This window comes from Streptomyces sp. CA-294286, from assembly GCF_050947155.1.
Classification (GTDB): Bacteria; Actinomycetota; Actinomycetes; order Streptomycetales; family Streptomycetaceae; genus Streptomyces.
In genome coordinates, this window is the sequence record NZ_CP192005.1 from 4,806,299 (window position 1) to 4,863,732 (window position 57,434).

The 57,434-nt window shown below is 71.6% G+C and carries 46 protein-coding genes and 1 tRNA gene (2 of these 47 running past the window's edge); 22 read left to right on the forward strand and 25 right to left on the reverse strand.

Annotation, left to right across the window (positions count from 1 at the left end; all coding sequences use genetic code 11):
- A protein-coding gene (locus ACQPZG_RS25945) for a glutamate synthase subunit beta (RefSeq protein ID WP_433548125.1) crosses the window boundary here: on the forward strand, positions 1–581 show its final stretch. The gene continues 880 nt to the left of window position 1, outside the view; 581 of the gene's 1,461 nt are visible here — the last part of the coding sequence; its start codon lies off the left edge, out of view; the stop codon is at positions 579–581.
- A gap of 157 nt (positions 582–738) precedes the next feature.
- On the opposite strand, the gene ACQPZG_RS25950 is transcribed toward ACQPZG_RS25945, so the two are convergent.
- On the reverse strand, positions 739–2,214 hold the full coding sequence (locus tag ACQPZG_RS25950) for an MFS transporter (protein WP_433548126.1): 1,476 nt from the start codon (positions 2,212–2,214) through the stop codon (positions 739–741).
- A gap of 285 nt (positions 2,215–2,499) precedes the next feature.
- Between ACQPZG_RS25950 and ACQPZG_RS25955 the strand changes: the two genes are divergently transcribed.
- The 3 genes from ACQPZG_RS25955 to ACQPZG_RS25965 all read left to right on the forward strand — a co-directional run bounded on the left by ACQPZG_RS25955 (position 2,500) and on the right by ACQPZG_RS25965 (position 5,172).
- Positions 2,500–3,750 carry an acyl-CoA dehydrogenase family protein gene (locus tag ACQPZG_RS25955; RefSeq protein WP_433548127.1) on the forward strand — a complete coding sequence of 417 codons (1,251 nt, stop codon included), beginning with the start codon at positions 2,500–2,502 and terminating at the stop codon, positions 3,748–3,750.
- Between the two features lie 73 nt (positions 3,751–3,823).
- The gene (locus ACQPZG_RS25960; protein WP_433548128.1) at positions 3,824–4,540 is read left to right on the forward strand and encodes a VWA domain-containing protein; all 717 of its coding nucleotides are present in this window, start codon (positions 3,824–3,826) and stop codon (positions 4,538–4,540) included.
- Positions 4,537–5,172 (forward strand): HutD/Ves family protein, encoded by a 636-nt coding sequence (locus ACQPZG_RS25965; RefSeq protein ID WP_433548129.1) that lies wholly within the window; start codon positions 4,537–4,539, stop codon positions 5,170–5,172. Before ACQPZG_RS25960 ends, ACQPZG_RS25965 begins: the two co-directional genes overlap by 4 nt.
- Before the next feature lie 134 nt (positions 5,173–5,306).
- Here ACQPZG_RS25965 and ACQPZG_RS25970 read toward each other — a convergent pair whose 3' ends face one another.
- From ACQPZG_RS25970 to ACQPZG_RS25985, 4 genes are all read right to left on the reverse strand, one after another.
- Positions 5,307–5,504 (reverse strand): hypothetical protein, encoded by a 198-nt coding sequence (locus tag ACQPZG_RS25970; RefSeq protein WP_433548130.1) that lies wholly within the window; start codon positions 5,502–5,504, stop codon positions 5,307–5,309.
- A 171-nt stretch (positions 5,505–5,675) separates the two neighbouring features.
- The gene (locus ACQPZG_RS25975; protein WP_433548131.1) at positions 5,676–6,686 is read right to left on the reverse strand and encodes an acyl-CoA dehydrogenase family protein; all 1,011 of its coding nucleotides are present in this window, start codon (positions 6,684–6,686) and stop codon (positions 5,676–5,678) included.
- Entirely contained in the window at positions 6,686–7,831 is a 1,146-nt protein-coding gene (locus ACQPZG_RS25980; protein ID WP_433548132.1) for an acyl-CoA dehydrogenase family protein, read from the reverse strand. The genes ACQPZG_RS25975 and ACQPZG_RS25980 overlap by 1 nt, the downstream gene beginning before the upstream one ends.
- 5 nt (positions 7,832–7,836) lie before the next feature.
- Positions 7,837–8,733 carry an enoyl-CoA hydratase gene (locus ACQPZG_RS25985; protein WP_433548133.1) on the reverse strand — a complete coding sequence of 299 codons (897 nt, stop codon included), beginning with the start codon at positions 8,731–8,733 and terminating at the stop codon, positions 7,837–7,839.
- Between the two features lie 49 nt (positions 8,734–8,782).
- Between ACQPZG_RS25985 and ACQPZG_RS25990 the strand changes: the two genes are divergently transcribed.
- From ACQPZG_RS25990 to ACQPZG_RS26015, 6 genes are all read left to right on the forward strand, one after another.
- Complete coding sequence (locus ACQPZG_RS25990; protein ID WP_433548134.1) at positions 8,783–9,922, forward strand: acyl-CoA dehydrogenase family protein; 1,140 nt, start codon at positions 8,783–8,785, stop codon at positions 9,920–9,922.
- The gene (locus ACQPZG_RS25995; protein WP_433548135.1) at positions 9,919–10,737 is read left to right on the forward strand and encodes an SDR family oxidoreductase; all 819 of its coding nucleotides are present in this window, start codon (positions 9,919–9,921) and stop codon (positions 10,735–10,737) included. Before ACQPZG_RS25990 ends, ACQPZG_RS25995 begins: the two co-directional genes overlap by 4 nt.
- Positions 10,738–10,762: 25 nt before the next feature.
- On the forward strand, positions 10,763–11,377 hold the full coding sequence (locus tag ACQPZG_RS26000) for a TetR/AcrR family transcriptional regulator (protein ID WP_433548136.1): 615 nt from the start codon (positions 10,763–10,765) through the stop codon (positions 11,375–11,377).
- A 24-nt stretch (positions 11,378–11,401) separates the two neighbouring features.
- Positions 11,402–12,559 carry an acetyl-CoA C-acetyltransferase gene (locus ACQPZG_RS26005; protein ID WP_433548137.1) on the forward strand — a complete coding sequence of 386 codons (1,158 nt, stop codon included), beginning with the start codon at positions 11,402–11,404 and terminating at the stop codon, positions 12,557–12,559.
- A gap of 276 nt (positions 12,560–12,835) precedes the next feature.
- Positions 12,836–13,039 carry a cold-shock protein gene (locus ACQPZG_RS26010; RefSeq protein ID WP_003969786.1) on the forward strand — a complete coding sequence of 68 codons (204 nt, stop codon included), beginning with the start codon at positions 12,836–12,838 and terminating at the stop codon, positions 13,037–13,039.
- 147 nt (positions 13,040–13,186) lie between these two features.
- Positions 13,187–14,821: a DEAD/DEAH box helicase gene (locus ACQPZG_RS26015; RefSeq protein WP_433548138.1), complete on the forward strand. Its 1,635-nt coding sequence runs from the start codon at positions 13,187–13,189 to the stop codon at positions 14,819–14,821.
- Between the two features lie 160 nt (positions 14,822–14,981).
- On the opposite strand, the gene ACQPZG_RS26020 is transcribed toward ACQPZG_RS26015, so the two are convergent.
- The 4 genes from ACQPZG_RS26020 to ACQPZG_RS26035 are packed head-to-tail and all read right to left on the reverse strand — an operon-like array spanning position 14,982 to position 18,443.
- Positions 14,982–16,064, reverse strand: coding sequence for an NAD(P)H-dependent flavin oxidoreductase (locus ACQPZG_RS26020; RefSeq protein ID WP_433548139.1), 1,083 nt, complete (start codon positions 16,062–16,064; stop codon positions 14,982–14,984).
- Entirely contained in the window at positions 16,064–16,813 is a 750-nt protein-coding gene (locus tag ACQPZG_RS26025) for a CoA-transferase subunit beta (RefSeq protein WP_433548140.1), read from the reverse strand. Before ACQPZG_RS26025 ends, ACQPZG_RS26020 begins: the two co-directional genes overlap by 1 nt.
- Positions 16,810–17,661, reverse strand: a complete 852-nt coding sequence (locus tag ACQPZG_RS26030) for a CoA transferase subunit A (RefSeq protein WP_433548141.1) — start codon at positions 17,659–17,661, stop codon at positions 16,810–16,812. The genes ACQPZG_RS26025 and ACQPZG_RS26030 overlap by 4 nt, the downstream gene beginning before the upstream one ends.
- On the reverse strand, positions 17,658–18,443 hold the full coding sequence (locus ACQPZG_RS26035; RefSeq protein ID WP_433548142.1) for an enoyl-CoA hydratase family protein: 786 nt from the start codon (positions 18,441–18,443) through the stop codon (positions 17,658–17,660). Before ACQPZG_RS26035 ends, ACQPZG_RS26030 begins: the two co-directional genes overlap by 4 nt.
- A 67-nt stretch (positions 18,444–18,510) precedes the next feature.
- On the opposite strand from ACQPZG_RS26035, the gene ACQPZG_RS26040 reads away from it, so the two are divergent.
- Together ACQPZG_RS26040 and ACQPZG_RS26045 are read left to right on the forward strand one after the other, a co-directional pair.
- A complete protein-coding gene (locus tag ACQPZG_RS26040; protein ID WP_433548143.1) occupies positions 18,511–19,296 on the forward strand; it encodes an SDR family oxidoreductase in 786 nt (261 codons plus the stop codon).
- Positions 19,283–20,191 carry an SDR family oxidoreductase gene (locus ACQPZG_RS26045; RefSeq protein WP_433548144.1) on the forward strand — a complete coding sequence of 303 codons (909 nt, stop codon included), beginning with the start codon at positions 19,283–19,285 and terminating at the stop codon, positions 20,189–20,191. Before ACQPZG_RS26040 ends, ACQPZG_RS26045 begins: the two co-directional genes overlap by 14 nt.
- A 758-nt stretch (positions 20,192–20,949) precedes the next feature.
- Here ACQPZG_RS26045 and ACQPZG_RS26050 read toward each other — a convergent pair.
- Positions 20,950–22,743 carry an ankyrin repeat domain-containing protein gene (locus ACQPZG_RS26050; protein WP_433548145.1) on the reverse strand — a complete coding sequence of 598 codons (1,794 nt, stop codon included), beginning with the start codon at positions 22,741–22,743 and terminating at the stop codon, positions 20,950–20,952.
- Between the two features lie 110 nt (positions 22,744–22,853).
- Positions 22,854–23,756 (reverse strand): hypothetical protein, encoded by a 903-nt coding sequence (locus ACQPZG_RS26055; RefSeq protein ID WP_433548146.1) that lies wholly within the window; start codon positions 23,754–23,756, stop codon positions 22,854–22,856.
- Positions 23,757–23,873: 117 nt separating this feature from the next.
- On the opposite strand from ACQPZG_RS26055, the gene ACQPZG_RS26060 reads away from it, so the two are divergent.
- The 3 genes from ACQPZG_RS26060 to pepN all read left to right on the forward strand — a co-directional run bounded on the left by ACQPZG_RS26060 (position 23,874) and on the right by pepN (position 29,810).
- Positions 23,874–24,698, forward strand: a complete 825-nt coding sequence (locus tag ACQPZG_RS26060) for a S1 family peptidase (protein ID WP_433548147.1) — start codon at positions 23,874–23,876, stop codon at positions 24,696–24,698.
- A gap of 1,092 nt (positions 24,699–25,790) precedes the next feature.
- Positions 25,791–26,180, forward strand: coding sequence for a chorismate mutase (locus ACQPZG_RS26065; protein ID WP_433548148.1), 390 nt, complete (start codon positions 25,791–25,793; stop codon positions 26,178–26,180).
- An 870-nt stretch (positions 26,181–27,050) separates the two neighbouring features.
- Positions 27,051–29,810, forward strand: coding sequence for an aminopeptidase N (gene pepN / locus ACQPZG_RS26070; protein WP_433548149.1), 2,760 nt, complete (start codon positions 27,051–27,053; stop codon positions 29,808–29,810).
- Between the two features lie 105 nt (positions 29,811–29,915).
- On the opposite strand, the gene ACQPZG_RS26075 is transcribed toward pepN, so the two are convergent.
- Positions 29,916–30,539, reverse strand: coding sequence for an isochorismatase family protein (locus ACQPZG_RS26075; RefSeq protein WP_433548150.1), 624 nt, complete (start codon positions 30,537–30,539; stop codon positions 29,916–29,918).
- A 66-nt stretch (positions 30,540–30,605) separates the two neighbouring features.
- Complete coding sequence (locus ACQPZG_RS26080; RefSeq protein ID WP_433548151.1) at positions 30,606–31,607, reverse strand: GlxA family transcriptional regulator; 1,002 nt, start codon at positions 31,605–31,607, stop codon at positions 30,606–30,608.
- Between the two features lie 947 nt (positions 31,608–32,554).
- Here ACQPZG_RS26080 and ACQPZG_RS26085 point away from each other — a divergent pair.
- A complete protein-coding gene (locus tag ACQPZG_RS26085; protein WP_433548152.1) occupies positions 32,555–33,979 on the forward strand; it encodes a lysine N(6)-hydroxylase/L-ornithine N(5)-oxygenase family protein in 1,425 nt (474 codons plus the stop codon).
- A 299-nt stretch (positions 33,980–34,278) separates the two neighbouring features.
- Here ACQPZG_RS26085 and ACQPZG_RS26090 read toward each other — a convergent pair whose 3' ends face one another.
- Positions 34,279–36,090, reverse strand: a complete 1,812-nt coding sequence (locus ACQPZG_RS26090) for a bifunctional metallophosphatase/5'-nucleotidase (protein WP_433548153.1) — start codon at positions 36,088–36,090, stop codon at positions 34,279–34,281.
- Positions 36,091–36,195: 105 nt separating this feature from the next.
- On the opposite strand from ACQPZG_RS26090, the gene ACQPZG_RS26095 reads away from it, so the two are divergent.
- Together ACQPZG_RS26095 and pyk are read left to right on the forward strand one after the other, a co-directional pair.
- Entirely contained in the window at positions 36,196–36,945 is a 750-nt protein-coding gene (locus ACQPZG_RS26095; RefSeq protein WP_433548154.1) for an SIMPL domain-containing protein, read from the forward strand.
- Between the two features lie 135 nt (positions 36,946–37,080).
- Positions 37,081–38,514 carry a pyruvate kinase gene (gene pyk, locus ACQPZG_RS26100; protein WP_433548155.1) on the forward strand — a complete coding sequence of 478 codons (1,434 nt, stop codon included), beginning with the start codon at positions 37,081–37,083 and terminating at the stop codon, positions 38,512–38,514.
- A 10-nt stretch (positions 38,515–38,524) separates the two neighbouring features.
- Here pyk and ACQPZG_RS26105 read toward each other — a convergent pair whose 3' ends face one another.
- Positions 38,525–39,271, reverse strand: coding sequence for a helix-turn-helix domain-containing protein (locus tag ACQPZG_RS26105; RefSeq protein WP_433548156.1), 747 nt, complete (start codon positions 39,269–39,271; stop codon positions 38,525–38,527).
- Positions 39,272–39,380: 109 nt separating this feature from the next.
- A tRNA-Leu gene (locus tag ACQPZG_RS26110) sits at positions 39,381–39,455 on the reverse strand.
- A 98-nt stretch (positions 39,456–39,553) separates the two neighbouring features.
- Between ACQPZG_RS26110 and ACQPZG_RS26115 the strand changes: the two genes are divergently transcribed.
- Complete coding sequence (locus ACQPZG_RS26115; RefSeq protein ID WP_433548157.1) at positions 39,554–40,213, forward strand: ANTAR domain-containing response regulator; 660 nt, start codon at positions 39,554–39,556, stop codon at positions 40,211–40,213.
- A 76-nt stretch (positions 40,214–40,289) separates the two neighbouring features.
- Here ACQPZG_RS26115 and ACQPZG_RS26120 read toward each other — a convergent pair whose 3' ends face one another.
- The 6 genes from ACQPZG_RS26120 to ACQPZG_RS26145 form a co-directional block, all read right to left on the reverse strand.
- Positions 40,290–41,006, reverse strand: a complete 717-nt coding sequence (locus ACQPZG_RS26120) for an ABC transporter ATP-binding protein (protein WP_433548158.1) — start codon at positions 41,004–41,006, stop codon at positions 40,290–40,292.
- Positions 41,003–41,935 carry an ABC transporter ATP-binding protein gene (locus ACQPZG_RS26125; protein WP_433548159.1) on the reverse strand — a complete coding sequence of 311 codons (933 nt, stop codon included), beginning with the start codon at positions 41,933–41,935 and terminating at the stop codon, positions 41,003–41,005. Before ACQPZG_RS26125 ends, ACQPZG_RS26120 begins: the two co-directional genes overlap by 4 nt.
- 5 nt (positions 41,936–41,940) lie before the next feature.
- Complete coding sequence (locus tag ACQPZG_RS26130) at positions 41,941–43,749, reverse strand: branched-chain amino acid ABC transporter permease (protein ID WP_433549550.1); 1,809 nt, start codon at positions 43,747–43,749, stop codon at positions 41,941–41,943.
- 5 nt (positions 43,750–43,754) lie between these two features.
- A complete protein-coding gene (locus ACQPZG_RS26135; RefSeq protein ID WP_433548160.1) occupies positions 43,755–44,684 on the reverse strand; it encodes a branched-chain amino acid ABC transporter permease in 930 nt (309 codons plus the stop codon).
- A 104-nt stretch (positions 44,685–44,788) separates the two neighbouring features.
- A complete protein-coding gene (locus ACQPZG_RS26140; RefSeq protein ID WP_433549551.1) occupies positions 44,789–46,003 on the reverse strand; it encodes a branched-chain amino acid ABC transporter substrate-binding protein in 1,215 nt (404 codons plus the stop codon).
- A 580-nt stretch (positions 46,004–46,583) separates the two neighbouring features.
- Positions 46,584–46,985, reverse strand: coding sequence for a hypothetical protein (locus ACQPZG_RS26145; protein ID WP_433548161.1), 402 nt, complete (start codon positions 46,983–46,985; stop codon positions 46,584–46,586).
- A 348-nt stretch (positions 46,986–47,333) separates the two neighbouring features.
- Here ACQPZG_RS26145 and ACQPZG_RS26150 point away from each other — a divergent pair, with 348 nt between their 5' ends.
- Complete coding sequence (locus tag ACQPZG_RS26150; RefSeq protein WP_433549552.1) at positions 47,334–49,205, forward strand: Xaa-Pro dipeptidyl-peptidase; 1,872 nt, start codon at positions 47,334–47,336, stop codon at positions 49,203–49,205.
- Here the strand turns inward: ACQPZG_RS26150 and ACQPZG_RS26155 are convergent.
- Positions 49,195–49,680, reverse strand: a complete 486-nt coding sequence (locus tag ACQPZG_RS26155) for a PaaI family thioesterase (protein WP_433548162.1) — start codon at positions 49,678–49,680, stop codon at positions 49,195–49,197. The two genes, ACQPZG_RS26150 and ACQPZG_RS26155, sit on opposite strands and share 11 nt — an antisense overlap.
- Before the next feature lie 50 nt (positions 49,681–49,730).
- Positions 49,731–52,010: an FdhF/YdeP family oxidoreductase gene (locus ACQPZG_RS26160; protein ID WP_433548163.1), complete on the reverse strand. Its 2,280-nt coding sequence runs from the start codon at positions 52,008–52,010 to the stop codon at positions 49,731–49,733.
- Between the two features lie 146 nt (positions 52,011–52,156).
- Here ACQPZG_RS26160 and polA point away from each other — a divergent pair, with 146 nt between their 5' ends.
- The gene (polA, locus tag ACQPZG_RS26165; RefSeq protein ID WP_433548164.1) at positions 52,157–54,895 is read left to right on the forward strand and encodes a DNA polymerase I; all 2,739 of its coding nucleotides are present in this window, start codon (positions 52,157–52,159) and stop codon (positions 54,893–54,895) included.
- A 75-nt stretch (positions 54,896–54,970) separates the two neighbouring features.
- Here polA and ACQPZG_RS26170 read toward each other — a convergent pair whose 3' ends face one another.
- Complete coding sequence (locus ACQPZG_RS26170) at positions 54,971–55,846, reverse strand: DUF4184 family protein (RefSeq protein ID WP_433548165.1); 876 nt, start codon at positions 55,844–55,846, stop codon at positions 54,971–54,973.
- Between the two features lie 207 nt (positions 55,847–56,053).
- Here ACQPZG_RS26170 and ACQPZG_RS26175 point away from each other — a divergent pair, with 207 nt between their 5' ends.
- Positions 56,054–57,434, forward strand: the 5' portion of a protein-coding gene (locus ACQPZG_RS26175) for a lytic murein transglycosylase (RefSeq protein ID WP_433548166.1). 422 nt of this gene lie beyond the right edge of the window; only the first 1,381 of its 1,803 coding nucleotides appear in the window; its start codon is at positions 56,054–56,056; the stop codon falls past the right edge of the window.

Here is a 57,434-nt window from a genome sequence, read left to right on the forward strand (position 1 = left end):
GCGCGGACTGCGTGGGCACCGCCCACCGCCAGGGCGCGGCCTCCGTCACCCAGCTGGAGATCATGCCCAGGCCCGGCGAGGAGCGGAACCCGGGCCAGCCCTGGCCGACGTTCCCCATGCTCTACAAGGTCACCTCCGCGCACGAGGAGGGCGGCGAACGGCTCTACTCCGTCTCCACCACCCACTTCGAGGGCGACGAGGACGGCAACGTGCAGTCCCTCCACCTCATCGAGGTCGAGTTCAAGGACGGCAAGCCGGCGCAGAAGGCGGGCACCGAGCGCGTCCTCCCCGCCCAGCTGGTCACCCTCGCGATGGGCTTCACCGGCACCGACCAGGCCAACGGCCTCGTCCAGCAGTTCGGCCTGGACCTCGACGAGCGCGGCAACATCGCCCGCGACGCGGACTACGCCACCAACGTCGACGGGGTCTTCGTCGCGGGCGACGCGGGCCGCGGCCAGTCCCTCATCGTCTGGGCCATCGCCGAGGGCCGCTCCGCCGCCCGCGGAGTGGACCGCTATCTCACCGGTGTCAGCGCGCTCCCGGCCCCGGTGAAGCCGACCGACCGTGCGCTGACGGTCTGACCTGGCGTACGGTGGCTCCTACGTTGTTCCGAACGGCTCCGCGCCCTGCGTGAACAACGCCCACAGATGTCCCGTACAGCGTCGTACGGAACTTACGCGGCGCCCGCCCCACCTCGTCCCCGACCGGACAAGGGGCGGGCGCCGCGGCACGTTCCCGTCACCGGGCGAGGGACCGCGCGGGACGCGCGGCGGCCGTCGCGGCGGGGCCCTCCGGCAGGGGACGCAGCATCCGGTGCACCAGGACGGTCGCCGCAGCCATGAGCGCCGCCACGGCGCCCAGCGCGAGCTGCCAGACGTAAGTGAACTCGCCCGCCAGGAAAGCCTGTTGGGTCCCGGGCAGCTTGCCGGCCGCGACGTCGGCTGCCAGTGCCGCGTCGTCGAGCCTGCCGTGCAGCAGGGAGATCAGGGCCGCCCCGAAGACCGCCATCATCAAGGAGTTCGAGCCCGCCCGGACGGTGTTGAGGACACCGGAGGCCATGCCCACCCGCGCCGCGTCGACCATGCTCATCGCCTGCCCGTCGACGAGGCCCATGGCGAGCCCGCTCGCCACCCCGATCAGTACGAGCGGTGCCGCGAGCTGCGCCACGCCGGCGCCGGGGTGCAGGAGGACGGCGAGCAGGGCGTTGCCGACGGCCGACAGGCCGAGGGCGGTGACCAGCAGGTGGCGGGGTGGCACACCCCGGTTGACCAGGCGCGCGCCGAGCTGGGGGACGACGAAGACCGGGGCGGTCATCAGCAGCATGACGAGTCCCGCACCGCCCGCCGAGAGGCCGCTCGCGCCCTGGAGGTACGTCGGGAAGAAGATCATGACGCCGGAGGAGCCCATGGCGATGGCCGTGCCGCCCACGATCCACCCCATGAAGCCGCGGTGGCGGATCAGCGCGAGGTCGAGCAGCGGGTGATCGCTGCGGCGCTCGACGCGTACGAAGACGACGAGCAGGGCCGCTCCCGCCGCCAGACCCAGCCAGCGGGCCGTGCCGCTCTGGGTGATCGCGAACATGGTCAGGGCGAGCCCCGCGATGAACGTCGCCGCACCCGGCCGGTCCACCCGGGGCCGCAGCGCCGCCTTCGACTCCTGCATGAAGAACGTCGCTGACAGGATGACGACTCCGGCGACGCCGAAGACGAGGAACGTCGTGCGCCACCCGTAGGAGCCGACGAGCAGCCCCGACAGCGACGGTCCGACCGCGATGCCGATGCCCGCGACCGTGCCCACCGCCGCGAACACCCTGGTCCGCGCGGGCCCCTCGAAGGTCGAGGCGAGGATCGCGCCGCCGCCCGCCATCACCCCGGCGGCTCCGGCTCCGGCCAGCGTGCGGGTCGCGTCGAGGAGCAGGATGTCCTGTGCGGTGGAGGCCACGAGGGTGCCGACCGTGTAGAGGGCGGCTCCGGTCGCATACACCTTCCGGCGCCCGAAGAGGTCGCCGAGCGAGCCCGCGACGAGCATGACGGCGGAAGCGGTCAGGAAGTAGCCGGTGACCACCCACTGGAGGGCCGGGCCCGACGCGTCGAGGTCCCGGCCGATCTCCGGGAGCGCGATCGTCGTGCCGGACATCGACATGGGGAGGGTGAGATAGCCGAGGAGGACGATCAACAAGGTGACCGCGGGGCGGGAAACGCGCATCGGATTCATGGGCAGCAGCCAACAAGCTGAAGCGGACTTGAGGTCAAGAGTGCCCGCGGCCCCGGCCGCCACCGGCGTCCTCGCCGCGTGAAGATTCCGGCGCTCCCCGTTCGCGCCGGAGACATGTACGCCGCGGCGGGGTTCAATGCCCACCCGGCCGGATCCCGCGAACGCCCGGCCGGTTCCGCGGTTCCGCGCGCCGCGTTCGCTCTCCCGGCCCCCTGCCGTGCGACGCCGGGGGAGAAGCCCGGGGACGAACCGCGCCGCGCGGTGGGAAGAGAGGAACGACGCAGCATGAACGGGAGCATGTCGAACGCGCACACCCCGGCGGCGAACACGCCGACCGCGAGCAGCCCCCGGCCGGGCAGGCCGCGAACGGACAGCCCGCAGGGGGGCGATCCCGAAGCGCGCAGTCCCGGGACGGGCGGTCCCGATACGCGCAGTCCCGGGACGGGCGGTCCGAACCCCACCGAGGAGCAGGAGGCGCTGCGGGCGGCCGTACGGTCGGTCCTCACCCGGCACGAGGGCGCCGCCGCCTGGCCCCCGCTGACCCGGGACATCGGCATCGCCGCCCTGACGATCCCCGAGGAGTACGGCGGCCTTGGCTGTCCCGGCCGCGGAGAAGTGCACGTCGTCATGCAGGAGTTGGGCCGTGCACTGAGCCCCGTCCCCTACCTGGGCTCGGCGGTCCTCGCCACCGACGCGCTTATCGCCGCCGGCAACGACGAGGCGTGCGCCCGCCTGCTGCCGCCCCTCGCGCGGGGCGAGAGCACCGCGGCCCTCGCCTGGGCCGAAGCGGGTGCGGCGGGCGACGGCAGCCGGGGCAGCTGGGAGGCCGCCGACCTCACCACGACCGCCCAGGAGTCCGGTAACGGCGGCGACTGGCTGCTCACCGGCACGAAGGAGTACGTCCTCGGCGGCCCCGACGCCCCGGACGTCGTTCTCGCCCCCGCCCGTACCCCGTCCGGCATCGCACTCTTCGAACTCCGAGACCCCCAGGGGCTGTTCGACCCCCTGCCCACCATGGACCGCACCCGCCCCCTCGGGCGCGTCGTCCTCGACCGCGCCCCGGCCCGCCCGGTCTCCACCGAGGGCGCCCGTGTCCTCGCCCGGGTCCGGGACCTGGCCTGCACCGCGCTGGCCGCCGAACAGGTCGGCGCAGCCGCGAGGGCGTTGGAGATCACCGTGCAGTACACCAAGGACCGTGAGCAGTTCGGGCGGCCCATCGGCTCCTTCCAGGCGGTCAAGCACCGGCTCGCCGACCTGTACGTCCTGGTCGAGGAGGCCCGCTCGCTCGCCCTCGCCGCCACGGCCGCCGACGCCGCCCCCGAGCCGGCCGCCGCGGCGAAGGCCGCCTGTTCGGAGGCGTACCAGAAGGTCGCGGGCGAGATGATCCAACTGCACGGCGGCATCGGCATCACCTGGGAGCACCCCGCCCACGACCACTTCAAGCGTGCCCACTCCGCCGCCCACCTCCTCGGCCCGGCCGCCTCGCACCGCCGCCGGCTGGCCAGGCTGCTGGGTCTCGACGCCCCGTACCGGTGAGCCGGTTGGCGTAATCTCGGCGGTCCGGGAACGCACCGGCCCGGAACGCACGTACGGAAAGCGGGTCCGCCCCATGCCCATCGACCTCCGCAAGGTTCAGCAGACGGCTCCCGCGCTCGTCAGCCTCTACAAGAGCGCGGGCGTCAGCCTGCGCAAGAACGGACTGGGCGGGCAGCGTGCGGCGGTCTACCTGGTCGTCGACTACTCGGGGTCCATGCGGCCGTACTACCAGGACGGCAGTGTCCAGGCCCTCGCCGACCAGGTGCTGGGCCTCGCCGCGCACCTCGACGACGACGGAACGGTCCCGACCGTGTTCTTCTCCACGGACGTCGACGCGGTCACCGAGATCGAACTGGCGCACCACCGGGGTCGCGTGGAGCAGATCACGCGGAGCCTCGGCCACATGGGGAAAACCAGCTACCACCTGGCGATGGACGCCGTCATCGACCACTACCTGGACAGCGGCGCGACCGCCCCCGCCCTGGTGGTCTTCCAGACGGACGGCGGCCCGATCAACAAGCTCGCCGCCGAACGCCATCTCTGCAAGGCCGCCCGGCTCCCGCTGTTCTGGCAGTTCGTGGGATTCGGCAACACCCGCAGCACGCAGTTCGACTTTCTGCGCAAGCTCGACGAACTCGCCGTTCCGCAGAAGCGGTTGGTCGACAACGCGGGCTACTTCCACGCGGGTGAGAACCCCTCCGCGCTCTCCGACGCGGACCTCTACGACCAGTTGCTGCGCGAATTCCCGAGCTGGCTCGCGGCGGCCCGCGCGCAAGGGGTCCTCCGGTGAGCACCCGGATCCTGCGCCACGCCGACCGCCCCGCCGTTCCCTGGAGGAACGGTGGCGGCCTCACCCGCGAGATCGCCTCCTGGCCGCCCGGCCCGGGAGCGTCCGGCTTCGCGTGGCGGGTGAGCCTGGCGGAGGTCGCCGCCGACGGCCCGTTCTCCGTCTTCCCCGGCGTGGACCGCGTCCTGACGATGGTCGAGGGCGCCGGGATGGCCCTCGCCCTCGCGGACGGCACGCCCCGATCCCGCCTGGTCGACGCCCGCTACGCGCCCCAGCACTTCCCCGGTGACGTGCCCACCGACTGCCGCCTCCTCGACGGCCCGGTGGTCAACCTCAACGTGATGCACCGCCGCACGAGCGGCCTGACGGTCCACGTCGACATCGCCCGGGGCCCCCGCCGCCGATGGCCCGACGGGCCGGGCACCACGCTCGCGATCCCCCTGGACGCCCCGGCCGCCCTCGTCGGCAGCACCACGACCACCCTGCTGCCGTACGACGCCGTGCTGCGCACCGACACGGACCGCGGCGGGCATACGGGCACAGGCATCCGCAGCGACAGAGCCACCGGATCCGACGCGAACGGACTGCTGGAATGCGACGGCCGCCTGGCGCTCATCAGCGTGCGTCCGGCGTGAGCGCTGTGAGAACCGGCCCGCGAGCAGTGCGGGCCCGCCCCTCGCTCCCTGCCCGAGCGCCCCGCGGCACGGCCGTGCCCCGCACCCGAAAACCGCTGGGTGCGGGGCACGGCCGGGACCAGAACGTCCGACAGCTACTTCCCGACAGCCGGTCCCGCCTGGGAGACGGCCTCCGTGACGGTCTCGGTGGCCGACACCGCCACCTCGTCGAGCAGCTCGCCGGAGACGGGCAGCGAGCCGAGCTGGTCGGCGGGCGTCGCGGCGTGCGCACCCGGGGCGGGGGAGACCATAGCGGCGACAAAACCGGCGGCGAGGGACGCGACGGCGGCCATGCTTCGTTTCTTCATGCCCTGCCCAACGCGTGACGGGCGCAGGGGTCACGGCACAGCCGCCGTACGTTGCGACGGCCACCGTGCGCCCCCGCTGTCGAGCCCACCGCCCAGGTGCCGTCGCCTCCGGGTCACTGGAGCCCGGCGGTCGTGCGACGGGGGTGCGGAGGCGCCTCACGGCGGCCGGAAGGGGGGCCGGAAGGGAGGGCGGGTTCCGGCCGCGATCGCCTGTGCCGCCACCGCCTGTGCCTCCACCACCCGCGCCCGGCACGCCCCCGGCGTCCCCCACGCGTCCCGCAGGGGGCGTGCCTTGCGCAGCCACAGCGAGAGGTCGAGCTCCCGGGTGTAGCCGACGGCCCCGTGCAGTTGCAGTGCGGTGCGGGCCGCCGCGTACGCCGCTTCGCCCGCGCTCACCTTGGCCGCCGCGATGTCCGGCCCGCTCATGCCCAGCGCGGCCCCGTACAGCAGCGGGCGGGCGAATTCGAGTCCGATCAGGGTGTCCGCGAGCCGGTGCTTGACCGCCTGGAAGGACCCGATCGGCACCCCGAACTGGGTGCGCTGCTTCGTGTACGAGACCGTCTGCGCCAGCAGCGCGTCACCGACCCCCAGGGCCTGCGCGGCGGTCAGCAGACGCGCCACCTCCCGGGCACGGGCGACGGACGCGGGAGGAACGGGGACCGGTTCGCCCGCGTGCGGACGGTACAGCCGCCGCGCCCCGTCCACCGACACGTGCGGCTCTCCGCCCGGCGGGGCGAGCAGCGGATCCGGCGACAGCACGAACACGGCCTCGGCGACGTCCGCGTCCAGTGCGCACCCGCCGCCCTCCGCCAGCGTCACCATCGCCTCGCCCACCGCGATCCTGGGCAGCCACTCCGCGGCGAGCGGCGTGTCCGCCAGCAGCACGGCCGCCGCAGCCGTCTCCACGTACGGGCCGGGCACGGCGTGACGCCCCAACTGGTGGAAGGCGACGACCAGTTCGACGGGCAGCACGCCCGCCCCCGCGAACGTCTCCGGCACGGCAGGCGCGAAGAGGCCCGCGTCCGCCACCCGCTGCCACAGCGCCCGCCCCGGGCCGTGGTCGCCGGCCTCCCAGGCCCGTACGAGGGCCGGGGTGTCCGAGGCGGTCAGCAGCGCGTCGAGCGCGCGGGCGAAGTCGCGCTGCTCGGGGTCCAGGAGGAAACGCATCAGCGGCGGCCCTTCGGCAGGCCGAGGAGGCGCTCGGCGATGATGTCGCGCTGGATCTCGTTGGTTCCGGCGTAGAGGGGGCCGGCGAGTGCGAAGACGTACCCCTCGGCCCAGTCGTCGTCCGCCCGTTCGCCCTCGGGGCCGCGAAGGTCGAGGGCGGTCTCGTGCAGGGCGAGGTCGTACTCCGACCAGAACACCTTGTTCAGGCTGGACTCGGCGCCGACGGTCTCCCCGGCGGCGAACCGGGACGCGTTCGCCCAGGTGAAGAGCTGGTAGGCGCGGGCCCCGATCAGTGCGTCGGCGACCCGGTCCCGTACCGCGGTGTCGGCGAGGTCCGCGCGGGCGCGCCGGTCCGCGGCCAGCCGGTCGGCGGCGGCCAGGAAGCGGCCGGGGGAGCGCAGCATCAGACCGCGCTCGCTGCCGGTGGCGGCCATGGCGATGCGCCAGCCGTCCCCCGGCTCCCCGATGACGTCCGCGTCCGGTACGAAGACCTCGTCGAGGAAGATCTCGGCGAACGCGGGCTTGCCGTCGAGCCGCGCGAGGGGCCGCACCGTCACCCCCGGCGCCCGCAGGTCGAACATCAGACAGGTCAGCCCCCGGTGCGGCCCGCCCGCGTCCGAGTCGCTGCGGAAGAGGCCGAAGGCGCGGTCCGCGAAGGCCGCCCGCGACGACCAGGTCTTCTGCCCGGACAGCAGCCGGCCGCCCTCCACCGGTACGGCGGTCGACCGGAGCGAGGCGAGATCGGAGCCCGCTTCGGGCTCGGACCACGCCTGCGCCCAGACCACCTCCCCGGTCGCCATCGACGGCAGCACCCGCGCCCGCTGCTCCGGTGTCCCGTGGTCGAACAGGGTGGGGGCGAGGAGGCTGATGCCGTTCTGCGAGACCCGGCCGGGCGCGCCCGCCGCGAAGTACTCCTCCTCGAAGAGCAGCCACTGGACGAGGTCCGCACCTCGGCCCCCGTACTCCTCGGGCCACGTCACGACCGACCAGCGGTCCGCGGCCAGCCGTGCCTCCCAGGCGCGGTGGGCGGCGAAACCCTCCTCGGTTTCGAGGGAGGGCAGGGGTTCGGCGGGGACGTGGGCGGCGAGCCACGCCCGTGCCCGCGCCCGGAAGGCGGTCTGCTCGGGGCCGAGATCGAGGTCCACGGCACTCAGTCCCCGGCCCGCCGTGGCGGGTGCCCCAGCGAGGCCCTCATCGCGGCCACGTCCATCCCGCCCAGCGAGTCCTTCGCGGTCTCCGCGTTGTGCCCGTGCGCGAGGTGGTGCAGGCCGAAGACGGAGTCCAGCCCCGCGTGCAGGCCCTGGAGGTCCTCCGCCTGGTTCACGGCGCGCTTGGCGAGGGCCAGTCCGAAGCGCGGCATCTCCGCCACCCGCTCGGCCAACTCCTGCGTGCATTCGGCGAGTCGGGTCCGGTCCACCACGCGGTTGACCATGCCGACCTCGTACGCCCGGCGCGCGCTCATCCGGTCGCCCGTGAACAGGAACTCCTTGGCGATGCGCGGCGGCATCGCCCACGGGTGCGCGAAGTACTCGACGCCCGGGATGCCCATGCGTACGACGGGGTCCGCGAAGAACGCGTCCTCGGACGCCACGATCAGGTCGCACACCCACGCCAGCATCAGCCCGCCCGCCACGCACGCCCCCTGCACCGACGCCACGACCGGCTTCGGCAGCTCCCGCCAGCGCCTGCACATGCCCAGGTACACCTCGGACTCCCGGGCGAACCGGCTCTCGGCCCCCGCCTTGTCCGAGTGGTCCCACCACAGCCCGGCCCGGCGCTCGAAGGGAAGGTGCGCGTCCCGCCCGGGGGAGCCGATGTCGTGTCCGGCGCAGAAGTGCTCGCCCGCCCCGGCCAGGACGACCACCTTGACCCCGTCGTCCTCGGCGGCCCGGTAGAGGGCGGCGTCCAGGGCGTACGTCATGGCGGAGTTCTGGGCGTTGCGCAGGTGCGGGCGGTGGAGGGTGACGTGGGCGACGGGGCCCCGTCGCGCGTACAGCACGGGCTCGGAGTCGGGATCGGCGGGCGGGCCGGCAGTTTCGGCGGGCATGACGGAACCATCCTTCCCTAACAAGTGTTTGGTAGGTTAACGTACGGCCATGAGGAGCGTCGAGGAGTTCCGCACCGGCATCCGGAACTGGCTGCGGGAGCAACTCGGTGGCCCCTTCGCCCGGTTGAAGGGGCGGGGAGGGCCCGGCCGGGAGCACGAGGCGTTCGCCGCACGCCTCGCCTGGGAGCGGCACATGGCCGCGCACGGCTGGACCTGCGTCGGCTGGCCCGAGGAGTACGGCGGCCGGGGCGCGAGCGTCGAGGAACAGATCGCCTTCCACGAGGAGTACGCCCTCGCCGACGCACCCGCCCGCGTCAACCACATCGGCGAGCACCTCCTCGGCCCGACCCTCATCGCGCACGGGACCGACGCGCAGAAGGCCCGCTTCCTGCCGCCGATCGTCGCCGTCGAGGAACTCTGGTGCCAGGGCTACAGCGAGCCGGACGCGGGCTCCGACCTCGCCAACGTCCGTACCCGCGCCCACCTGTCGGACGGTCGGTGGGTGCTGAACGGCCAGAAGGTCTGGACCTCCCTCGCCCACGAGTCCCACTGGTGCTTCGTCGTCGCCCGCACCCGGCCGGGCTCCCGCCGGCACGCCGGACTCTCCTACCTCCTGGTCCCCATGGACCAGCCCGGCGTTCGAGTCCGTCCGATCGTCCAGCTCACCGGGACCTCCGAGTTCAACGAGGTCTTCTTCGACGACGCCCGCACCGACGCCGCGCACGTGGTGGGGGAGGCGGGCCACGGCTGGCGCATCGCCATGGCCACCCTCGGCTTCGAGCGCGGCGTGTCCACGCTCGGCCAACAGGTCGGTTTCCGGCGTGAGTTCGAGGGTTTGGTGGAGGTGGCGCGCCGCAACGGCGCCCTCGCCGAACCCGGGGTGCGGGACGCTCTCGTCCGTGCCTGGACCGGCCTGGAAGCGATGCGCACGCACTTCCGGCGCGGTGACGTCGAACCGTCCGTCGCCAAGCTGTACTGGGCGGGGTGGCATCGCGACCTGGGCGAACTGGCGATGCGGATCCGGGGCGCGGCGTCCCTGACCGCCGAGTCGGCCCCCTACGAACTCGACGACTGGCAGCGGCTGTTCCTGTTCTCCCGCGCCGACACGATCTACGCGGGCTCCGACGAGATCCAGCGCAACATCGTCGCCGAGCGCGTGCTCGGCCTGCCGAAGGAGGTACGGGCATGAGCGCCGACGAAGCCGGGACGGCCCCCGCGGACGCGACGGCCGCCACGTACGTGCAAGGGCACGGCCTGTTGAACGGCCGTACCGCGGTGATCACCGCAGCCGCCGGGGCCGGGATCGGCGGGGCGACCGCCCGGCGCTTCCTGGAGGAGGGGGCCCGGATCGTCCTCGGCGACGCCCACGCGCGCAGGCTCACGCAGGCCCGTGCCGCCCTCGCCGAGGAGTTCGGAGCCGACCGCGTCTCCGCCCTGCGCTGCGACGTCACGGACGAAGCAGAGGTCCAGGCGCTCCTCGCGCACGCCGAGCAGACCCACGGCCGCCTCGACGTCGTCGTCAACAACGCGGGGCTCGGCGGCACCGCCGCACTCGTCGACATGAGCGACGAACAGTGGTCCACCGTCCTGGACGTGACCCTGAACGGCACGTTCCGGTGCACCCGCGCCGCCCTGCGCTCCATGAAGTCCGCGGGCCGCGGCGGGATCGTCGTCAACAACGCCTCCGTCGTCGGCTGGCGGGCCCAGGCCGGACAGGCCCACTACGCAGCCGCCAAGGCGGGCGTCATGGCGCTCACCCGGTGCGCCGCCGTCGAGGCCGCCGCGTACGGGGTGCGCGTCAACGCCGTCGCGCCCAGCCTGGCCGTGCACCCGCACCTGGCGAAGGTCACCACCCCCGCCCTGCTGGAGGAACTGACCGCGCGCGAGGCGTTCGGCCGGTACGCCGAGCCGTGGGAGGTCGCCAACGTCATCGTCTTCCTGGCCAGCGGCTACTCCTCGTACATGACCGGGGAGACCGTCCCGGTCAGCAGCCGGCATGCGTGAACACCCGACCGCACACAATGAACGGGTGCCTACCAAGAAGAAGCCCCAGGCGACCCCGTCACCGCAGCGCCGCCGCGAACTCCTCGACACCGCGGCAGAGGTGTTCGCCGCACAGGGGTACAACGCGACCACCGTCCGCAGGATCGCCGACGCGGCGGGCATGCTCGCCGGCAGCCTCTACTACCACTTCGATTCCAAGGAATCGATGCTCGACGAGATCCTCTCCACCTTCCTGACCGAACTGTGGGAGGGGTACGACGCCGTCCTCGGCGCGGACCTCGGCCCCAGGGAGACCATCGAGGCCCTCGTCACCGAGTCCTTCCGGGAGATCGACCGGCACCGCGCCGCCGTCGCCATCTACCAGAAGGAGTCCAAGCACCTCGCCGCGCAGCCCCGCTTCCACTACCTCGCCGACTCGCAGACCAGGTTCGAGAAGGCATGGCTGGGAACGCTGGAGCGCGGGGTCGCCGCCGGGGCCTTCCGGGACGACCTCGACGTCCGCCTCACCTACCGCTTCGTGCGCGACACGGTGTGGGTCGCGGCGTCCTGGTACCGGCCGGGCGGCCGTCACCGCCCCGAGGAGATCGCCCGCCAGTACCTGTCGATGGTCCTGGACGGGATCGCCGTACGCACCGGATAACCTCACCGAACTGGAGTCGTCGCCATGGCCGAGGCATACATCGTCGAAGCGGTACGCACCCCCGTCGGCCGAAAGAACGGCGGACTCGGCGCCGTCCACCCGGCGGACCTGGGTGCGCACGTCCTGAAGGCCCTGGTCGAACGGTCCGGGATCGACCCGGGCGCCGTCGACGACGTCGTCTTCGGCTGTCTGGACGCGGTCGGTCCGCAGGCCGGCGACATCGCCCGCACCTCCTGGCTGGCGGCGGGCCTTCCCGAGGAGGTGCCGGGCGTGACCGTCGACCGGCAGTGCGGCTCCTCCCAGCAGGCGGTCCACTTCGCGGCCCAGGCGGTGCTGTCCGGAACACAGGACCTCGTCGTCGCGGGCGGCACCCAGAACATGACGCAGATCCCGCTCGCCTTCGCCTCCCGCGCGGCCGCCGAACCGCTGGGCCTCACCCAGGGCCCGTTCCTGGGCTCGCGGGGCTGGCGCGCCCGCTACGGTGACGCCCCCGTCGACCAGTTCCACGGCGCGCAGCTCATCGCCGACACCTGGGGCATCCCGCGCCGCGACATGGAGGAGTTCGCGCTGCGCTCGCACCAGCGGGCCGTGCGCGCCATCGACGAGGGCCGCTTCGAGCGGGAGACCGTGCCGTACGGGGACGTGGCCGTCGACGAGGGCCCGCGCCGGGACACCTCGCTGGCGAAGATGGCCGCCCTTCCCCCGGTGCGCGCGGGCGGCACCCTCACCGCCGCGTGCTCCTCCCCGGTCTCGGACGGGGCCGCCGCGATGCTGCTGGCCTCCGAGCGAGCGGTACGGGAGCACGGGCTGACCCCCCGCGCCCGCGTCCACCACCTGTCCGTCCGCGGCGAGGACCCCCTCCGCATGCTGACCGCCCCCCTCCCCGCCACCGCCCACGCCCTGCGCAGGACGGGCATGTCCGTCCACGACATCGACCTGGTGGAGATCAACGAGGCGTTCGCCCCGGTCGTCCTGGCCTGGCTCAAGGAAACCGGCGCCGACCCGGAGCGGGTCAACGTCAACGGCGGCGCCCTGGCCCTCGGCCACCCGCTGGGCGCCACCGGGGTGAGACTGATGACGACGCTGCTGCACGAGCTGGAGCGGACGGGCGGGCGGTACGGGCTCCAGACGATGTGCGAGGGCGGCGGACAGGCGAACGTGACGATCATCGAACGGGTGTAAAAGGGGGCCGCGCCCCGGAACCCCCGGGGATCCGGGGCGAGCGGCCGAAGAAGATCCACGTTCCCCCGTGCGCCTCCCGGGACGGCGTGCTACGGTAGCCGAGTTGCAGTTTTGGTACCCATGAACTTTATGTGCGCCTGACGAGAACGCTTCGACAGGCGCACATTTGTTTTATCCGGTCATTGCCTTCACGGCTCTCCGGATGGGGTCATTGCGGCGACGAGGAATTCGTAAAGTGCGAATTTCCGGCTCTGCCCCTGTTTTAGGAGAATAAAAATGGCTACTGGCACCGTGAAGTGGTTCAACTCGGAAAAGGGCTTCGGCTTCATTGAGCAGGACGGCGGCGGCGCCGACGTCTTCGCCCACTACTCCAACATCGCCACCTCGGGCTTCCGTGAGCTCCAGGAAGGCCAGAAGGTTTCCTTCGACGTCACGCAGGGCCAGAAGGGCCCGCAGGCGGAGAACATCGTCCCGGCCTAATCGCCCGGACGCGAACCTCCTAGCCGGGGCCCGCACCGAGAGGTGCGGGCCCCGGCTTGCGTTGTGTTCGCAGGCGGAGCCGAATTCCGGTGTTCCGCTGCCCGCCCGGCTCACTCGGGCGTCCTTTAGGAAGAAGGCAATTACTGCATGACCCGTTTCGAACGATCCTCCTCCGAGCGCACCGGCCGTCCGGCGCGCAACCGACCGTCGAGTGCCGCCCCGTCCCGGGGCCGCGGCAAGGCTTCGACGAAGACTTCCGGCAAGGGCTCCGCCCGCCGGTCCACGCCGCTCCAGGGTGAATTCGCACTGCCGGAGTCGATCACCCCCGCGCTGCCGTCGGTCGAGACTTTCGAAGCGCTGGACATGCCCGCCGCACTCCTCAAGACGCTCGCCGCGCAGGGGGTGAGCGAGCCGTTCCCGATCCAGGGTGCGACGCTCCCCAACTCCCTCGCCGGCCGGGACATCCTGGGCCGTGGCCGCACGGGCTCCGGCAAGACGCTGGCCTTCGGGCTGGCGATGCTGGCCCGTACCGCCGGACGGCGCTCCGAGCCGCACGCGCCGCTGGCGCTCGTCCTCGTACCGACGCGCGAACTCGCGCAGCAGGTCACGGACGCGCTGACGCCGTACGCGACCGCCGTCAACCTGCGGCTGACCACCGTGGTCGGCGGCATGTCGCTCACCAAGCAGGCCAACGCGCTGCGGCGCGGCGCGGAAGTCCTCGTCGCCACGCCGGGACGGCTGAAGGACCTCATCGAGCGGGGCGACGCCCGGCTCGACCAGGTCGCCATCACCGTCCTCGACGAGGCCGACCAGATGGCCGACATGGGCTTCATGCCCCAGGTCGTCGCGCTGCTCAAGCAGGTCGAGCCGGACGGACAGCGCATGCTGTTCTCCGCGACGCTCGACAAGAACATCGACAAGCTCGTCAAGATGTTCCTGACCGACCCGGTCGTGCACTCGGTGGACCCCTCCGCCGGCGCCGTCACCACGATGGAGCACCACGTGCTCTACGTCATGGACGAGACCGAGAAGAAGGCCGTCGCGGCGCGCATCGCCGCCCGCGAGGGCCGCGTGATCATGTTCGTGGACACCAAGCGCGCCGCCGACCGCTTCGCCAAGCGGCTGCTGGCCGCCGGCGTGTACGCGGCGGCGCTGCACGGCGGGCGTTCCCAGCCGCAGCGCAACCGCACCCTCGAACAGTTCAAGACCGGCAAGGTCACCGCCCTCGTCGCGACGAACGTCGCCGCGCGCGGCATCCACGTCGACGACCTCGACCTCGTCGTGAACGTCGACCCGCCGACCGACCACAAGGACTACCTGCACCGCGGCGGCCGTACCGCCCGCGCCGGTGAGTCCGGCTCCGTCGTCACGCTCGTCCTCCCCGAGGAGAAGCGCGAGATGACCCGGCTGATGAGCGACGCGGGCATCGACCCGCGCACCGCCCGCGTCAAGTCCACCGACGAGGAGCTGGCGTCCCTCACGGGCGCGCGCGAGCCGTCCGGCGTGGCCGTCGTCGTGGAGGTGCCGCAGCAGGTGCAGCAGCAGCCCGCCAAGCGCCGCCCCGCGGGCTCGGGCGGCGGCGCACGCAGCCGGACCCGCGGCGGCGGCGGTACGGGAACGGGCGGGCGCCCGGCGCGCACCGGTTCCGGCGGCGGCCAGCCCCGTACGGGCGGCGGCCAGGCGCGTACCGGCGGGGGCCAGTCCCGTGCCGGGGGCGGCCAGGGCCAGTCCTCGCAGCGGCGGCAGGGCGGCGGCCAGGGCGGCCGTCGCACCGCTGCCTGACCGTGCGACCCGAGGAACGAAAGGGCTGACCCTGCGTTAGCTGAAGTGCTGGGCCCGGAACTCCGCCGACTGCGGAGGTCCGGGCCCGGCCCTTTTCGTCGGTCGGGCAGGCGGGCCCCGGCTCCGCGCCGCACTTGCGGAGAGCGTTGCCCGTGCCGGATCACCGGGCACTCACCCCGGGGGCGGGCGGAGTGCGGTGCAGTGCGTGCAGGTCCTCCAGGGCCGCGTCCGCCTCGGCCATGATGCGTGTCACGAGAGCCGCACAACTCGGCAGGTCGTCGATCACGCCGGCGACCTGGCCCGACGCCATCACCCCGAGGTCGGTGCGGCCGTCGACCATCGAAGCCCTCAGCAGCACCGGGGTGTTGGCGGCCAGCAGGACCTGACCCCACGTCATCTCCCGTCCGTGCTTCATCGCGAGGCCGTCCCGGACCATCCGCGACCACGACATGCCGGACAGCTTCCTGAACCCGGCGGCACGCCCCACCGCCCGTACGAGTGCCCTCGTACGGCCCGCCCGCTCCAGCGAGTCGACCAGCTCCGAGCGCAGCATCCGGTGCGGCAGCCCGTCGAGCGCGGTCGTGACGGTGATGTCCTTGACGGTCGCCGCCAGGTACGTCGCCTTCACGGCGGCCGGAACGGGGGAGTCGGACGTGAGCAGGAAGCGGGTGCCCATGGCGACGCCCGCCGCCCCGTACGCAAGAGCGGCGACCAGGCCGCGCCCGTCGTGGAAGCCGCCCGCGGCGACGACCGGAACGTCCACCGCGTCCACGACCTGCGGCAGCAGCACGGTCGTCGCCACGTCCCCGGTGTGCCCGCCCCCCTCACCGCCCTGCACGATCACCGCGTCCGCACCCCACGCCGCGACCTTCTCCGCGTGCCGGCGCGCCCCCACCGACGGGATCACGACGACGCCCGCGTCCTTCAGCTCGCGGATCAGGTCACGGGAGGGCGCGAGGGCGAACGACGCCACCCGCACGCCCTCGTCGACGACGATCCGTACCCGCTCCCGCGCATCCCCCGCGTCGGCGCGCAGATTGACGCCGAAGGGCGCGTCCGTACGGGACTTGACCTCGCGTACGGCCTGCCGGAGCTGCTCGACGGTCATCGTCGCGGAGGCCAGGATGCCCAGCGCCCCCGCGTCGGCGGTCGCGCAGACCAGCCGCGGGCCGGACACCCAGCCCATACCCGTCTGGACCAGCGGGTGCCGCACGCCGACGAGACGTGTCAGAGCGGTCTCCACTACGGCTTCACCTCCCGGTCGCGGGCTCCGTGCGGGTCGATGACGTCGCGGATCAGGCGCAGTTCGGCGGCGGTCGGCGCCCGCGTGCACGGCACGTCCCCCGCGGGCAGGACGAGCGGGAAGCCGGTGGCCGCGAGAACCTCGTCGACGGTGACGCCCGGATGCACGGAAACCAGACGCATCGCGTGGCCGGGCGTCTCGAAGTCGAGGACGCCGAGGTCGCTCACCACGCGGGGGAGGCGGTGGAAACGGGTCGCGGAGCGACCGGCGGCAGCGGCACTGTCGTACCCGACACCGCAGATCATGTCGACCTTCTCGACGAAGACCCGGGCCGAGTGCCGCGGCACCCAGTAACTGGTCGCGTGGTTCAGGGTGTTGACGGGCGCGCCGCGCACGCCCAGGAGCTGGCGGGCGGGCTGCCGCCAGTCACCGATGCAGGAGATGTTCTGGTTGCCGAACCGGTCGAGCTGGCTCGCGCCCATCATCACGTGCCGCTTGCCGCCGGTGGCCAGGGCGAGGTGACGGCGGTACGGAAGCCACCCCTCGGGCGTCCCGTCGAGGCCGACGACCAGCGCCTCGCCGTCGGTGAGCAGGAGGTCGGGGGAGAAGGTGCGCTTGGCGAGGCGGGCGCCGACGGAGGGGATCGTCCCCATGGGGGCGGCGAGGATCTCGCCGTCGTCGCGCCATGCCTCGGCGCAGGCGACGACGCAGTACTCGGCGCGGGTGGGCGGGCGTGCCGGGATGCTCATGTCCGCTCCCCGCGCCACGCCAGGACCGCGTCCTGGTACGCCGCCTCGTCCGCGCCCGCGAGGAAGCGGCCCGCGAACCCGGACCATGCGGTGCCGGCGTACAGCCGCTGGAAGGGCTCGTCGCGCCCGTAGTCGGGGGCGCAGGAGGTGAAGTGCGCGCCGTTGGGGCTCTCGACGACTCCGGTGACGGAGGTCCGGTTGAGGAGGAGCGACTGCACGGGGGCGTCCTTCGTCAACTCGGCGCTGTCCACCAGACGTTCGCAGGAGACGTACGCGGCGTCGGCGGCCTCGCAGAACAGGTCGTCGAAGTACGGGTCGGGGCCCAGGTACTGGCCGTTGCCGAGCCGGTCCGCGCGGTTCATGTGGACGAGCGCCGCGTCCAGCCGGAGGGCGGGCATCGCGACGAAGGTCTCGCCGTCCTCGTACGGTGAAGTGACCGTCCGCAAAGCGGGGTTGACGCGCATGACGTCGGAGCCCAGGCCCGCGCGGACGGGCAGGAACGGCAGCCGGTTCGCGGCGGCGTGCAGGCCCCACAGGAACATCGCCTCGTCGATCTCCGTCAGCGCCAGGGCGCGGTGTTCGCGGGCGGCGCGGAAATGCGGTTCGAGGGGGATCGAGTCGAGGGTCACGAACGCGGTGACCAGCCTGCGGATCCTCCCGGCCGCCGCGAGCAGGCCCACGTCCGGGCCGCCGCAGGAGACGACGGTGAGGTCGGTGAGCCCGCTGCGCAGGACCGCGCGGACCAGGGCCATCGGCTTGCGCCGGGACCCCCAGCCGCCGATGCCCAGCGTCATGCCGCAGCTCAGCCGGGAGACGACCTCTTCGGGGGTCATCGTCTTGTCCGTCACCGGGTGCCCTCCTCGCCTTCGCGGCCGGACCGGCCGAAGCCGCTCCGGACCCGCTCGGCGGTTCCGCTGAGGCCGGCCTCGAAGGTGAAGCCCTGCTCGTAGCGGTAGCTGCGGCGCACGTCCACCGGGTCGATGCCGTTGAGGGCGGCCTTCGCGAGGCGGAGGAGACCGCCGTCCTTGAGGGCGATCTCGCGGGCCAGCTCCCGTGCCGCGGTGTGGAGCCGTTCGCGCGGTACGACCTTCCACACCGACCCGTGGTGGTGCAGCTCCTGCGCGGTGACGGTCCGCGAGGTGTAGTAGAGGGCGCGCATCAGGTGCTGGGGGACGAGGCGCGAGAGATGGGTGGCCGCGCCGAGGGCCCCCCGGTCCAGTTCGGGCAGGCCGAAGACGGCGTCCTCGGCGGCGACGACGGCGTCCGCGTTGCCGACGAGGCCGATGCCGCCGCCCAGGCAGAAGCCCGCCACGGCGGCGACGACCGGCACTTCGCACTCGTACACGGCGGCGAATGCCTCCGCGCAGCCGCTGTTCGCGCCGATCAGCGCCACGTGCCCGCCGCCGTCCGCGCTCTCGCGCTGCAACTCCTTGAGGTCGACGCCCGCGTTGAAGCCGCGGGAGGCGGCCGGAGCGGTGAGCACGACGCAGCTCACCTCCTTCTGCCGGCCGGCCGCGCGCAGGGCGTCCGCCAGCTCGTACCAGCCCCTGACGGGCAGCGCGTTGACAGGTGGGAAGTCGACAGTGACGACGGCGACGCCCTTTTCGGGGCGGGAGGTGGAGACACCCATGAGCCCATCAGCTACCTTTCCACCAAACGTTTGTTAGGTGCGGGTCCGGTCAGGAAGGTAGCAGCGAATGGAACTGGAGGGGAGGGTCGCCGTCGTCACCGGCGGCACGCGCGGGGTCGGCGCGGGCATCGCGCGGTGCTTCCTGGCGGCGGGCGCACAGGTCGTGGTCTGCGCCCGGAGACCCCCGCGCACACCGGCCCGAGCAGCGGACCGCCAGGCCGATTTCAGGCCCGTGGACCTGAGGTCGGCGGACGCGGTACGGGACTTCTTCGCCGAGGTCGTGGACCGGTACGGACGCCTCGACGTGCTGGTCAACAACGCGGGCGGAACCCCGTACCGACTGCTCGGGGAAGCCGGGGCCCAGCGGCACGCCAGAGTGGTGGAACTCAACCTCCTCGCCCCGCTGACCGCCTCGCTCGCGGCCTACGAGCACCTGCGCGCCGCCCGCGGATCCGTCGTGATGATCGGCAGCGTGAGCGGCACCCGCCCCTCGCCGGGAACCGCCGCCTACGGTGCCGCGAAGGCGGGGCTGGAGAACCTGGCCCGGTCGATGGCGGTGGAATGGGCGCCCGAAGTACGGGTGAACACCCTGATGCCGGGAATCGTGCGGACGGAACTCTCCCCCCTCCACTACGGCGACGAGGCGGGCCTGGCCGCCGTCGCGCGGACGATCCCGGCCGGCCGGCCCGCCGAACCGTCCGACATCGGGGGCGCCGCCGTCTTCCTCGCCTCGCCCGCAGCCGCGTACATCAGCGGGGCGTCACTGCTGGTGCACGGCGGCGGCGAGCGCCCCGCCTTCCTGGCCGCGGCAACGGTCAACCAACCCGAGGAGAGCCGAGATGGGTATCGCTGACGGCCGCGTCGTGATCGTGACGGGAGCCGGCCGGGGTCTGGGCCGCGCCCATGCGCTCGCCTTCGCGGCGGAGGGCGCACGGGTGGTCGTGAACGACCTGGGAGTCACGGCCGACGGTGCGGGAGCGTCGAGCGGGCCGGCCGAGGAAGTCGTCGCGGCCATCCGCAAGTCCGGCGGCGACGCCGTCGCGCACGCGGGCGACGTCGCGACGACGCACGGCGCGGCCACGCTGATCGCGGCGGCGGTCGACACGTACGGCAGGCTCGACACCCTCGTCAACAACGCCGGGTTCCTGCGTGACCGCATGCTGGTCAACCTGGACGAGGACGACTGGGACGCGGTCGTGCGCGTCCACCTCAAGGGCCACTTCCTGCCGCTGAAGCACGCGGCGCAGTGGTGGCGGGCCGGAGCGCGGGCCGGCCGCCGGACGCGGGCGCGGGTCGTCAACACCAGCTCCGGAGCGGGCCTGCTGGGGAGCGTCGGGCAGGGCAACTACAGCGCCGCCAAGGCCGGGATCGTCGGCCTGACACTGGTGGCCGCCGCCGAGATGGGCCGGTACGGAGTCCAGGTCAACGCACTGGCACCGGCGGCGCGGACCCGGATGACACAGGAGACCTTCGCGGACCGGATGACGGCGCCGGCGGCGGGCGCCTTCGACGCGATGGCGCCCGAGAACGTGTCACCGCTCGTGGTGTGGCTGGGCTCGACGGCATCCGACGGAGTCACCGGACGCGTCTTCGAGGCGGCGGCGGGCCGGATCACCGTCATGGAGGGATGGCGTCCCGGCCCCACGATCGACAAGGGTTCACAGTGGACACCCGCCGAAGCGGGAAGGGCCGCGACGGAACTCCTCGCGCGCGCGGAGCCACCGCAGGGGGCCTACGGGGCGCGGTAAGCGGTGTACGGGGCGCGGTGGGCGGGGGCCTGGCGGAGGCGCGGGTCCGGTCGGGGTGGGCCGGTCGGGCGGGTCGGCTTGGCCTGCCGGCTCGGTGCGGTGCCCCCAGCAGGCTGTTGGGGGCGGCTGTTCCCGGAGGCCGGGGCGGGGCCGGGGGAGAGCCGGGGTCGGCTCCGGTGCGCGGGGTGGTGCCGCGCCTTGCATCCCTGCTCGGGCGGTCCTGCCTCGGGCGCTCGTGCCCGTGGCGGTCCTGCGCCGGGGTCCTGCCCAGGGCGGCCCCTGCGTCGGGGGGCTCCCGGGCGGTTCTCCCGGGAGGGCCTTTCGCGCACGGTCTCGTCCTGCACGGCCTTTCCCGCGCACGGCCTCGCCGCGCACGGCTTTGTCCCGCGTCGACAACGGCGCCTCGAAGACGGCCTCGGCTCCGGCGGGCGTCGCCGCAGGAGTGGCAAGGTTCCATGTGTCCGGCGGGGGCTACCGCAGGCGTAGCGAGCTCCTGTGTGCGTCCGCCGCGTGTCACCGCGGGCGAGGCAGGGCTCCATGTGTCCGGCAGGGGTTACCGCAGACGTGGCGAGGTCCTGGGTATCCGGCGGGCGGCGTCACCGCAGGCGTGGCAAGGTTCCGTGCGTCCGGCGGGGGTCACCGCAGGAGTGGCAAGGTTCCATGTGCCCGGCGGGGGTTACCGCAGGCGTGGCGAGGTCCTGTGTGCCTCCGGCGAGTGAGACCGCAGGCGCGGCGAAGTCCCCTGCGTCCGGCGGGATTCATCGCAGGCGCGGTGACGTCCACTCCAGTCGACGCCTGAGCGCCGCGTCCCGTACGAAGCCGACCGCCTCGACGGCGACGGCCCGCCCCGGCCCCTCCGGAGCCCCGTCCGCGAGCACCCGCAGCAACGCCCCCACCGCCCGCGGATCCTGCCGCACGGCGAGCCCGCGCGCGGCTTCGGCATAGGCGGGGTCGGTGAGGGAAAGCGGCGTGGCGACACGGGAACGCGGGCCACGGCGCGGACCGGCCGCCACCCCACCGCACCCGGAAACCACCGCCATGGGGCCGTCCCCGCGGCCGGGTCCGGCCGTCTTTCCGTCCGCCTCGCGTGCGGCTTCCGCCTCGACGTCGCCCGCTGGCACGGCGGCTTCCCCTTCCGCTTCCCGTTCCGCTTCCGCTTCCGCGGGGACGGTGGCGGGCGTATCCGCCGGGCGGGCCGCCTCCTCCCTCCCGGCTGCCGTCCACCTCTCGCCCTCCGCCCCCACCTGTTCCGCCAGTACGTCGCAGACCTGCGTCGAGACGTCGTCCGTTCGTGCCAGCGCGATCACGGCTTCCCGGCGCACCGCGAGGTCGTCGTCCCGGGCGAGGTCGAGCAGCGCCGCGGCGGCGCGCGCCGGTGCCCCCGTGCCGTCCCCGGCGCGAGGCCCCAGGCGCCCCAGAGCCTCAGCCACCCGCCTGCGCACCTCGCCGTCCTGGTGCGTGGCGTGCCGCAGCACGTCCGGCAGCGCCGAAGGGTCGGCGTGACGGCCCAGCGCCCGTACCGCCGCACGCGTCAGATGCGTGGGGCCGGGCCGGGACGCCAGCTCCCGCAACAACGGCACCGCCCGAACCCCCGGCGCCGCCCTCGCCAGCACATCCGCTGCGAAGGTTTGGTGCAGAGCCGTGGAGCTTTCCGCACACCACTGCTCCGCCGCGCGCAGCGTCGCCTCGTCGGCCCGTTGCCACAGCACCGCCACCGCCTCCCGCCAGTCGTTGCTCACCGGCGAGCGCGACCGCACCGCCCGTTCGGCGAGCTCCCCGGCCGGGGTCTCGATGCCGAGTACGCACTCCAGACGCGTGACCACGGCCGCGTGCCCGGTCTGCTGCTCGGCCGCGGCCACCGGACGTCCGTCCCGCAGCAGTTCCACCACCACGGTGCCACCGCCCTCCTCGGCGACCCGCCGCGCGGCGAACCCGTCCCCGTCCAGGGCCCCGTACGTGTGTGCCAGCCCCTGGCGCAGCATGTGCTCCACGTCGCGTTCCAGCCACTGTCGTGCCTCCTCCAGCGCGGCCTGCCGCGCCGCCGCCCGGTGGCGCAGCAGCACCCGTACTGTCGCGGGCGAACCGCGCCGCGCCGCCAGCACCAGCGGCGGCTCACCGGACGGGCCCGGCAGGTCCGGATCCGCGCCGTGCTCCAACAACGCCCGTGCCGTTTCGGCATGACCGCGCCCCGCCGCCCATATCAGCGCGGTGAACCCGTACGCCTCCCGCAGGTCCGGCCGCGCGCCCGCGGCGAGCAGGGCCCGGACCACCTCGGTGTGACCGCCGACCGCCGCCGCGCACAGCGGCAGGTCGCCGCCCCGCGGATCGTCTCCGGATCCGCTCGGCCGGTCCGGGTCCGCCCCGGCCGCGAGCAGCAGCCGGACCGCTCCCGCCCGGTCGTTCACCGCCGCCGCGTAGAGCGCCGTCGTTCCGTCCTCGTCGGTGGCCTCGGCCGGGGCGCCTGCCCGAAGCAGCCGTACAACAGCGTCGTCCTCGTCACCGTGCACAGCCTCGAACAGGTCCCGCAGGCCCGCTGTCGGCTTGTCGTCCATGTCTTCGAGCGTACGTCGCACCGCTGACATTGCCGCAGGTCAGCTACTGCGCGGCCGGGGCGGACGGGAGTCGTGGGCGAGGTGGGGCCGCTGCACGGGGTGCGGACGGGTCAGCTGTCGCAGTCGTGGACCGTACGGCACAGCGCGCAACGCGCCCGCAGCGCGCCGCGCACCGGAACCCTGATGCGCTGGTGGCAGGCCGGGCAGGGGAACGAGACGCGCAGCGCCTCGGGTCCGCCCTCGAAGGCGTACGGGGCGAGCGGGCCCGGCACCCCCGTGCCACCGTGCTCCAGGGCCTGCCGGCGGTCCTTCGCGTACCGGTGCCTGGCCAGTCGGCCCGCCGCCGCGAGCGGGGGCTGCTGCTCGTCGCGGCGGGCCTGCGCCATGCCCTTCGTGTACGCCGTGTACGCCTCCGCGCTGGTGAACCAGGGCGAGGGGTCCTCACCGAACGCCAGCGCCCGTTTGGCCAGCACGTACCCGAACTCCTCGGGGGTGAGGTAGCCGAGCTTCTGGCTGGACGCCCCGTCCTGCCGGTAGGCGTCCAGCAGCAGCCAGCCCGCCCCGAGGTAGGTGGTCACCGTGTCGGTCAGGATCTCGTTGTCGGGCGTGCCGGGGAAGCTCAGGTCCAGACGGTGCAGGAGCACGTGGGTGATCTCGTGGGCGAGTGCGGCGCCGATGTCCTTGCGGTGCGCGGGGTGACGGAAGCGTTCGTTCAGCTCGATGAAGTACTCCGGCCCCGCCGTGAGTTCCACCCCGGCGGCGTGCTCCATCTCCCGGTAGTTGACGATCACCCGGGCGTCCGGCAGCCGCAGGTGGGCCACCAGTGCCCGTGCCACGTACTGCGCGCCCAGGTGCGGGTCGTCCTGCTCCGAGAACGCCACGTCCACCGGGAAGACGCTCGGCGCGTACGAACGGACGCCGTCCTCGCCGATCCTCCGGTAGAGCGCCGTCAGCGCCGCGCGCACCGTGGCCAGGTGCGGAAAACCGTGCTCGACCTCGCTGCCGATGCCCATGCTCGTACCCCTCGTGAACCCTGCCCGGCAGTGGCCGAAAAGGGATTCTTGTCGGCCCGACGATCAACTCCACATAATCCATCAGCGCGTTGACGGGCGCATGCCATCGTCGCGTTGATGCCTTCCTCTCGACCCCCCACGAAAGGCACTCCGTTGAAGAACGTACTCCGTGCCCTCAAGAGATGCGCCGTCATAGGCGCCGTCGCCCTCGCCGCAGTCAGCCTCCAGCCCGCCGGAGCCTCCGCCGGCACCCCCGCCCCGCACGGCACCCAGCCCGTCGTAGGAGGAACGCGCGCCGCCCAGGGCGAGTTCCCGTTCATGGTCCGGCTCTCGATGGGCTGCGGCGGTTCGCTCTACGCCCAGGACATCGTGCTCACCGCCGCCCACTGCGTGAACGGCTCCGGCAACAACACCAGCATCACCGCCACCGCCGGCGTCGTGGACCTCAGGAGCACCAGCGCTATCAAGGTCAAGTCCACCAAGGTCCTGCGGGCGCCCGGCTACAACGGCAACGGCAAGGACTGGGCGCTCATCAAACTCGCCAAGCCGATCAACCTCCCCACCCTGAAGATCGCCACCACGACGGCGTACAACTCGGGAACGTTCACCGTCGCCGGATGGGGCGCGGCGACCGAGGGCGGCGCCCAGCAGCGCTACCTGCTCAAGGCCCAGGTGCCGTTCGTCTCCGACGCGAGCTGCAAGGCGTCCTACTCCGACCTCATCCCCGGCGAGGAGATCTGCGCCGGACTGCCGCGAGGAGGCGTGGACACCTGCCAGGGCGACTCGGGCGGCCCCATGTTCCGCAAGGACAACGCCGGCGCGTGGATCCAGGTCGGGGTGGTGAGCTGGGGCAACGGATGCGCGCGGCCCAACTACCCGGGCGTGTACACGGAGGTCTCGACCTTCGCGGCGGACATCGCGAGGGCGGCGGCGGGGCTGTAGCCCTCTGAGGGAGCGTGCCGGGCACGCAGCGCGAGGAGAGGCCGTGCCGGGCGGACGCCTCATACGAGCGCGGCGGGCGGCGCGTCCACGCCACGGGGGCGCGCCGGGTGGGCGTCACGCGATGACGTGGTGCTGGGCGCTGCGTCCGCGTCATGAGGAGGCCGCGCCGGGCGTGGCGTCACGAGGTGGTGCCGGGCGGCACGTCTGCGTCACGAGGGCGTGCCGGGTGGGCGTCACGAGGTGGTGCTGGTGCTGGGCGGTGCGTTCGCGGCACGAGGAGACCGCGCCGGGCGGCGTCACGAGGTGGTGCTGAGCGGTGCGTCCGCGTCACGAGTGCGTGCCGGGTGGGCGTGGCCTGACGAGGTGGTGCGGGGCGGTGCTTCCGCCTCGCGAGTGCGTGCCGGGTGGGCTCACGAGGTGGTGCTGGGCGGCACGTCTGCGTCACGAGGGCGCGCCGCGTGGGCGTCACATCACGCGGGTGGGCGTCGCGCACGAGGTGGAGTCGGGCCGCGCGTCCACGTCGCGAGGGTGGCGGCGCGGGCGTCACGTCGCGGTAGCGGCCTGGGCCACGCCACCAGGGCGCGGCCTCCGTCGGTCGTGCCGGTCCGGTTCCGGGGCCTGCGCCCCGGGGCCTGCGCCCCGGGGCCGGTCGCCCCGCTCGGTGGCCCTCCGCCCCGCCCGGTGGCCCGCCGTCCCGCCCGGGGCGGGGTCTGTCCGCCCCACCCCTCCCGCCCGTGCCATGCCTGGTGCCTGTCGCATGCGTCGGGGGAGTAGCCGCCTGCCGGGAGCGCCTGTCCGTTCCGCCCCCCGCCCCCGGCCCCATAACCGTGCCTGGCGCCTGTCCCGCCCTTCGCCGAGCCCTCGGAACGAGTGCAATTCGGCGCCCGACCCGCGGGGGACAAGGCAATCCGGTGCCGAGCCCCTCAATTGAGTGCCCGCCCCGCCGCACCGCGACCTGCCGCCACGGCACCGCAACCGACCGCTTCCGCGCACAGCGGGGGCGGGCCGTCCCCGGCGGCGGTCGAAGCTCTCGGATTCCGCATCCCGACCACCCCCGACCGTCCGCCCGGGAGCGCCGTAAGCTCACAGACCATGACCACCAGCGCCACCGGCCCCACGGACCCCACCGGCACTCCCGCAGCCTCCGGGCCTCCCGCCCCCGCCGGAACATCCGGGCACGTCGATCCGTCCGTACGGGCCGAACTCGACCGCCTCCGCGACAGCATCGACAACATCGACGCAGCCGTCGTCCACATGCTCGCGGAGCGCTTCAAGTGCACCATGCAGGTCGGCCACCTCAAGGCCGAACACCACCTGCCGCCCGCCGACCCGGCCCGCGAGGGCCGCCAGATCGAGCGCCTGCGCGGCCTCGCGGAAAGCGCCAAACTCGACCCGGCGTTCGCGGAGAAACTTCTCAATTTCATCATCGCGGAAGTGATCCGCCACCACGAGAGGATCGCGGACCAGCCGTCGGAGCAGTGACCGGGGGAGCGGCGGGCGCGAAGCAGCGACACAGCCCGCCCGTGCGGACGCCCCCTGGGTCCGCTCGCGCGCATCCGGGTCTCCTCACGCACGCCGGGTCCGCTCACGCCCGCTTGCGTTCTGCTCCACCGTGCACACCGCTGTCCTACGCCGGTCCCTTGGGCTGCGAGGCCCCTCCTCGTAGCCCTCGGGGCGGTGGGGCCACCCCGTCCTTGAGCGGCGGCGGGGCCGTACTTGGGGAGGCGGTACGGGCGGGCAAGGGGGCGGCTCCCAGAGCGCTCACCCCCATGCGCCCACCCCCATGCGCCCACCCCCTCCCCACACGTCCCCCGGCGTGTTCGCCCCCCCCGTCCGACGTTCCCTTCCGCACGGCCCCCGCCCCAGTTCTCACCCACGCGCCCGCCTCCGCACGCCAACGCCAGACCGCCCGCCCCCGCACGCTCGCGCCCACCTCCGCGCGCCCGCGTCAGCCCTCGTGCCCGCCTCCGCGCGCCCGCACCCCGGTGGCCGTCCCCGCAGGCAGGCACACCCCGCGCGCCCGCGTCGGCCTCCGTACGCCCACTCTCCCCTCCGTACGCCCCCGTCAGCCCCCGCGCGCCCGCACTCCAGTCGCCGTACCCGCAGACAGGGACTTCCCGTACGCCCCCGTCAATCCCCGCGCCCGCCTCCGACCGCCCGCGCCCCAGTCGCCGTACTCCCTGGCAGACGCCTCCCGTACGCCCACCTCAGCCCTATGCCTTCCACGCCCCCCGGATAACCCCACCCACCCCTCGCACCCCTCGCCCGAATCCCCGTAAAGCCTCCGTACAGCCGCGCCCATGCTTTCGCCCCCCGCACCCTTCCCCGGCGCGCATCGTGCAGCATGTCCCCATGTCCGTACTGACGCGCGACGAAGCGCAGACCCGAGCCCGGCACATCGATGTCCAGCGGTACACGGTCGACCTCGACCTGACCACCGGCGACGCCACCTTCGACTCCCGTACCGTCATCCACTTCACGGTGCACCCCACCGCAGAGGCCGACGCCGTCCCGGAAGCCGACACCTCCGTCGACACCTTCGCCGAGCTCAAGCCCGCCGTCCTGCGCTCCGTCACCCTCGACGGGCACCCCCTGGACCCCGCCGGCCTCTCCGGCAACCGCCTCCCGCTCACCGGCCTCGCTCCCGGCACCCACGAACTCCGCGTCGACGCCGCCATGCACTACTCCCGCACCGGCGAAGGCATGCACCGCTTCACCGATCCCGCCGACGGCGAGACCTACGTCTACACGCAGCTGTTCCTCGACGACGTGCAACGCGTCTTCGCCGCCTTCGACCAGCCGGACCTCAAGGCCGTCTTCGACGTGTCCGTCACCGCACCCGCCGGTTGGACCGTCCTCGGCAACAGCGTCGCCACCCGCCAGGAGAACACCCGCCACGAGAACACCCGCCAGGAGAACACCGGGCGAGGGAGCAGCGACCACGAGGGCACCGGGCAGAAAGGGAACGCGGAGGGCACCGGGCAGAAGGGGACCGCGGAGGGCACCGGGCAGAGGGACACCGCGGAGGGCACCGGGCAGAGGGACACCGCGGAGGGCATCGGGCCGGGGAAGCGGCGCTGGACCTTCGCCCCCACCCCCCTCATCTCCACCTACCTCGTCGCCGTCGCCGCCGGCCCCTGGCACTCGGTACGCACCGAGCACGCCGGCCTGCCCTTCGGCATCCACTGCCGCCGCTCCCTCGCCCCCCACCTCGACGCCGACGCCGACGAAATCCTCGGCATCACCCGCGCCTGCTACGACCGCTTCCACGAGAAGTTCGACGAGCCGTACCCCTTCGACTCCTACGACCAGGCCTTCGTCCCGGAGTTCAACGCGGGCGCCATGGAGAACCCCGGCCTCGTCACCTTCCGCGACGAGTACATCTTCCGGTCCGCCGTCACCGACACCCAGCGCCAGACCCGCGGCGTGACCATCGCGCACGAGATGGCCCACATGTGGTTCGGCGACCTCGTCACCCTCCAGTGGTGGGACGACATCTGGCTCAACGAGTCCTTCGCCGAGTACATGGGCTACCAGACCCTCGCCGAAGCCACCCGCTTCCACGACACGTGGACGAGCTTCGCCGTCTCCCGCAAGGGCTGGGGGTACGACGCCGACCAGCGCCCCTCCACCCACCCCGTCGCCCCCGACGCCGAGGCCGTCCCCGACACCGCCTCCGCGCTCCTCAACTTCGACGGCATCTCCTACGCCAAGGGCGCCTCCGCCCTGCGCCAACTCGTGGCCTGGATGGGCGAGAAGGACTTCCTCGCCGGGATCAACACCCACTTCGCCCGGCACAAGTTCGCCAACGCCACCCTCGCCGACTTCATCGACAACCTGGCCTCCGCCACCGACCGCGACGTCCACGCCTGGGCCCGGTCCTGGCTGCGCACCACCGGCGTCGACACCCTCACCCCCACCGTCACCGACACCGACGGCGGCTGGGCCCTCGACATCGCCCGCACCGGCAGCCGCCCCCACCGCATCACCGTCGGCGCATACGACCACGACCTCCTCGACCCGGACGCCCTCGTCCTGCGCGAACGCTTCGAACTGGACGTACCCGCGACGGCCCCCACCGCCGACGACGCCGCGAACGGCACGACCCCGGACGCACCACCGGCCCGCCGCGGCCGGCGGCCCGCACTCCTCGTCCTCAACGACGGCGACCAGACCTACGCCAAGGTGCGCCTCGACCCCACGTCCTGGCGCACCGCCCTGCGCTCCCTCTCCCACACGCCCGACCCGCTCACCCGCGCCGTCCTCTGGAACGCCGCCCGCGACATGGTCCGCGACGGGCAACTCCCGCCCACCGCCTACCTCGACGCCGCCCGCGCCCACCTCCCGCACGAAACCGACCTCGCCATCGTCCAGGGCGTGCTCGCCTTCGCCGCCGACGCCATCGCCGACCGCTACCTCGCCCCCGAGCAGCGCCCCGCCGCCCTCGCCGCCCTCACCGGCCTCTGCCGCGACCTGATCCGCCGCACCGAGGACGGCAACGACCCCGGGCTGCGCCTCACCGCCGTACGCCACTTCATCGACGCCGCCACCCAGCCCGACAGCATCCGCGACTGGTACGACTCCGAAGGCGTCCCCGGCGGCCCCCTCCTCGACCCCGAACTCCGCTGGCGCATCCTCCACCGGCTCGCCGTACTCGGCGCCACCGACGAGACCGCCATCGACGCCGAACTCGCCCGCGACCCCAGCGCCACCGGCGAGGAAGGCGCCGCCCGCTGCCGGGCAGCCCTCCCCACCCGCGAAGCCAAAACGGCCGCCTGGGAAGCCCTCTTCTCCCACGACGACCTCTCCAACTACCTGTTCGCCGCCACCGCCCAGGGCTTCTGGCAGCCCGAACAGGCCGACCTCCTCCAGCCGTACGCCGCCGCCTACTACCCCGCGGCCACCGCACTCGCCTCCCGCCGCGGCCCCGCCATCGCCGAAGCCGCCGGACGGTACGCCTTCCCCGCGTACGAGGTGACCAAGGAAGCCCTCGCCCTGGGGGAGAAGCACCTGGACGACCCCGACCTCACCCCCGCCCTGCGCCGCAAGCTCGTCGACCAACTCGACGACCTGCGCAGGGCGTTGGCCGTCAGATCGACGAACGCCGTCTGACCCGTACGGTCGGGTCCACGAGTACGGGACAGGAACGGGGACAGGTGCCGGAACGGCCGGACGGGAGCACTCCCCGTCCGGCCGTTCCCGTAGTCATACGCCCCCTCAACCCAGCAGGTCGTCCACCTTCGGCGCCACCACGGCGAAAATGTCCGATATCCCGGTCAGCGCCGCCGACTTGAGCACCTCGGCCGGAACGACCGTCCCGTCCGGAGCGCGCAGCGCCCGCGTCGCCGTCGCCTCGGCGACGACCACCGGCTGGTAACCGAGGTTGAAGGCGCCCTGCGCCGTGTAGTTGACGCACATGTGCGTCATCAGCCCCGCCAGCACCAACGTGCCGTCACCGGGTACCCCCAGGGCGGCCAGCACCTTCTCCAGCTCCGTCCGGTGGAAGGAGTTCGGGAAGTTCTTGACCACGACCTCCTCACCCTCGACCGGAGCCACCTCGGCACTGATCCGGCCGATGTCCGCCCGGATGTCGTACGGGGAGCCCGGACCGCCGTCGTGCTGCACGTGCACCACCGGAACCCCCGCCGCCCGCGCCCTCGCCAACAGCCGGGCACCCGCCGCGAGCGCCTCCTCCACCCCCTCCAGGGCCATCACGCCGGAGCGGTAGGTGTCCTGGAAGTCGATCAGGATCAGCGCGGCGGCGTCGCCCAGCCGGGGAAGCGCGTCACTCAGCCCACCGACCTGACGCAGCGTCGAAGAGGGCACGGAAGAATTCGTCATGGTCACGCTTCGCTTTCTCGAAAAGGGAAGAAAAATTCTGGGGAGGGGAAAGGAACAGCCCGCGGGTCACGGCCGGGAGGCGCCGGCAGTCGTACGGAACCTGCGCCGGTACGCGGCCGGAGTCGTCGCCAGCTGCTTGCGGAACGCCCGGTGCAAGGTCTCCACCGAACCCAGCCCCGAAGCCACGGCCACCGCCGCCAGCGACGCGTCCGTACTCTCCAGCAGCCGCCGGGCCACCTCGACCCGCGCCGCCTCCACGTACGCGGCCGGACTCACCCCCGTCTCCTGCCGGAACACCCGGGCGAAGTGCCGCTCGCTCAGCCCCATGCGCGACGCCAGCTCGGCCGTCGACAGGTCCTCGGCCAGCCGCTCCGAAATCCACAGCCGCAACTCGTCGATGTCCCGCCGGGAGGAAGCCGGCCGCGACAACGGCACACTGAACTGACTCTGCCCACCCTGCCGCTTCAGATACAGCACCAGGTTGCGGGCGACCGCGAGCGCGACCTCCTCACCCAGGTCCTCCGCGACCAGCGCCAACGCCAGATCCAGGCAGGCACTGATCCCCGCCCCGGTCCACACCCGCCCCGACGACCGTACGAAGATCGGGTCGGCGTCGACGTTCACGGAGGGGTAGTCGGCCGCCAGCTGGGCCGCCGTCGACCAGTGGGTGGTCGCCGTCAACCCGTCCAGCAGCCCGGCCTCGGCGAGCACATGCGCGCCCACACACACCGAAGCGATCCGCCCGGCACAGGGCGCGGTCTCACGCACCCACGCCACGATCCCGGGATCCACCACGGCCACGGGGCCCTCCGGCCCCGCCTCCACGGCGCCCGGAACCAGTAGCGTGTCGACCGCGGCCCCGACGTCCTCCAGCGCGAGATCGGTCACGAGCCGTACCCCCGCCGACGTCCTGACCACCCCGCCCCCGGGCCCGGCGAGCCGCACCTCGTACCGGGGCGCCCCGCCGACCTCGCGATTCGCCAGCGAGAACACCTCGGCGGGGCCGGTCACATCGAGGAGGTCGACGTCGGGAAAAACGACGACGACGACGCGGTGGGGAGCAGACATGCCTCCATCGTCGCCGCTGCCCCGTCCGTCCGCAATGACAATCTCCTGTCACATCCGGCCATGCCCCACCGTCCACACCTCCCCGCCATCCACCACTCGCGGAGCGGAGCCGCCGGACGTCACCCCCCTTGGGCGGCGGGGCCGCCGAACGTCAGCCCCCTTGGGCGGCGGGGCCGCCGGACGTCACCCCCCTTGGGCGGCGGGGCCGCCCCCGGGGGCGGAACGGGCGGGCAAGGGGGCGGCCCCCTGCGGACGCCCCGCCCTCGCCGTACGCCCCGCCCCCCGTACGTACGCCCCGCTCCCGCCGTACGCCGCGCCCTCGCCGTACGCCCGGCCTCCCCGTACGCCCCGCCCGATCTACGCCCCCGCCCCCGCCATACGGCCCACCCCGCCGCCACAGCGCCCCCGCACGCCCTGCCCCTCGGCCACCCCTCCCACGCACCCGTCCTACGAACACCCGCCCCAAGAACACCGCAACCGCCCCATACCAGCCCCCACCCCACCCGCGCCCCCTCCCCACGAGCCGATACCCCTTTCGGGTCGCGATCGTTGTCCACTCCGGACACCGCTCTCATCCCCCGTACACCCTGAGGTGTCGCCCCCGCACACCCCGAAGGACCCCCATGAGCACGCCGCCCCCGGCACAGGCGCCTCTTCTGCCGACGGGCCACCCCCACGCCCACGCCCACCCCCACGCCCACGCCCGTCAACCGGCCCCCCGCCCCCGACGGGCAACCCCCACCCTTCCCGCCGGAGCGGCGACCCCGCCACCGCCGCCGACCCGACGCCACAGCCTGACGGGCCCCGGCAGCCACTACCCCCAGCCGCCCCACTCACCATCCCGCTCACCCACCCGCATCCCCGCCACCCACCCGCATCCCCCCTCGCCCCCCGGACACCCCCGCTCACCCACCACCCCCTCCACCCACCCGGAAGGCCACCCCCCGATGACCGCCGCCCCGCCACCCTCCGACCCCCAGGCCGCCGCTCCCGCCCGCCCCCACGACCTCGTCGGCATCGGCATCGGCCCCATGAACCTCTCCCTCGCCGCCCTCGCCGACGGCATCCACGGCGGCCTGACCACGGCCTTCTACGAACAGCGACCCGCCTTCCACTGGCACCCCGGCCTCCTCATCGAAGGGGCCACCCTCCAAGTCCCCTTCCTCGCCGACCTCGTCACGCTCGCCGACCCGTCCAGCCCCTGGACCTTCCTCAACCACCTCCGCGACAGCGAACGCCTCTTCCCCTTCTACTTCGCCGAGCGCTTCCACATCCAGCGCGCCGAGTACGACGCCTACTGCCGCTGGGTCAGCGAGAACCTCACCGGACTCCACTTCGGCCACCAGGTCGACGCCGTCCGCTGGAACCCCGAACGCGTCGCCTTCGAAGTGGACTTCACCCAGCTCGACCCCGAGGGGGAAGCCGAAGCCCTCGGCCGCACCTACACCCGCAACCTCGTCCTGGGCATCGGCACCGCCCCCTACGTCCCCGAACCCCTCAAACCCCTCGCCGAAGCCCCCGCCGTCCCCGTCCTCCACTCCGCGGACTACCTCCAGCACCGCGCCCAGCTGCTCGGAGCAGAGCACGTCACCGTCATCGGCAGCGGCCAGTCCGGCGCCGAGGTCTTCCTCGACCTGCTCCGTGCCCGCCCCGCCGGCCGCGAGAAGATCACTTGGCTGGCCCGCACCGAAGCCATCGCCCCCATGGAGTACTCCAAACTCGGCCTGGAACACTTCACCCCCGACTACACCCGCTACTTCCACGCCCTCCCCGAAGGCGTACGCGACGAACTCCTGCCCCGCCAGTGGCAGCTGCACAAGGGCATCGACGCCGAGACCATCGCCGCCATCCACGACGAGCTGTACCGCCGCACCCTCGACGGCGGCTGGCCCGACGTCACCATCACCCCCGGCGTCCACGTCCGCACCGCAGGCCGCGTCGCCATCACCAAGGTCGAACTCCACCTCGAACACGCCCAGCAGGGCACCCGCTCCCGCCTCACCACCGACGCCGTCGTCCTCGCCACCGGTTACCGCGAACGCCCCGTCGACCGACTGCTCGCCGCCCTCGACCCGTACATGAAACGCGACTCCTCCCAGCGCCCCCGCATCGACGAGCACCACCGTCTCCTCCTGGATCCCGTCGTCCAGGGCTCGGTGTACGTCCAGAACGCCGAACGCCACACCCACGGCGTCGGCGCCCCCGACCTCGGACTCGCCGCCTGGCGCAGCGCCGTCATCCTCAACTCCCTCACCGGCACGGACGCCTACCCCCTTCCCGCCCGCACCGCCTTCACCACCTTCGGCCTCGGCAACCCCGCCCGTCCCCTCCTCCCCGGCCCGCGCGAAGACCTCGTACAACTGAAGGTCTGACTCACGTCGAAGCGGCGAGCGCCTTCCAGAACGCGTGACGGTGCTCGGCCGCGAAAGGGGGGTACGCCCGATACGGCCGGATGCCGTCGCTGCACGTGGGGGGAGCTGTGCGTGGACCGCTCCCACGTCGGCAGACCACGTCCTGACAGCTGCCCGGTGGCAGCCAACCGGCTCCAGCACGCGACCACCGTGTGCGGGCCCTGGCCGCCCCCCACCTCCCCGAGAAGACCTGACACGTACTCCCCGGCCCGGGAAACAGCACGAACACCGCTCCCCGAACCACACCGACCACCGACCCGCTAGAACACCGGCTCACCCTCCCTGGTCAGCTTCCAGCCCACCGACGCGAACTCCTTCGGATCCACCGTCCCCTTCGCCCGCACCCACGTGATGATCGTGTTCCGGATCTCCTCCGAATTCGCCCACAGCTGCCTGGCCCCCGCGATGTGCGGGAACGCCCCACCGCCCGACGCCCGGTAGTTGTTCACTGCGAACACGAACTGCGCCTTCGGATCCACCGGCTTCCCTTCGAAAGCCAGGTTCACGATCCGCGCACCCTTCTGCTTCGCGACGTCCACCTCGTACGTCAGCCCCGACACCACGTCGTAGTTGTAGTCGGGAGTGCCCTCCGCATTCGTCAGCTTCGCCGGGTCCACCGGCGCACCCGCGGGCGTCCGCACGTAGTACTTCGCCGAGTACTCCAGGTACTCCTTGAGCTGCGCACCCGTGAGCAGCCGCGCCTCCAGGGTGTTCTCGAACGGGTACAGGCCCGCCGCGTCCCTGATCGTGATCCGTCCCGCCGGCACCTTCGCCGTACGCGAGAAGCAGGACGCCTGCGACAGCACCGGCAGCGCCGCGTACTCCCCGCCGGCCAGCGCCGCCTTCACCGTCTCCGTCTGCACCAGGTTGATCAGGTCGATCAGCGGCTCGTCCTGCCACGCCGCCTCCGCCGTCGTCATCGCCGTCGTCGAGGTACCGATGACCTGATTGACGTACGCCACGACCTTCTTGTGCTCGTCACCCAGCATCCGGGTGATCCGCGGGTCCTCCGCCACCGTGTTCGAGTTCAGCACCCGCGACGACGCCTTCTCCACCGTCCAGCGGCCCTGCGCCCACACCAGCTCGAAGTCGAACAGCGTCAACCGCTGCCCCCACTTCAACGGCTCCGACAGCAGGACCTTCTTCCCGGTCTGCTTGTTCTCGACGAAGTACTCCGGTATCTCGGTGTGCGCGTGTCCCACCAAAATCGCGTCGATGCCCGGCACCTGCTCCGCCACCAGACCCGCCGCGTTCTCCACGTACGGAAGCTGGTCACCGTACGAGGAAGTCCCGCTGGAGCCCGAGTGCGCCGACACCAGCACGACGTCCGCACCCATCGACCGCAGCTTCGGCACCCACTTCGCCGCCTGCTCCTCCAGCCCCGGGAACACCATCTTCCCCTGCACATTCAGCTTGTCCCAGAGCGCGATACCGGGATTCGTCAGCCCCAGCACCGCCACCCGCACATCCCGCCCGCACGGGGTGCGCAGCCGGTGCATGCTGTACGGAGCGAACGCCGGCCGCAGCGTCTTCGCATCCAGCGCATTCGCCCCCAACAACGGGAAATCGCACTGCTCCTCGAACTTCCGCAGCACCGGAATTCCGTAATTGAACTCGTGGTTGCCGAGCGCGGCGGCGTCATAACCGATCTTGTTCATCGCCTGCGCCATCGGATGCACCGGACCACGCCTCGCGGTGATCGGGTCGACCTTGGCGTAGTAGTACGAAAGCTGGGTGCCCTGAATCGTGTCGCCCGCGTCGATGAGGAGCGTGTTACGGCGCCCCTTCTCCTTCCGCACCGCGTTCACCAGCGTGGAGATCTTCGCCAGACCGACGTCGTTGTGATCCTTGTCGTCGAACTCCCTGTCGGTGAAGTAGTCCCAGTTGAAAACATTCCCGTGCAGATCCGTCGTCCCCATCACCGTGAACGCGTACCGCCTCGGCGGACGCCCCGGACCGCGCCCACCACCATGCCCAGCGGCCTCAGCAGACCCCGCAGCCCCGCCCACGATCGCCACACCGGCACCCGTAGCGGCGGCCCGGCCCAAGAACTTCCGTCGATTCAGCGGCATTTGAACCCCTTAGTCCACGCGTTGCCCATGCACAACGCGCGTAGATTCTGGCGCAGAGCCGCCCACCACGACACCCCCTACAGGTTTCGATCCGGTGACTCCCCGATGTCACACTCGGATGCCACAGTGGTCCGTACCGCAACCAGAGGAGCCACCGTGAACAACACCCACACCCCCTACGGCACCCCCGAAGCCCCCCGCGTCGCCGTCCGCGGCGAAGCCCGCCTCGAAGTCGACCCCGAAATCGCTCGCATCGGCATCACCGTCAGCGCCCGCGGCACCGACCGCCGCACCGCTCTCGAAGACCTCACCCGCCGCAACGCCGCCGCCCTCGAACTCGTCAAGACCTACGGCGACGCCGTCGAAAAACTCGAAACCGGCTCCTTCTCCATCAACCCCGAACTCACCCGCAAAGGCCGCGCCGAACACATCCGCGCCTACCACGGCCGCGTCCATCTCACCGCCGAACTCGCCGACTTCACCGCACTCGGCGAACTCACCACCCGACTCTCCGACCTCGAACTCACCCGTGTCGACGGCCCCTGGTGGGCCCTGCGCCCCACCTCACCCGTCTACGCACAAGCCCGCACCCAAGCAGTCCGCGAAGCCGTCGTCCGCGCCCGCGCCTACGCCGAAGCCCTCGACACCCACCTCGTCGCCCTCCTCGAACTCGCCGACGAAGGCACCGAACACGCCGAACCCTTCGCCGCGGCCCCCTCCCTGCGCATGGCCGCCTTCGGCGGAGCCGACATGGCCATGCCCGACGAAACCCCCACCCTCGACCTCGAACCCCAGCGCCAAACCGTCCACGCCCACGTCAACGCACGCTTCACCATGGCCCCGCCCCAACTCTAAACGGGGCCCTCCAAATTGCTCATCAGAGCGCCCCCGCGCACAATTCAACACTTGTCAATAACCTTTCACCCAAAGGTTGTTGAGTAGTCATGCGCAACCAAATACCTACCCATCGGTAAGCCCTAGGCTCAACCCATGCGCCGAGCAAAAATTGTCTGCACCCTGGGCCCAGCCACCGACACATACGACCAGATCAAGGCCCTGGTCGAAGCCGGAATGGACATCGCCCGTTTCAACCTCAGCCACGGCACCTACGCCGAACACGAGGCGCGGTACCACCACGTACGGAACGCCTCCGAAGAGACCGGACGCAGCGTCGGCATCCTCGCCGACCTACAAGGCCCGAAGATCCGCCTCGGCCGATTCCGCGAAGGCCCCGTACTCCTTGAACGCGGCGACGCCTTCACCATCACCGTCGAACCCCTCGAAGGGGACCGCCACACCTGCGGCACCACCTACACCGGCCTCCACACCGACGTCACCACCGGCGAACGCATCCTCGTCGACGACGGCAAAGTCACCCTCGAAGTCACCTCCGTCGAAGGCCCCCGCGTCCACACCACCGTCATCGAAGGCGGCATGGTCTCCGACCACAAGGGACTCAACCTCCCCGGCGTCGCCGTCTCCGTCCCCGCCCTCTCCGAAAAGGACATCGACGACCTCCGCTGGGCCCTGCGCACCGGCGCCGACATCATCGCCCTCTCCTTCGTCCGCAGCGGCCGCGACATCGAAGACGTCCACCGCATCATGAAGGAGGAAGGCCGCCGCCTCCCCGTCATCGCCAAGATCGAAAAACCCCAGGCCGTCGACAACATCGACGACATCGTCGCCGCCTTCGACGGCATCATGGTCGCCCGCGGCGACCTCGGCGTCGAAATGCCCCTCGAACAAGTCCCCATCGTTCAGAAGCGCGCCATCAAACTCGCCAAGCGCAACGCCAAACCCGTCATCGTCGCCACCCAGATGCTCGACTCGATGATCGACAACTCCCGCCCCACCCGCGCCGAAGCCAGCGACGTCGCCAACGCCGTCATCGACGGCACCGACGCCGTGATGCTCTCCGGCGAGACAAGCGTCGGCAAGTACCCCATCGAGACGGTCCGCACGATGTCCCGCATCGTCGAGGCGGCGGAGGAGGACATCCTCGCCAAGGGCCTCCCGCCCCTCACCGACCGCAACAAACCCCGCACGCAGGGCGGCGCCGTCGCCCGCGCCGCCGCCGAAATGGGCGACTTCCTCGGCGCGAAGTTCCTCGTCGCCTTCACCCAGTCCGGCGACACGGTCAAGCGCCTCTCCCGCTACCGCTCCCCGATCCCGCTCCTCGCCTTCACCCCCGAACCGGCCACCCGCTCCCAGCTGAACCTCACCTGGGGCGTGGAAACCTTCCTCGGCCCGAAGGTCGGCTCCACGGACGAGATGGTCGCCCAGGTCGACGAGGAACTGCTCCGGATCGGCCGTTGCCAGAAGGGTGACGTGGTCGTGATCACGGCCGGCTCCCCGCCGGGAATCGCGGGCTCCACGAACCTGGTCCGCATCCACCACATCGGTGAGGACGACAGCCCCAAGTAGGCGGTCGGTTCTAGTACTTCGGCCCGACGTGGGCGTCCATGAGCGCTACGGACGCGCGTCGGGCCACGGAGATGTTCCATGCGTTGGGGTGCTTCCATGCCACGCCCACGGCATCCAGTGCATCGGTGAACATGCGCCGGATGTCGTCCGACTTGTTGGTGAAGAAGTACCTCGGGTATTCGTAGCGCTTGCGCGCACCGCCAATGAGCCGCGTGGTCCAATTGGTGATTCGGCAACCGTCGGAGTGGACGAGCCCTCGGATGAACCCCCAGGGGAACTCGCCCACGATGGACTGCTGCCAGGGTTGCAGGGCAATTTGTCGAAGGTGCTTCTTGCCTGGCGCGTGCTGCGGGAAGAGAACTCGCCAGCTCCGGTTGTAGCTGGTCACGCTGACGTACCCCTGTTGCTGCAGGGAGTACACCTTGCTCTGAGGGTGCACCTTGGTGATGGCTGTCCGGCACTCGTTGATGAGGCCGGGCCACGCGTCGGCGCAGGCTACGCGGAGATGGTGGCCACCGTGCGGGTGCTCGCTGAGACAGCCGTCGCCCAGGTATAGACCGAGCAGATATGCATACGCGGCTGGATCGGCCGGAGTGTCCCGCATCGGGGCACCAGCGATGCGAGGGAGCGGTTCGATGCGGGCCTGCCAGGAGCGGATGGCAGACCGGGATATGCCGGTTTCCTCGCTCGCGGAGTTCAAGCTGCGCCCTTGGGCGACGAGAGAAAGTGCTCGCTTGCGCGTTGCCATGTCGTACACGGGAGCGATCTTGCGAGTGATCCCGTCGCCGCGCATGAAAAAGGCGACACGCTCACACGTTTGTGTGGAGTGTCGCCAAAACCATGCGACCTTGGAATCCAAGGAAAAGTGCCCCGAGTCGGATTCGAACCGACACTGTATGGGTTTTGAATCCATTGCCTGCTGCCAGTTGGGCTACCGGGGCCTAACGAATCGAAGGTTTCCCCCGACCCGCTGCATGACCACCATACCGCAGCTAGGTACGCTCTTGGCAGCTGTATATGCCCCGTACCGAGGAGCCCCGTGACCACCCCCGAGTCGCCCCAGCCGTCCGTCGCCGACGACGACAAGTCGCACGTTCCGCCGCTGACGACCCGTGTCGTCATCGCCGAGGACGAAGCCCTCATCCGGCTCGACCTCAAGGAGATGCTGGAGGAAGAGGGCTACTCGGTCGTGGGCGAGGCCGGGGACGGGCAGAAGGCCGTGGAGCTGGCCCGGGAGCACAAGCCGGACCTGGTCATCCTCGACGTGAAGATGCCGGTCCTGGACGGGATCTCGGCCGCCGAGCAGATCGCGGCCGAGTCCATCGCTCCCGTACTGATGCTGACCGCGTTCTCGCAGCGCGACCTGGTGGAGCGGGCGCGGGACGCCGGGGCCATGGCGTACCTGGTGAAGCCGTTCAGCAAGAGCGATGTCGTCCCGGCCATCGAGATGGCCGTCTCGCGGTTCGCCGAGCTGAAGACGCTGGAGAGCGAGGTCGCCGACCTCACGCAGCGGCTGGAGACGCGGAAGCTGGTGGACCGGGCGAAGTCGATCCTGCAGACGCAGTACGGGCTGTCCGAGCCGGCCGCGTTCCGGTGGATCCAGAAGACGTCGATGGACCGTCGGCTGTCGATGCAGCAGGTGGCGGAGGCGGTCATCGAGGACGCCGAGGAGAAGAAGGCGGCGGCCAAGGAGCAGTAGGTCCGGGGCGTACGCAGAGGGGGCCCGGTCCGCGTGGTGTGCGCGGGCCGGGCCCCTTGGCCTGCGTGGGGGAGGGTCAGTCCTCGCCGAGGTACGCCTTGCGGACGGACTCGTCGTGGAGGAGGTCCTGTCCGGTGCCGGAGAGGACGACCTTGCCGATCTCCATGACGTGGCCCTGGTCGGCGAGGGAGAGCGCCGCCTGGGCGTTCTGTTCGACGAGCAGGATCGTCATGCCGGTGGAGCGGAGTTCGGTGATGGTCTCCATGATCTTCTGCATCATGATCGGGGAGAGGCCCATGGAGGGTTCGTCGAGCATGAGCAGTTTGGGCTGGGACATGAGGGCGCGGCCCATGGCGAGCATCTGCTGTTCGCCGCCGGAGAGGGTGCCTGCGGCTTGCTTTCGGCGTTCGCCCAGGATGGGGAAGAGGTCGTAGGCGCGCTGGATGTCCTTCTGGATGCCTTCTTTGTCGCTGCGCAGGAACGCTCCGAGCTGGAGGTTCTCGGTGATCGACAGCCGGGGGAAGATGTGGCGTCCCTCGGGGGAGTGGGCGAGTCCGAGGGCGACGATCTTGTGTGCGGGGATGCCGGAGAGCGGCTTGCCGTCGAAGGTGATCTTTCCGGCGGTGGGCTTGAGGAGGCCGGAGAGGGTGCGCAGGGTGGTGGTTTTTCCTGCGCCGTTGGTGCCGATGAGGGTGACGACCTGGCCTTCTTCGACGCTGAAGGAGATGCCCTTGACGGCTTCGATCTTGCCGTAGGAGACGCGGAGGTCCTCGACCTCCAGGAGGGCGGTCATGGGGTGTCTCCTTCGGTGCGGTTCGTGCGGGTGGTGCTGGGTGCGTCGGTGTCGTCGTGGGCGGCCTGGTCCTGGGCGGCGTGGTCCTCTGCGGCGTGGTCCTCGGCTGCTTGGACTTCGGCGGCTTCTTCGGCGCCGGGGGCGCCTTCGAAGGGGGTGCCGAGGTAGGCGGCGACGACGCGTTCGTCGGCCTGGACGACCTGGGGGGTGCCTTCGACGAGTTTTTCGCCCTGGACGAGGCAGGCGACGCGGTCGGAGAGGTTGAAGATGAACCGCATGTCGTGCTCGATGACGAGGACGGCGATGCCCATGTCGCGGATGGCGAAGACGAGTTCTTCGGCGGCGCGGGTTTCTTGCGGGTTCATGCCGGCGGTGGGCTCGTCGAGGAGGAGGAGTCCGGGGTCGCTGGCGAGTGCGCGGGCGATTTCGAGCTTGCGTTGTTCGCCGTAGGGGAGGTTGCGGGCGAGGTGCTTGGCCTTGTGGGCGAGGCCGGTGAACTCCAGGAGTTCCATGGCGCGTGCGGTGGACGCCTGTTCGGCCTTCTTGAAGCCGGGGCCGCGGAGGAGGGCGGAGAAGAGGCCTTCCTTGGTGCGGGTGTGGCGGCCGACGAGGACGTTCTCCAGGACGGTCATGTTGGAGAAGAGGCGGATGTTCTGGAAGGTGCGGGCGATTCCTGCCTGGGTGACGAGGTGGGGTTTGGGCGGCAGGACGGTGCCTTTGTAGCTGACCTTGCCTTCGGTGGGGATGTAGAGCCCGGTGAGGCAGTTGAAGAAGGTGGTCTTGCCGGCGCCGTTGGGGCCGATGAGGCCGACGATCTCGCCCGCGTTGACGGTGAGGTCGACGTTGCGTACGGCGGTGAGGCCGCCGAAGCGCATGGTGACGCCGCTGGCGTCGAGGACGGCGGTGGTGGTGGCTGTGGTGGTCGTCATGGTGTTCACGCCCCCGCCTTCGCGACGCCGGTGGTGGTGCCGGGTGGTGGGGCGTCCGGTGTCGGCTGTTGTTCGTGTTCGTGGAATTCGAGCTTTTTGCGGCGGTCGGCGATGAGGCCTTCGGGGCGGAAGCGCATGAGCAGGATGAGGGCGAGTCCGAAGAGGACGAGCTGGTAGTCCTGCATGAAGGCGAGCTTGGCCGGGATGAGGTAGAGGAGTGCGGCGCCGATGAGGGGTCCGGCGATGGTGCCCATGCCGCCGAGGATGACGGCGGCGAGGAGGAACGCCGAGTTGGGTGCCACGGATCCGGCGAACTGGTACTGCTCGGGGGTGACGCTGTACCCGAGGTGTGCCTGTACGGATCCGGCGAAGCCTGCGAGGGCGGCGCCGAGTGCGAAGGCGAGGAGCTTGAGCCGGAAGGCGTTGATGCCCATGGCGGTGGCGGCGGTTTCGTCCTCGCGGATGGCGACCCAGGCGCGGCCGATGCGGGATTCGGCGGAGCGGCGGAAGACGAGTACGACGATGACGGTGAAGAGCAGCATCAGCAGGAAGTAGTTGGAGGACCTGGTGAGGCTGAAGCCGAGGAAGTCGTGCTGGATGCCTAGGTCGAACCCGAGGATGTTGAGGTCGGGGACGTTGGTGACGCCGTTGGAGCCGTTGGTGATGTCGGGTCCGGTGACGCCGTTGAGGTTGAGGACGGTGATGCGGAAGATCTCGCCGAAGCCGAGGGTGACGATGGCGAGGTAGTCGCCGCGCAGTCGCAGGGTCGGTGCGCCGATGATGACGCCGAAGATGAGTGAGGCTGCGGCTCCGGCCAGGGCGGCTGCCCAGAAGGGGAACTTGACGTCGAAGGCGGAGCTGGCGGTGCCGGAGACGAGGGCTGCGGTGTACGCGCCGACGCCGAGGAAGGCGACGTAGCCGAGGTCGAGGAGTCCGGCGAGGCCGACGACGACGTTGAGGCCGAGGGCGACGGTGGCGAAGATGAGGACCTGGGCGCCGATGAGGGCGTACTGGTCGTTGGTCTGGGTGAAGGGGAAGCAGATCGCGGCGACCAGGGCGGCGATCATGGCGACCTTGCGGTGGGTGCCGGCGAGTTGGCTCAGGCGTCGCAGCAGGCCGGCTTTGCTGAGGGCGGCGAAGGCGAAGCCGACGGCGATGAGGAACCCGATGAAGAGTTCGGGGTATTCGATGTCGATGCCGTAGGCGAAGAGGGCGAGGCCTGCGGCGAAGACGCCGGTGATGACGAGGATCTCGGCCCAGCCGGGGAGCTTGTGGGGGGTGCGGGGCGCGGGTGCCTTGAGGGTGTGGCGGAGGCGTTCCCAGAGGCCGGTGGGGGGTTGTTCGCCGTGTGGGTCGTGGGGGAGGGCGAAGGCGCCGATGGTGGCGAGGAGTGCGCCGGTGCCGGAGATCCATGCGCCGGGTTCGAGGTTGACGAGGCCGCCGAGGACGACGGAGATGGCGCCCATGGTGAAGCCGGTGGTGCCGAGGGTGGCGAGCGCCAGGAGACGTACGGGGCTGTTGGTGCCGCCGGGGGTGAGCCAGCGCAGTCCTTTGATCCCGTACCCGGAGAGGGTGAACAGGAGGGTGAGGAGTGCGACGGTGAGGGTGAGGGTCTGGAGGCCGCCGGGGTAGCCGGTGACGGTGAGGTTGCCGGGGAATTCCTCGCTCCAGGTCCAGGCGAGGAAGGTGCCGGCGAGGGCGATCGCGGATCCGGCGAGTGCGGCGGCGCGCGCGGCGGTGGGGGGCAGCGGGATGAGGGGTGCGTCGCTGTCGTGGGAGTGGGTGGTGTCCGTGGTTTTGGTGAGGTTGGTCATGGTGGTCACGCCCGATCCGCGACGCGCTCGCCGAGCAGGCCCTGGGGCCTGACGAGGAGGACGATGATGAGGAGGCTGAAGGCCCAGACGTCCTTCCAGCTACCTCCGCCGAAGAGTTCCATGCCGGGGATTTCGGCGATGTATCCGGTGGCGAGGGCTTCGGCGACGCCGAGGACGAGGCCGCCGAGCATGGCTCCGTAGATGTTGCCGATGCCGCCGAGGACGGCTGCGGTGAAGGCTTTGAGGCCGAGCAGGAAGCCCATGCGGAAGCTGACTTGGCCGTTGTGGAGGCCGTATCCGACGGCGGCGACGGCGGCGAAGGCCGCGCCGATCGCGAAGGCGGTGACGATGATGCGGTCGGTGTTGATGCCCATGAGCTTGGCTGTGTCGGGGTCCTGCGCGGTGGCCTGCATGCCGCGGCCGGTGCGGGTTTTGTTGACGAAGAAGCCGAGGGCGATCATGGAGAGGGGTGCGGCGACGAGGAGGAAGACGCCGCCGGGCTGGAGGTCGGCGCCGAGAAGGCTGAGTGCTTCGCCCTCGAACTGGGGGAAGGGGTGGTCCTTCTTGGCGTCGGGGTACCACTGCCAGACGAGTTGCTGGAGGACGATGGAGAGCCCGATGGCGGTGATCAGGGGGGCGAGCCGTGGTGCGCCTCGCAAGGGGCGGTAGGCGAAGCGTTCCGCGGCGGTGGCCACGGCGACGGAGACGACCATTCCGCCGAGGATCATGAGGGGGATCGCGGCGCCGAGGGAGAATCCGGCGGGCAGGATCAGGTAGACGGTCAGGGCGCCGAAGCCGCCGACCATGAATATCTCGCCGTGGGCGAAGTTGATGAGCTGGACAATGCCGTAGACCATCGTGTAGCCGATCGCGATGAGACCGTACATCGCGCCGAGGATGAGTCCATTGGCCAGCTGTTGCGGCAGTTCGTGCACCGCAGGGCCTCCGTCAGTGGTTCGGAATATGGCACCGCGCGGGAGCGCTGTTGGCGCGCCCGCGCGGTTTGGGGATGGTGTGTGGGGTCAGGCGTGTGCCGGGGTTACGGCTTGTACGCCTCGCTGAACTTCGCTGCCCATTTGCCGTTCTCGACCTGGTAGGCGGTCATCATGGTGTTCGTGGTGTCGCCGTACTCGTCGAACGAGACGGGGCCGGTGACGCCGTCGAACTTGACCTTGGCCATGGCGTCGAGGACCTTGGGGCGCAGGTCGGCGGGGACCTTGCCGCCGTTGTCGGCGACGGCGATCTTCACGGCTTCGATGATCGCCCAGGTGGCGTCGTAGGTGCCGCCTCCGTAGGCCTCGTAGTCCTCCTTGTAGCCGGCCGCCTTGTAGTCGTCGATGAACTTCTTGGCGGAGTCGAGCTGCTCGACGGGCTTGCCGACGGAGGTGGCGAGGTCGCCCTCGGCCTTCTTGTTGAGCTTGAGGAAGTCGGCGCTGTAGATGCCGTCGCCGCCCATGAGGGGGATTTTGATGGCGTCCTTGAGCTGCTGGCTCAGGGGGCCGGCGGCGGGGTACTCGCCGCCGTAGTAGAGGGCCTTGGCGCCGGAGTTCTTGACCTTGGTGACGATGGCGTTGAAGTCGCGCTCTTCGGGGACGACGTGGTCCTCGCCGACGATCTTGCCACCGAGCTTGGTGAACTGCTCCTTGAAGGAGGCGGCGAGACCGGCGCCGTAGGTCTTCTGGTCGTCCATCAAGTAGACCTTGTCGATCTTCTTGGTGGTGTAGAGGTACTTCGCGGCGAAGGCGCCTTGCACCTGGTCGGTGGTGGCGGTGCGGAAGTAGGCGGCGAAGGGGCGCTTCTTGTCGCCAGTCTTCCAGTTGGGGCCCTGGGTCAGTTCGGTTCCGGTGTTGGCCGGGGAGACCTGAGTGAGTTTGGCGTCGGTGAAGGGCTTCTGCATCACCTGGGCGATGCTGGAGTTCAGCGGGCCGACGACGCCGATGACCTTTTTGTCGCTGATGAACTTGGCGGCGTTCTGCTGGCCGACGTTGGGCTGCGCCTGGTCGTCGAGGGGCTGGGTGACGAATTCGACGCCGGGAACGGTGTTGTTCTTGTTGGCGGTATCGGCGGCGAGGTCGGCGGAGTTGCGGATGCCGAGGCCCAGTGCGGAGAGGTCACCGCTGGTGGGGGAGTCGACACCGATGACGACCTTGGTCTTGCTGTCGCCCTTGTCGCCGCCGCCGCCCTTGTCGTCGCGGGAACCGCAAGCGGTGAGCGTCAGTGCTCCGGTGGTGAGCACTGTGGTGAGTATGAGCAAAGAACGGTGTCGCACGAAGGGGTCCTTTCCCTGGCGCGGCTTCCTCCGCGTGAGGAGCCGTGTCGATCGCCGGGCCGTACTCGGGTGGTGCTGAATGCGGTGCTGTGGCGACGCGCCCGGCGGCGCGGTGACTGGCCGTGACTCTAAGCGCAGGTGGGGGTGGCTGGGAGCGGCGTGGGCAGGATGTGACGCTCTTGTTATGCCGTGGCCATGGGTGGGGGGTGCGTGCGGGGTTTTTCGGGCCCTTCTTCGGGGTCCCGGAGTCTCGAATACCGAGAAGTCCCAGCTGAGTTAAGGGGCTTGAAGGGCTCATGGTGCTGTCAGTCCGCTATGCGGACAAGTTGTGCAGGTGGGGTCGCCCGCAGGCTTCCCGGTGCGCTGGAAGAAGGGGTTCCGTTTTTTCCGACTGTGACTCTGTGTAACTTTTCTGCGGCATCCGGACGGCAATTCCCGGTAAACGGTCACTGTCCGGCGGATCCGGCGCCGGTGCCGGGTGTCGGCGCCCGTGCATACGGGCCCGTTCCTCCGGGCTTGTGCCTCGGGTCTGCGCGTGGGGCCCGGGGTCCCCGGCCGCACCGGGTCAGTGCCAGGGGGTGCCGCTCGGCGTGCCGACGCGGTACCGCTCGGCGCAGGCGCTTTTTGTGCGTGCGGTGATGAGTTCCTCGGCTGCCGCCTCGCCTGCCCGCTCGCGCTCCTCGCGTGCCGCCGCCATGACGGTGAGGACGATGGTGTTCTGCGCGTTGGAGAGGCCCTCCTTCATGTAGTCGCCCGTGCCGCGCCCCGCGAGCCGCTCGCGAACCCAGTAGGAGGTCAGGTTCGCGCAAATCTCCGCGGGCGGGGTGGTGGTCAGTGCGGGGAAGGAGGGCGTCCGTGCGGCGGCGGGCGGCGGCTGTTCCCGGTCCGGGCCGCCGCAGCCGCCAGTCAGCGCCATGACGGCGAGGGCGGTCGCCGCGGCGGCGCCGGGGCGAGTGCGTCGAGTCATCTGCCCAACATAGAAGGGGAGTTGTCGTACGCAAGGGTGCTGAGGCCGTTGCGCTGCCGCTGTCCGGTGGCGGCCTGGGCCCGTGGCCGCCGCGCGGGGTGCGGCAACGTGCCGGCTGCACCGGTGTGGGCGTGCCGGGGTCGCCCCGGCACGTCTCGCGGAAACGGGTGGGGCGCGGGGAAGGGGCTCCGCCCTCTGGTGCGTGCGGGGTGCAAGCGGTGGAATGTGTGCGCGCTCAGCGCGTGGTCGTCACATTCCTGCGCCCCTCTGGAGGCCGGCACGATGGCGGGATCGAACGGAACGTCTGCGCGAACGGTGCGTACGGTGCGTACCGTACGCAAGTGGGGCATGGCGGCGCTGGCCGCTTCGCTCCTTGCCGCGCTGCCCACCCCTGCCGCCGCTCGGGCGGCGGAGGAGCCGAAGCCGGCGCTGAAGATCGTCGGCAACGCGACGCAGCCGGTGTTCTCCCGCGCCGACGCAGTACACCAGCAGGTCGACATCGAGACCGAGGTGGACAGTGACCACGACGGGAAGCGCGACACGATCCGGATGCGCATCCTGCGGCCCAAGGAGACGGACGCCGGGCTGAAGGTCGCCACGATCATCGAGGTCAGTCCGTACTGGGGCGGTGGCCCCGACGTCCCCTTCCACGACGTCGACCTGGACGGCGACGGGCTGCCCGCGGGCACGCGGCTGCGCGAGGACGCCCGGCAGCCGTCCCTGGCGGCGGCCGGCCCGGTGACGTACAGCGGGTACTACGACAACTACTACCTGCCCCGCGGCTACGCGGTCGCCCAGGTCGACAGTCTGGGTTCGGGGGCCGCGACCGGCTGCTCCACCTCCGGCGGGCGCAACGAGACGCTCGGCGCGAAGGCCGCCGTGGACTGGCTGGCCGGGCGTGCGAAGGGCTGGGACCCGGAAGGGGAGCCCGTCGGCGCCACCTGGTCGACGGGTGACTCGGCGATGATGGGCATCTCGTACAACGGGACCCTGCCGACCGCCGTGGCCTCGACCGGCGTCAAGGGGCTGAAGGCGATCGTGCCGATCTCGGGGATCTCCTCCTGGTACGACTACTACCGGGCCGGCGGCGGGGTCGTCGCGCCGGGCGGCTACCAGGGCGAGGACACCGACATCCTCGCCAAGGGCGTCAACAGCCGTACCCGCCCCGAGGTGTGTGCGCCGGTGCACGACGCGCTGACCGCCCGGCAGGACAGGGTGACCGGGGACTACGGCCTGTTCTGGCGGGAGCGGGACTATCTGCCGGACGTGCGGCGGATCAGGGCCGGTGTCTTCGTCGTGCACGGCTTCAACGACTGGAACGTCAAGCCCAAGCAGTCGGTCCAGCTGTGGGAGGCGCTGAAGAAGCACAGGGTGCCGCGCAAGATGTGGCTGCACCAGGCGGGGCACAGCAACCCGATGCCGCTGCGCATGGAGGAGTGGCTGCGCCAGACCCACCAGTGGTTCGACCACTGGCTGTACGGGCTGAGGAACGGCGTTCTGGACGAGCCGAAGGTGGACGTGGAGCAGGCCGACTTCAGCTGGAAACGGCAGGCGGAGTGGCCGGCCCGGGGAACGCGTGAGCAGACGCTGCGGCTGAACCGGGACGGGCTGTCGGCGTTGCCGGGGCTGCCGGTCGGGCAGTCCCTGACGGACGCGGGCCGCACGGTGCGGGCCGAGGACCTGGTGGCGTCGCCGGACGCCGCGAACGCGAACCGTCTCGCCTACACGACGGGGGTGCTGCGCCGGGACCTGCGGATCAACGGGGTGCCGCGGGTGTCGGTGCGGGCGTCGTTGCGGGGGACCTCGCCGTACGTGACGGCGCTGCTGGTGGACTACGGGAGGGACGAGCGGGCGACGGCGGGCACGGTGGCCGACACCGCGCAGCCCGCCGTCTGCTACGGGCAGGGTGTTCCGGGCGACACCGGGTGCGCGTACCGCAGCAGACACCGTACGGAGAGCGCCGACTACAAGATCGTGTCGCGGGGGTGGCTGGACGTCCGCAACCGCCATTCCCTCTCCCGCCAGGACAAGGTGGTGGAGGGCCGTGAGTACGGGCTGAGGTGGGACATGGAGCCGCAGGAGTACGTCTTCAAGAAGGGGCACCGTCTGGGCGTGGTGCTGATTTCGACGGACTACGACTACACCTTGCGTTACCCGGCCGGGACGACGATGTCGGTCCGGGCCGGGGTGAGCAGTGTGACGCTGCCGGTCAGCCCGTGACGGCGGCGGTGGCGGCGGCCGGGTCGGTCTCGCGGAGCATGCAGGTCAGGCGGGCTGTGCAGACCCGCTTGTCGTGCTCGTCGGTGATGACGACCTCGTAGGTGGCGGTGGAGCGTCCGCGGTGGACGGGGGTGGCGACGCCGGTCACCAGTCCGCTGCGGGCGCCCCGGTGGTGGGTGCAGTTGAGGTCGACGCCGACGGCGATCTTCGTGCTGCCGCCGTGCAGCATGGCGCCCACCGAGCCGAGGGTTTCGGCGAGTACGGCGGAGGCGCCGCCGTGCAGGAGTCCGTACGGCTGGGTGTTGCCCTCGACGGGCATGGTGCCCACGACGCGGTCGGCGGACGCCTCGACGATCTCGACGCCCATGCGGGTGCCGAGGTGGCCGGCGGAGAAGAGCGCGGGCAGGTCGACGCCGAGGGCGGCGTACTCGTCGAGTACCGCCTGCGGGAACTTCGCGGTGGACTGCTCACCCATGGGACAGGCTCCGTTCGATGGACACGGCCGTCGGTTCTCCGAGCGAACGCTCAGACGGTCGGTGATTGTTCCAGACGGACGACGACGGACTTGCTGGCGGGGGTGTTGCTGGTGTCGGCGGTCGCGTCGAGGGGGACCAGGACGTTGGTCTCCGGGTAGTAGGCGGCGGCGCAGCCGCGGGCGGTCGGGTAGTGGACGACGCGGAAGCCGGGGGCGCGCCGCTCGACGCCGTCCTTCCACTCGCTGACCAGGTCGGTGTACGAGCCGTCCGGGAGGCCGAGTTCGGCGGCGTCCTGCGGGTTGACGAGGACGACGCGGCGGCCGTTCCTGATACCGCGGTAGCGGTCGTCGAGGCCGTAGACGGTGGTGTTGTACTGGTCGTGGGAGCGCAGGGTCTGGAGCAGCAGCCGCCCGGCGGGCAGCCGCGGGTGTTCGACGGGGGCGGCGGTGAAGTGGGCCTTCCCGGTGGCGGTGGGGAAGCGGCGCTCGTCGCGCGGTCCGTGGGGGAGGGTGAATCCGCCGGGCCGGGCGGCTCGGGCGTTGTAGTCCTCGAAGCCGGGGACGACGCGGGAGATCCGGTCGCGGATGGTCGCGTAGTCCTGCTCGAAGTCCTCCCAGGGGGTGCGGGAGGCCGGGCCGAGGGTGGCGCGGGCCATGCGGGCGACGATGGCGGGTTCGGACAGCAGATGCGTGCTCGCGGGCGGCAGGTTTCCGCGGGAGGCGTGGACCATGCTCATGGAGTCCTCGACCGTGACGAACTGCTTGCCGCTCCGCTGCACGTCCTTGTCGGTGCGGCCCAGGGTGGGCAGGATCAGGGCGCGGGTGCCGGTGACCACGTGCGAGCGGTTGAGTTTGGTCGAGACGTGGACGGTGAGGCGGGCCTTGCGCATGGCGGCCTCGGTGACGTGGGTGTCGGGGGAGGCGGCGACGAAGTTGCCGCCCATGGCGAAGAACACCTTGGCGTCGCCGTCGCGCAGTGCCCGGATGGCGCGCACCACGTCGTATCCGTGATGCCTGGGCGAGGTGATGCCGAATTCCTTGTCGAGGGCGTCCAGGAAGGCCGGTGCGGGGCGTTCGAAGATGCCCATGGTGCGGTCGCCCTGGACGTTGGAGTGCCCGCGCACCGGGCACACGCCCGCACCCGTGCGGCCGATGTTGCCCCGCAGCAGGAGGAAGTTGACGACTTCGCGGATGGTCGGTACGGAGTGCTTGTGCTGGGTCAGCCCCATCGCCCAGCAGACGACGATCCGCTCGGCGGAGAGCACCATGCGCAGGGCGCGTTCGATGTCGGCGCGCTCCAGCCCGGTCGCGGTCAGTGTCTCGTCCCAGTCGGCGGCTTTCGCGGCTGTCGCGAACTCCTCGAAGCCCTGGGTGTGCGCGCGTACGAAGGGTTCGTCGACGGCGCCCTCCGTCTCCAGGAGGAGCTTGTTGAGGAGGCGGAAGAGTGCCTGGTCGCCGCCGAGGCGGATCTGGAGGAAGAGGTCGGTGAGGGCGGTTCCCCTGAGCATGCCCTGCGGGGTCTGCGGGTTCTTGAAGTGCTCCAGTCCCGCTTCGGGCAGCGGGTTCACCGAGATGATCTTCGCGCCGGTGTGCTTGGCCTTCTCCAGGGCGGTCAGCATGCGCGGGTGGTTCGTGCCGGGGTTCTGCCCGGCGACGATGATCAGTTCGGCCTGGTGGAGGTCTTCGAGGGAGACGCTGCCCTTGCCGATGCCGAGGGTCTCGGTGAGGGCGGACCCCGAGGACTCGTGGCACATGTTGGAGCAGTCGGGGAGGTTGTTCGTGCCGAACTCGCGGGCGAAGAGCTGGAGGAGGAAGGCTGCTTCGTTGCTGGTGCGGCCCGAGGTGTAGAAGACGGCCTCGTCCGGGGAGTCGAGCGCCGCCAGCTCGCGTCCGATGAGGTCGAACGCGTACTCCCAGCTCACCGGCTCGTAGGTGTCCGAGCCCTCCGCCAGGTGCATGGGTTCGGTGAGACGGCCCTGCTGCCCCAGCCAGTACCCGCTGCGGCCGGCGAGGTCGGAGACCGGGTGGGCGGCGAAGAACGCGGGGGTGACGCGGCGGACGGTGGCTTCCTCGGCGACGGCCTTCACGCCGTTCTCGCAGAACTCCGCCGTGTGCCGTTTGTCCTCCTCGGGCCAGGCGCAGCCGGGGCAGTCGAAGCCGTCCTTCTGGTTGACCTTGAGGAGGGTGCGGGCGGCGCGGACGGTGCCCATCTGCTGCTGGGCGAAGCGCAGGCTGTGCGCGACGGCGGGCAGCCCGGCGGCGGCGTGCTGGGGGGACGCGACCTGCGGCGCGTCCTGGACCGGGTCCCCTGCGGGCGGCTTCGCTGCCATGGCGCTCCCCTTCGAGCGGTGGGTGGTGCGACTGCGTGCGGTACGTCTTCGATCCTGTCACGGGGCACCGACAGCCGGCCCCCGAGGGGCGGGGCTCGACCGATGCGCGGGCGGGATTGTCAGTGGCGCCGCCTAGGATCGGGGGCGTGGCAAAGACAGCAGCGAAGAAGACCGCAGACCTCCCCGCAGCCGAGCAGGGGAGCCGACCCCGCCTGCTCCTCATGGACGGGCACTCCCTGGCGTACCGGGCGTTCTTCGCGCTGCCCGCGGAGAACTTCACGACCGCGAGCGGCCAGCCGACGAACGCCGTCTACGGGTTCGCTTCGATGCTCGCGAACACCTTGCGCGACGAGGCGCCGACGCATTTCGCGGTGGCGTTCGACGTTTCCCGCAAGACGTGGCGGTCCGAGGAGTTCCCCGAGTACAAGGCGAACCGCTCGAAGACCCCCGACGAGTTCAAGGGGCAGGTCGAGCTGATCGGCGAGCTCCTGGACGCGATGCACGTGGACCGGTTCGCGATCGACGGGTTCGAGGCGGACGACGTCATCGCGACGCTCGCCACGCAGGCCGAGGCGGCCGGTTTCGACGTGCTGATCGTGACCGGCGACCGTGACTCGTTCCAGCTGATCAGCGAGCACGTCACCGTGCTCTACCCGACCAAGGGCGTCTCCGAGCTGACCCGGTTCACTCCGGCGAAGGTCGAGGAGAAGTACGGGTTGACGCCGCAGCAGTACCCGGACTTCGCGGCGCTGCGCGGCGACCCGTCCGACAACCTCCCGGGCATCCCGAAGGTCGGCGAGAAGACCGCCGCGAAGTGGATCAACGAGTTCGGTTCGTTCGCGGAGCTGGTGGCGCGCGCCGAGGAGGTCAAGGGTGTCGCCGGGCAGAACTTCCGCGACCACCTCGACGCGGTGAAGATGAACCGCAAGCTCACCGAGATGGTGCGGGACGTGGAGCTGCCCAAGGGGCCGGCCGAGCTGTTGCGCGCACCGTACGACCGCGATGCGGTGGCCGGCGTCCTGGACGTTCTGGAGATCCGCAACCCGTCGCTGCGCGAGCGCCTGTACGCCGTGGACCCGGGAGCCGCCGAGGAGGAGGCCGCCGCTCCGGCCGCCGGTCTCCAGCTCGACGGCACGGTGCTGGGGACCGGCGAGGTCGCCCCGTGGCTGGCGGAGCACGGCGCGCAGCCGCTCGGCGTCGCCACCGTCGACACGTGGTCGCTGGGCGCCGGTGGCGTCACCGAGATCGCGTTGGCCGCCGCGGACGGGGCAGCCGCCTGGTTCGACCCGGCCCAGCTCGACGAGGCCGACGAGAAGGCCGTCGCCGCCTGGTTCGCCGGCGCGGACAGCCCGAAGGTCCTGCACAACGCCAAGGGCGTGATGCGGGTCCTGCCCGAGCACGGCTGGCGGCTCGCCGGGGTCACCATGGACACCGCGCTCGCGGCGTACCTGGTCAAGCCGGGACGACGCTCCTTCGCGCTGGACGCCCTGTCGGTGGAGTACCTGGGCCGTGAGCTGGCGCCGGCCGCCGCCGCGGAGGGCCAGTTGGCGTTCGGCTCCGAGGAGGACGACCGGGCCGAGGCGGACGCCCTGATGGGGCAGGCGCGCACGATCCTCGACCTGGGCGAGGCGTTCACGGGGAAGCTCAAGGAGGTGGGCGCGGCGGAGCTGCTGCACGACGTGGAGCTGCCGACCTCGATCCTGCTGGCCCGTCTGGAGCGGCACGGCATCGCCGCCGACCGGGCTCATCTGGAGGCGATGGAGCGACAGTTCGCGGCTTCGGTGCAGCAGGCGGTGGGCGAGGCGCACGACGCGGCGGGGCGCGAGTTCAACCTGGGCTCGCCCAAGCAGCTCCAGGAGATCCTCTTCGGCGAGCTGGCGCTGCCCAGGACGAAGAAGACGAAGACCGGCTACACGACGGACGCGGACGCCCTGGCGTGGCTGGCGGCGCAGACCGAGCACGAGCTGCCGGTGATCATGCTGCGCCACCGGGAACAGGCGAAGCTGCGGGTGACCGTCGAGGGCCTGATCAAGACGATCGCCGCCGACGGCCGCATCCACACCACCTTCAACCAGACGGTGGCGGCGACGGGACGGCTGTCGTCCACGGAGCCCAACCTCCAGAACATCCCCGTGCGCACCGACGAGGGCCGGGCGATCCGGCGCGGCTTCGTCGTCGGCGAGGGCTACGAATGCCTGATGACGGCGGACTACAGCCAGATCGAACTGCGGGTGATGGCGCACCTGTCGGAGGACGCCGGGCTGATCGAGGCGTTCAAGTCCGGTGAGGACCTGCACACCACGGTCGCCTCCCAGGTGTTCGGGGTGGACCGGGAGGCGGTCGACCCGGAGATGCGCCGCAAGATCAAGGCGATGTCGTACGGCCTGGCGTACGGGCTGTCGGCGTTCGGCCTCTCGCAGCAGCTGAACATCGACGCGGGGGAGGCCCGCGGTCTGATGAACACCTTCTTCGAGCGGTTCGGCGGGGTGCAGGACTACCTCCAGCGCGCCGTGGAGGAGGCCCGCGCCACGGGCTACACCCAGACGATGCTCGGCCGCCGTCGCTACCTCCCCGACCTCAACAGCGACAACCGTCAGCGCCGCGAGATGGCCGAGCGGATGGCGCTCAACGCCCCTATCCAGGGCACCGCCGCCGACATCGTGAAGGTCGCGATGCTGAACGTGGACGCGGCGCTGGAGAAGGCCGGGCTCACCTCGCGGATGCTGCTCCAGGTGCACGACGAAATCGTGCTGGAGATCGCGAAGGGCGAGCGGAAGCAGGTCGAGGAGATCGTCCGCCGCGAGATGGCGGGAGCCGTCCAGCTGCGGGCTCCGCTGGACGTGTCGGTGGGCGTCGGCGCGGACTGGGAGTCCGCCGCGCACTGACCGTGCGCGGACCCGCGGAGGGTGCGGCGGCCGGGGCTCGCCCGGCCGCCGTCGAGGGCCCGCCCCGGTGCGCGCTCAGTGCGACCGGGTACGGGGGCGGGCCCTCGCCACGTCCTCGCCGGGCAGCGCCTCCCGGGGTGCCGCCTCCCGGAGTGCGGCCCGCCGCCACCGGCGGACCAGCGCCGCGTGGAGCAGCAGGCCCACCAGCAGTCCCGCGCCGGCGCCGAAGCAGATCGTCGGCACGTAGTCGAAGGGCCGCAGCGGGACGCTCTGGTGCGCAGCCCAGCGCACGCACCGGATCACCGCTCCGAGCACCGCGCACCCCACCAGCAGGGCGCCCCCGGCCGTCCGCTGCCGTGCGGTCAGCAGCGGCACACCGTCGAGGGAGCCGCCGGCGGGCTGCCGGCGCAGCGCCGTGAGCAGGAACCAGCCGAGCCCGAGGGCGGCCAGCGCGGACGATCCGTACTGGGCGTAGGTGTAGAGCGGCAGCCCCGCGTACACCGCCCCGAGGACCGGGAAGAGCTCCATGCCGAGCCGTCCCGGGTGCGTGAAGAGGTCCCAGGTGACGTGCGTGAGCGCGCCGAGGACGGCCGACAGCACGAACTTCCCCACCAGGGCAAGCGACACGGCCCCCCACCTGGCCCCGCGCAGCAGCCCGTACACCCTTCCCTGCCGCCGGCGCGGCAGCAGCGCCACCAGCGGGGACCGCACCAGCACCCACAGCCACACCAGCGCCGCCGTGCACAGCACGTCCACGGTGAGGATGCCCAGCAGCGAGTGCGTGAGGCTGCCGAACTCCATGCCGCCCGGGACACCGGAAGCGGCGTAGTACGTCAGGTCCGGGGCGAAGGAGCCGGCGACCAGCGCCGAGGGCAGCAGCGGGCCGCGACCGGTGCCGTCACGGCGGATTCCGGGCAGCACGGCCGCCGCATGACTGAGTGTGAACGGCACGTACGCCCCCAGGTTGACAGGTGTGGAAGTCTGCTGCTGTTCGACCGCTGACGATCATTGGCGTCAAGTATGCGCGGAGACGCGAAGGTGTCGAAGTGGTGAAAAGCGCTCAGGAGCCGGTTATACGGGGCCGTGAGTTGTCGTAGTGTCACGTGGGTCGTCGCGCTGGGGAGCGCGTACCGCCGTCGATGGGGAGGGACCACTCGCATGGCAGCACAGTTCGGTCGCCGGTTGCGCAAGGGAGCGACCACGACAGCGGTCGCGGCGATAGCCGTGGCCGCTCTGTCGGCGTCACAGGCTCCCGGCGCCCCGGCGAGTCCGTACAGCGGGCAGGCGGCCGGCGCGCAGCCCGCGCCCGAGTCCGCGGCGTCCGGCAACTCCCCGTACTACACCGACCTCCCGCCGCTGAGCACCCCCCGCGAGCCCGGGACGGGCACGGACAAGCCCGGCACCGGTGGCACCACCCCGGCGGGTGAGGCGGAAGCAGGTCTTCCGGCCACCGTCCTGGACGCGTACAAGAAGGCGCAGGCGGCCGTCGAGGCGGCCGACCCCTCGTGCCGCCTCCCGTGGCAACTCCTCGCCGCCATCGGCAAGGTGGAGTCCGGGCACGCACGCGGCGGCCAGGTCGACGCGCAGGGCAACACCACCGGCGTGATCCGCGGCCCGGTCCTCAACGGCATCGGCTTCGCCAACATCCGGGACACCGACGACGGCGAGTTCGACGGCGACACCACGTACGACCGGGCGGTCGGCCCGATGCAGTTCATCCCCTCGACCTGGGCCCGCAACGGCAAGGACGGCAACGGCGACGGCCGCAAGGACCCCAACAACATCTACGACGCGGCGCTCGCCGCCGGGCACTACCTCTGCGCGGGCTCCCGGGACATGACGAATCCCGAGGACCGCGACAAGGCGATACTCAGCTACAACCGCTCGCGGGAGTACCTGCGGACCGTCCTGTCCTGGTTCGACTACTACAACCGCGGCACCCACGAGGTCCCGGACGGCACCGGCGTCCAGCCCGTCACCCCGGAGCCCGACAGCCACCGCGGGACCCCCGTCGGCGCCGGCAGTGCGGGCCAGGGCACGAAGCCCGGCACCAGCACCCCCACTCCGCCGCCGGCCCCGGGAACCCCCACGCCGCCCGCACCGGGCGGCAAGCCCACCCCGACCCCGCCGACCTCCCCTCCGACCTCTCCGCCCACCACGCCTCCCACGACCACGCCCACCACCCCGGCCGGGGCGGCCCGGCTGGTCGTGGCCGGCGGGCAGAAGCCCACCGCGGTCGCGGGCGGAAAGTTCGCCGCCCGCCCGGCCGTGCGCACACTGTCCGCCACGGGCAAACCGGTGGCGGGGATCAAGGTCGTCTTCACGGTCGTCGGCGCCACCGAGGCCCGCTTCCCGGGCAACGCGCTGCGCACCGCCGTCACCACCGGCAAGGACGGCCTCGCGACCGCGCCGGTCCTCGCGGCGGGCGACAAGGCCGGCTCGTTCGTGATCCGGGCCACCGCGCCCGGCGCTCCGGCCGCCGAGTTCTGGGCATCGGTCACGGCCAAGCCCGCCCCGGCGCCGAAGGCCGACACGTTGG

Bases quoted from the DNA above. Each gene is read 5' to 3' on its own strand.
- ACQPZG_RS26050 (WP_433548145.1), bottom strand. From the start codon at position 22,743: ATGGACGACAAGCCGACAGCGGGCCTGCGGGACCTGTTCGAGGCTGTG.
- ACQPZG_RS26150 (WP_433549552.1), top strand. From the start codon at position 47,334: ATGGCGGCGCTGGCCGCTTCGCTCCTTGCCGCGCTGCCCACCCCTGCC.
- ACQPZG_RS26130 (WP_433549550.1), bottom strand. From the start codon at position 43,749: ATGACCAACCTCACCAAAACCACGGACACCACCCACTCCCACGACAGC.
- ACQPZG_RS26045 (WP_433548144.1), top strand. From the start codon at position 19,283: ATGGGTATCGCTGACGGCCGCGTCGTGATCGTGACGGGAGCCGGCCGG.
- ACQPZG_RS26095 (WP_433548154.1), top strand. From the start codon at position 36,196: ATGTCACACTCGGATGCCACAGTGGTCCGTACCGCAACCAGAGGAGCC.
- ACQPZG_RS26040 (WP_433548143.1), top strand. From the start codon at position 18,511: ATGGAACTGGAGGGGAGGGTCGCCGTCGTCACCGGCGGCACGCGCGGG.
- ACQPZG_RS26015 (WP_433548138.1), top strand. From the start codon at position 13,187: ATGACCCGTTTCGAACGATCCTCCTCCGAGCGCACCGGCCGTCCGGCG.
- ACQPZG_RS26055 (WP_433548146.1), bottom strand. From the start codon at position 23,756: ATGGGCATCGGCAGCGAGGTCGAGCACGGTTTTCCGCACCTGGCCACG.
- ACQPZG_RS25955 (WP_433548127.1), top strand. From the start codon at position 2,500: ATGAACGGGAGCATGTCGAACGCGCACACCCCGGCGGCGAACACGCCG.
- ACQPZG_RS26085 (WP_433548152.1), top strand. From the start codon at position 32,555: ATGACCGCCGCCCCGCCACCCTCCGACCCCCAGGCCGCCGCTCCCGCC.
- ACQPZG_RS26125 (WP_433548159.1), bottom strand. From the start codon at position 41,935: ATGACGACCACCACAGCCACCACCACCGCCGTCCTCGACGCCAGCGGC.
- ACQPZG_RS25970 (WP_433548130.1), bottom strand. From the start codon at position 5,504: ATGGCCGCCGTCGCGTCCCTCGCCGCCGGTTTTGTCGCCGCTATGGTC.
- ACQPZG_RS26065 (WP_433548148.1), top strand. From the start codon at position 25,791: ATGACCACCAGCGCCACCGGCCCCACGGACCCCACCGGCACTCCCGCA.
- pepN (WP_433548149.1), top strand. From the start codon at position 27,051: ATGTCCGTACTGACGCGCGACGAAGCGCAGACCCGAGCCCGGCACATC.
- pyk (WP_433548155.1), top strand. From the start codon at position 37,081: ATGCGCCGAGCAAAAATTGTCTGCACCCTGGGCCCAGCCACCGACACA.
- ACQPZG_RS25975 (WP_433548131.1), bottom strand. From the start codon at position 6,686: ATGCGTTTCCTCCTGGACCCCGAGCAGCGCGACTTCGCCCGCGCGCTC.
- ACQPZG_RS26010 (WP_003969786.1), top strand. From the start codon at position 12,836: ATGGCTACTGGCACCGTGAAGTGGTTCAACTCGGAAAAGGGCTTCGGC.
- ACQPZG_RS26005 (WP_433548137.1), top strand. From the start codon at position 11,402: ATGGCCGAGGCATACATCGTCGAAGCGGTACGCACCCCCGTCGGCCGA.
- ACQPZG_RS26160 (WP_433548163.1), bottom strand. From the start codon at position 52,010: ATGGCAGCGAAGCCGCCCGCAGGGGACCCGGTCCAGGACGCGCCGCAG.
- ACQPZG_RS26155 (WP_433548162.1), bottom strand. From the start codon at position 49,680: ATGGGTGAGCAGTCCACCGCGAAGTTCCCGCAGGCGGTACTCGACGAG.
- ACQPZG_RS25990 (WP_433548134.1), top strand. From the start codon at position 8,783: ATGAGGAGCGTCGAGGAGTTCCGCACCGGCATCCGGAACTGGCTGCGG.
- ACQPZG_RS25985 (WP_433548133.1), bottom strand. From the start codon at position 8,733: ATGCCCGCCGAAACTGCCGGCCCGCCCGCCGATCCCGACTCCGAGCCC.
- ACQPZG_RS26025 (WP_433548140.1), bottom strand. From the start codon at position 16,813: ATGAGCATCCCGGCACGCCCGCCCACCCGCGCCGAGTACTGCGTCGTC.
- ACQPZG_RS25950 (WP_433548126.1), bottom strand. From the start codon at position 2,214: ATGAATCCGATGCGCGTTTCCCGCCCCGCGGTCACCTTGTTGATCGTC.
- ACQPZG_RS26035 (WP_433548142.1), bottom strand. From the start codon at position 18,443: ATGGGTGTCTCCACCTCCCGCCCCGAAAAGGGCGTCGCCGTCGTCACT.
- ACQPZG_RS26060 (WP_433548147.1), top strand. From the start codon at position 23,874: ATGCCTTCCTCTCGACCCCCCACGAAAGGCACTCCGTTGAAGAACGTA.
- ACQPZG_RS25960 (WP_433548128.1), top strand. From the start codon at position 3,824: ATGCCCATCGACCTCCGCAAGGTTCAGCAGACGGCTCCCGCGCTCGTC.
- ACQPZG_RS26080 (WP_433548151.1), bottom strand. From the start codon at position 31,607: ATGTCTGCTCCCCACCGCGTCGTCGTCGTCGTTTTTCCCGACGTCGAC.
- ACQPZG_RS26145 (WP_433548161.1), bottom strand. From the start codon at position 46,985: ATGACTCGACGCACTCGCCCCGGCGCCGCCGCGGCGACCGCCCTCGCC.
- ACQPZG_RS25995 (WP_433548135.1), top strand. From the start codon at position 9,919: ATGAGCGCCGACGAAGCCGGGACGGCCCCCGCGGACGCGACGGCCGCC.
- ACQPZG_RS26120 (WP_433548158.1), bottom strand. From the start codon at position 41,006: ATGACCGCCCTCCTGGAGGTCGAGGACCTCCGCGTCTCCTACGGCAAG.
- ACQPZG_RS26075 (WP_433548150.1), bottom strand. From the start codon at position 30,539: ATGACGAATTCTTCCGTGCCCTCTTCGACGCTGCGTCAGGTCGGTGGG.
- ACQPZG_RS26090 (WP_433548153.1), bottom strand. From the start codon at position 36,090: ATGCCGCTGAATCGACGGAAGTTCTTGGGCCGGGCCGCCGCTACGGGT.